The organism is Schaedlerella arabinosiphila (genome assembly GCF_003885045.1).
Classification (GTDB): domain Bacteria; phylum Bacillota; class Clostridia; order Lachnospirales; family Lachnospiraceae; genus Schaedlerella; species Schaedlerella arabinosiphila.
The window spans coordinates 4,613,601-4,671,271 of the sequence record NZ_RHJS01000002.1; the positions used below are offsets into that span (position 1 = coordinate 4,613,601).

The 57,671-nt window shown below is 45.9% G+C and carries 55 protein-coding genes (1 of these 55 only partly in view); 31 read left to right on the top strand and 24 right to left on the bottom strand.

Annotated features, from left to right (window positions below):
• The 3 genes from EBB54_RS21740 to EBB54_RS21750 all read right to left on the bottom strand — a co-directional run.
• On the bottom strand, nucleotides 1–1,623 hold the 5' portion of the coding sequence (locus EBB54_RS21740) for a hypothetical protein (protein ID WP_148099392.1). 678 nt of this gene lie to the left of the window's left edge; the window shows 1,623 of its 2,301 coding nt (coding positions 1–1,623); the start codon lies at nucleotides 1,621–1,623; its stop codon lies beyond the left edge, outside the window.
• A gap of 408 nt (nucleotides 1,624–2,031) precedes the next feature.
• Complete coding sequence (locus tag EBB54_RS21745) at nucleotides 2,032–3,387, bottom strand: Gfo/Idh/MocA family oxidoreductase (protein ID WP_125128964.1); 1,356 nt, start codon at nucleotides 3,385–3,387, stop codon at nucleotides 2,032–2,034.
• A 339-nt stretch (nucleotides 3,388–3,726) separates the two neighbouring features.
• Nucleotides 3,727–5,904, bottom strand: a complete 2,178-nt coding sequence (locus EBB54_RS21750) for a glycerophosphodiester phosphodiesterase family protein (protein WP_162307181.1) — start codon at nucleotides 5,902–5,904, stop codon at nucleotides 3,727–3,729.
• Between the two features lie 345 nt (nucleotides 5,905–6,249).
• Between EBB54_RS21750 and EBB54_RS21755 the strand changes: the two genes are divergently transcribed.
• Nucleotides 6,250–6,855, top strand: coding sequence for a PilZ domain-containing protein (locus EBB54_RS21755; protein ID WP_125128966.1), 606 nt, complete (start codon nucleotides 6,250–6,252; stop codon nucleotides 6,853–6,855).
• An 81-nt stretch (nucleotides 6,856–6,936) separates the two neighbouring features.
• A complete protein-coding gene (locus tag EBB54_RS21760; protein WP_125128967.1) occupies nucleotides 6,937–7,620 on the top strand; it encodes a PilZ domain-containing protein in 684 nt (227 codons plus the stop codon).
• A gap of 171 nt (nucleotides 7,621–7,791) precedes the next feature.
• Here EBB54_RS21760 and EBB54_RS21765 read toward each other — a convergent pair whose 3' ends face one another.
• Together EBB54_RS21765 and EBB54_RS21770 are read right to left on the bottom strand one after the other, a co-directional pair.
• Nucleotides 7,792–8,166 (bottom strand): EscU/YscU/HrcU family type III secretion system export apparatus switch protein, encoded by a 375-nt coding sequence (locus EBB54_RS21765; RefSeq protein ID WP_125128968.1) that lies wholly within the window; start codon nucleotides 8,164–8,166, stop codon nucleotides 7,792–7,794.
• Nucleotides 8,153–9,571 carry a hypothetical protein gene (locus EBB54_RS21770; protein ID WP_125128969.1) on the bottom strand — a complete coding sequence of 473 codons (1,419 nt, stop codon included), beginning with the start codon at nucleotides 9,569–9,571 and terminating at the stop codon, nucleotides 8,153–8,155. The genes EBB54_RS21765 and EBB54_RS21770 overlap by 14 nt, the downstream gene beginning before the upstream one ends.
• 121 nt (nucleotides 9,572–9,692) lie before the next feature.
• On the opposite strand from EBB54_RS21770, the gene EBB54_RS21775 reads away from it, so the two are divergent.
• The 11 genes from EBB54_RS21775 (at nucleotide 9,693) to EBB54_RS21825 (ending at nucleotide 19,787) form a co-directional block, all read left to right on the top strand.
• On the top strand, nucleotides 9,693–11,813 hold the full coding sequence (locus EBB54_RS21775) for a chemotaxis protein CheA (protein ID WP_125128970.1): 2,121 nt from the start codon (nucleotides 9,693–9,695) through the stop codon (nucleotides 11,811–11,813).
• Nucleotides 11,814–11,839: 26 nt separating this feature from the next.
• Entirely contained in the window at nucleotides 11,840–12,316 is a 477-nt protein-coding gene (locus tag EBB54_RS21780) for a chemotaxis protein CheW (RefSeq protein WP_125128971.1), read from the top strand.
• A 143-nt stretch (nucleotides 12,317–12,459) separates the two neighbouring features.
• Nucleotides 12,460–13,272: a CheR family methyltransferase gene (locus tag EBB54_RS21785; RefSeq protein WP_004071223.1), complete on the top strand. Its 813-nt coding sequence runs from the start codon at nucleotides 12,460–12,462 to the stop codon at nucleotides 13,270–13,272.
• Between the two features lie 150 nt (nucleotides 13,273–13,422).
• The gene (locus EBB54_RS21790) at nucleotides 13,423–14,484 is read left to right on the top strand and encodes a protein-glutamate methylesterase/protein-glutamine glutaminase (RefSeq protein WP_125128972.1); all 1,062 of its coding nucleotides are present in this window, start codon (nucleotides 13,423–13,425) and stop codon (nucleotides 14,482–14,484) included.
• A gap of 195 nt (nucleotides 14,485–14,679) precedes the next feature.
• Entirely contained in the window at nucleotides 14,680–14,979 is a 300-nt protein-coding gene (locus EBB54_RS21795) for a flagellar biosynthesis anti-sigma factor FlgM (protein ID WP_004071227.1), read from the top strand.
• A gap of 103 nt (nucleotides 14,980–15,082) precedes the next feature.
• The gene (gene flgN / locus EBB54_RS21800) at nucleotides 15,083–15,553 is read left to right on the top strand and encodes a flagellar export chaperone FlgN (protein ID WP_125128973.1); all 471 of its coding nucleotides are present in this window, start codon (nucleotides 15,083–15,085) and stop codon (nucleotides 15,551–15,553) included.
• A 46-nt stretch (nucleotides 15,554–15,599) separates the two neighbouring features.
• Nucleotides 15,600–17,348, top strand: coding sequence for a flagellar hook-associated protein FlgK (locus EBB54_RS21805; protein WP_125128974.1), 1,749 nt, complete (start codon nucleotides 15,600–15,602; stop codon nucleotides 17,346–17,348).
• A gap of 13 nt (nucleotides 17,349–17,361) precedes the next feature.
• Nucleotides 17,362–18,390 carry a hypothetical protein gene (locus EBB54_RS21810; protein WP_125128975.1) on the top strand — a complete coding sequence of 343 codons (1,029 nt, stop codon included), beginning with the start codon at nucleotides 17,362–17,364 and terminating at the stop codon, nucleotides 18,388–18,390.
• Nucleotides 18,391–18,422: 32 nt separating this feature from the next.
• Nucleotides 18,423–19,028: a DUF6470 family protein gene (locus tag EBB54_RS21815; RefSeq protein ID WP_125128976.1), complete on the top strand. Its 606-nt coding sequence runs from the start codon at nucleotides 18,423–18,425 to the stop codon at nucleotides 19,026–19,028.
• A gap of 92 nt (nucleotides 19,029–19,120) precedes the next feature.
• Nucleotides 19,121–19,564 (top strand): flagellar assembly protein FliW, encoded by a 444-nt coding sequence (fliW, locus tag EBB54_RS21820; RefSeq protein WP_004071239.1) that lies wholly within the window; start codon nucleotides 19,121–19,123, stop codon nucleotides 19,562–19,564.
• Between the two features lies 1 nt (nucleotide 19,565).
• Nucleotides 19,566–19,787 carry a carbon storage regulator gene (locus tag EBB54_RS21825; protein WP_004071241.1) on the top strand — a complete coding sequence of 74 codons (222 nt, stop codon included), beginning with the start codon at nucleotides 19,566–19,568 and terminating at the stop codon, nucleotides 19,785–19,787.
• A 39-nt stretch (nucleotides 19,788–19,826) separates the two neighbouring features.
• Here the strand turns inward: EBB54_RS21825 and cysK are convergent, their stop codons facing one another.
• The 6 genes from cysK to EBB54_RS21855 all read right to left on the bottom strand — a co-directional run bounded on the left by cysK (nucleotide 19,827) and on the right by EBB54_RS21855 (nucleotide 27,813).
• Entirely contained in the window at nucleotides 19,827–20,756 is a 930-nt protein-coding gene (gene cysK, locus EBB54_RS21830; RefSeq protein ID WP_125128977.1) for a cysteine synthase A, read from the bottom strand.
• Between the two features lie 108 nt (nucleotides 20,757–20,864).
• Nucleotides 20,865–22,184, bottom strand: coding sequence for an ABC transporter substrate-binding protein (locus EBB54_RS21835; protein ID WP_125128978.1), 1,320 nt, complete (start codon nucleotides 22,182–22,184; stop codon nucleotides 20,865–20,867).
• The gene (locus EBB54_RS21840; RefSeq protein WP_330554572.1) at nucleotides 22,171–24,789 is read right to left on the bottom strand and encodes a response regulator; all 2,619 of its coding nucleotides are present in this window, start codon (nucleotides 24,787–24,789) and stop codon (nucleotides 22,171–22,173) included. Before EBB54_RS21840 ends, EBB54_RS21835 begins: the two co-directional genes overlap by 14 nt.
• Before the next feature lie 353 nt (nucleotides 24,790–25,142).
• Nucleotides 25,143–25,703 carry a glycerol-3-phosphate responsive antiterminator gene (locus EBB54_RS21845; RefSeq protein WP_125128980.1) on the bottom strand — a complete coding sequence of 187 codons (561 nt, stop codon included), beginning with the start codon at nucleotides 25,701–25,703 and terminating at the stop codon, nucleotides 25,143–25,145.
• Nucleotides 25,704–25,740: 37 nt separating this feature from the next.
• Nucleotides 25,741–26,544 (bottom strand): HAD-IIA family hydrolase, encoded by an 804-nt coding sequence (locus EBB54_RS21850; protein WP_125128981.1) that lies wholly within the window; start codon nucleotides 26,542–26,544, stop codon nucleotides 25,741–25,743.
• Nucleotides 26,545–26,631: 87 nt separating this feature from the next.
• Nucleotides 26,632–27,813 (bottom strand): NAD(P)/FAD-dependent oxidoreductase, encoded by a 1,182-nt coding sequence (locus tag EBB54_RS21855; protein ID WP_125128982.1) that lies wholly within the window; start codon nucleotides 27,811–27,813, stop codon nucleotides 26,632–26,634.
• A gap of 613 nt (nucleotides 27,814–28,426) precedes the next feature.
• Here EBB54_RS21855 and EBB54_RS21860 point away from each other — a divergent pair.
• Nucleotides 28,427–29,302, top strand: coding sequence for a phosphodiesterase (locus EBB54_RS21860; RefSeq protein WP_004071258.1), 876 nt, complete (start codon nucleotides 28,427–28,429; stop codon nucleotides 29,300–29,302).
• Between the two features lie 53 nt (nucleotides 29,303–29,355).
• Nucleotides 29,356–30,657, top strand: a complete 1,302-nt coding sequence (locus tag EBB54_RS21865) for an MFS transporter (protein WP_125128983.1) — start codon at nucleotides 29,356–29,358, stop codon at nucleotides 30,655–30,657.
• A gap of 135 nt (nucleotides 30,658–30,792) precedes the next feature.
• Here the strand turns inward: EBB54_RS21865 and EBB54_RS21870 are convergent, their stop codons facing one another.
• Nucleotides 30,793–31,155, bottom strand: coding sequence for a MerR family transcriptional regulator (locus tag EBB54_RS21870; RefSeq protein WP_004071262.1), 363 nt, complete (start codon nucleotides 31,153–31,155; stop codon nucleotides 30,793–30,795).
• Between the two features lie 275 nt (nucleotides 31,156–31,430).
• On the opposite strand from EBB54_RS21870, the gene EBB54_RS21875 reads away from it, so the two are divergent.
• Together EBB54_RS21875 and EBB54_RS21880 are read left to right on the top strand one after the other, a co-directional pair.
• Nucleotides 31,431–32,396 carry an Abi family protein gene (locus EBB54_RS21875; protein WP_125128984.1) on the top strand — a complete coding sequence of 322 codons (966 nt, stop codon included), beginning with the start codon at nucleotides 31,431–31,433 and terminating at the stop codon, nucleotides 32,394–32,396.
• A 168-nt stretch (nucleotides 32,397–32,564) separates the two neighbouring features.
• On the top strand, nucleotides 32,565–32,933 hold the full coding sequence (locus tag EBB54_RS21880) for a carboxymuconolactone decarboxylase family protein (RefSeq protein WP_125128985.1): 369 nt from the start codon (nucleotides 32,565–32,567) through the stop codon (nucleotides 32,931–32,933).
• Between the two features lie 131 nt (nucleotides 32,934–33,064).
• Here EBB54_RS21880 and EBB54_RS21885 read toward each other — a convergent pair whose 3' ends face one another.
• Together EBB54_RS21885 and EBB54_RS21890 are read right to left on the bottom strand one after the other, a co-directional pair.
• Nucleotides 33,065–33,865 (bottom strand): ABC transporter permease subunit, encoded by an 801-nt coding sequence (locus EBB54_RS21885; protein WP_125128986.1) that lies wholly within the window; start codon nucleotides 33,863–33,865, stop codon nucleotides 33,065–33,067.
• Nucleotides 33,843–34,676 carry an ABC transporter ATP-binding protein gene (locus tag EBB54_RS21890; protein ID WP_125128987.1) on the bottom strand — a complete coding sequence of 278 codons (834 nt, stop codon included), beginning with the start codon at nucleotides 34,674–34,676 and terminating at the stop codon, nucleotides 33,843–33,845. Before EBB54_RS21890 ends, EBB54_RS21885 begins: the two co-directional genes overlap by 23 nt.
• 231 nt (nucleotides 34,677–34,907) lie before the next feature.
• On the opposite strand from EBB54_RS21890, the gene EBB54_RS21895 reads away from it, so the two are divergent.
• A complete protein-coding gene (locus EBB54_RS21895; RefSeq protein ID WP_125128988.1) occupies nucleotides 34,908–36,992 on the top strand; it encodes an oxidoreductase in 2,085 nt (694 codons plus the stop codon).
• A gap of 169 nt (nucleotides 36,993–37,161) precedes the next feature.
• Here EBB54_RS21895 and EBB54_RS21905 read toward each other — a convergent pair whose 3' ends face one another.
• Entirely contained in the window at nucleotides 37,162–37,881 is a 720-nt protein-coding gene (locus EBB54_RS21905; RefSeq protein WP_004071275.1) for a MerR family transcriptional regulator, read from the bottom strand.
• A gap of 234 nt (nucleotides 37,882–38,115) precedes the next feature.
• On the opposite strand from EBB54_RS21905, the gene EBB54_RS21910 reads away from it, so the two are divergent.
• Both EBB54_RS21910 and EBB54_RS21915 read left to right on the top strand, forming a co-directional pair.
• Nucleotides 38,116–38,562: a MarR family transcriptional regulator gene (locus EBB54_RS21910; RefSeq protein ID WP_125128989.1), complete on the top strand. Its 447-nt coding sequence runs from the start codon at nucleotides 38,116–38,118 to the stop codon at nucleotides 38,560–38,562.
• Nucleotides 38,563–38,582: 20 nt separating this feature from the next.
• Nucleotides 38,583–38,939 carry a molecular chaperone Hsp90 gene (locus tag EBB54_RS21915; protein ID WP_125128990.1) on the top strand — a complete coding sequence of 119 codons (357 nt, stop codon included), beginning with the start codon at nucleotides 38,583–38,585 and terminating at the stop codon, nucleotides 38,937–38,939.
• Between the two features lie 178 nt (nucleotides 38,940–39,117).
• Here the strand turns inward: EBB54_RS21915 and EBB54_RS21920 are convergent, their stop codons facing one another.
• From EBB54_RS21920 to EBB54_RS21935, 4 genes are all read right to left on the bottom strand, one after another.
• Nucleotides 39,118–39,540 carry a DUF3788 domain-containing protein gene (locus tag EBB54_RS21920; protein WP_125128991.1) on the bottom strand — a complete coding sequence of 141 codons (423 nt, stop codon included), beginning with the start codon at nucleotides 39,538–39,540 and terminating at the stop codon, nucleotides 39,118–39,120.
• A gap of 14 nt (nucleotides 39,541–39,554) precedes the next feature.
• On the bottom strand, nucleotides 39,555–40,010 hold the full coding sequence (locus tag EBB54_RS21925) for a DUF6664 family protein (protein WP_243127766.1): 456 nt from the start codon (nucleotides 40,008–40,010) through the stop codon (nucleotides 39,555–39,557).
• Between the two features lie 190 nt (nucleotides 40,011–40,200).
• On the bottom strand, nucleotides 40,201–41,733 hold the full coding sequence (locus EBB54_RS21930; RefSeq protein WP_125128993.1) for a sensor histidine kinase: 1,533 nt from the start codon (nucleotides 41,731–41,733) through the stop codon (nucleotides 40,201–40,203).
• Nucleotides 41,730–42,422 (bottom strand): response regulator transcription factor, encoded by a 693-nt coding sequence (locus EBB54_RS21935; RefSeq protein WP_125128994.1) that lies wholly within the window; start codon nucleotides 42,420–42,422, stop codon nucleotides 41,730–41,732. Before EBB54_RS21935 ends, EBB54_RS21930 begins: the two co-directional genes overlap by 4 nt.
• 357 nt (nucleotides 42,423–42,779) lie before the next feature.
• On the opposite strand from EBB54_RS21935, the gene EBB54_RS21940 reads away from it, so the two are divergent.
• On the top strand, nucleotides 42,780–43,328 hold the full coding sequence (locus EBB54_RS21940; protein ID WP_193554378.1) for a hypothetical protein: 549 nt from the start codon (nucleotides 42,780–42,782) through the stop codon (nucleotides 43,326–43,328).
• Between the two features lie 487 nt (nucleotides 43,329–43,815).
• Here EBB54_RS21940 and EBB54_RS21945 read toward each other — a convergent pair whose 3' ends face one another.
• Both EBB54_RS21945 and EBB54_RS21950 read right to left on the bottom strand, forming a co-directional pair.
• The gene (locus tag EBB54_RS21945; RefSeq protein WP_125127865.1) at nucleotides 43,816–45,141 is read right to left on the bottom strand and encodes an IS4 family transposase; all 1,326 of its coding nucleotides are present in this window, start codon (nucleotides 45,139–45,141) and stop codon (nucleotides 43,816–43,818) included.
• A gap of 667 nt (nucleotides 45,142–45,808) precedes the next feature.
• A complete protein-coding gene (locus EBB54_RS21950) occupies nucleotides 45,809–46,552 on the bottom strand; it encodes a LytR/AlgR family response regulator transcription factor (RefSeq protein ID WP_125128995.1) in 744 nt (247 codons plus the stop codon).
• 289 nt (nucleotides 46,553–46,841) lie between these two features.
• Between EBB54_RS21950 and EBB54_RS21955 the strand changes: the two genes are divergently transcribed.
• Nucleotides 46,842–47,102 carry an accessory gene regulator B family protein gene (locus EBB54_RS21955; RefSeq protein ID WP_125128996.1) on the top strand — a complete coding sequence of 87 codons (261 nt, stop codon included), beginning with the start codon at nucleotides 46,842–46,844 and terminating at the stop codon, nucleotides 47,100–47,102.
• A gap of 11 nt (nucleotides 47,103–47,113) precedes the next feature.
• Here the strand turns inward: EBB54_RS21955 and EBB54_RS31375 are convergent, their stop codons facing one another.
• Nucleotides 47,114–47,890: a sensor histidine kinase gene (locus tag EBB54_RS31375; protein WP_243127767.1), complete on the bottom strand. Its 777-nt coding sequence runs from the start codon at nucleotides 47,888–47,890 to the stop codon at nucleotides 47,114–47,116.
• Nucleotides 47,891–48,679: 789 nt separating this feature from the next.
• On the opposite strand from EBB54_RS31375, the gene EBB54_RS30240 reads away from it, so the two are divergent.
• From EBB54_RS30240 to EBB54_RS21995, 9 genes are all read left to right on the top strand, one after another.
• Complete coding sequence (locus tag EBB54_RS30240; RefSeq protein WP_154677805.1) at nucleotides 48,680–48,820, top strand: hypothetical protein; 141 nt, start codon at nucleotides 48,680–48,682, stop codon at nucleotides 48,818–48,820.
• Nucleotides 48,821–49,394: 574 nt separating this feature from the next.
• The gene (locus tag EBB54_RS30810) at nucleotides 49,395–49,535 is read left to right on the top strand and encodes a hypothetical protein (RefSeq protein WP_205128762.1); all 141 of its coding nucleotides are present in this window, start codon (nucleotides 49,395–49,397) and stop codon (nucleotides 49,533–49,535) included.
• 82 nt (nucleotides 49,536–49,617) lie between these two features.
• Nucleotides 49,618–49,893: a hypothetical protein gene (locus EBB54_RS21965; protein WP_125128998.1), complete on the top strand. Its 276-nt coding sequence runs from the start codon at nucleotides 49,618–49,620 to the stop codon at nucleotides 49,891–49,893.
• A 15-nt stretch (nucleotides 49,894–49,908) separates the two neighbouring features.
• Nucleotides 49,909–51,006 (top strand): radical SAM protein, encoded by a 1,098-nt coding sequence (locus tag EBB54_RS21970; RefSeq protein ID WP_125128999.1) that lies wholly within the window; start codon nucleotides 49,909–49,911, stop codon nucleotides 51,004–51,006.
• Nucleotides 51,007–51,483 carry a hypothetical protein gene (locus tag EBB54_RS21975; RefSeq protein ID WP_125129000.1) on the top strand — a complete coding sequence of 159 codons (477 nt, stop codon included), beginning with the start codon at nucleotides 51,007–51,009 and terminating at the stop codon, nucleotides 51,481–51,483.
• Complete coding sequence (locus EBB54_RS21980; RefSeq protein WP_243127768.1) at nucleotides 51,456–52,250, top strand: ABC transporter ATP-binding protein; 795 nt, start codon at nucleotides 51,456–51,458, stop codon at nucleotides 52,248–52,250. The genes EBB54_RS21975 and EBB54_RS21980 overlap by 28 nt, the downstream gene beginning before the upstream one ends.
• A gap of 1 nt (nucleotide 52,251) precedes the next feature.
• Nucleotides 52,252–54,612 carry an ABC transporter permease gene (locus EBB54_RS21985; protein WP_125129002.1) on the top strand — a complete coding sequence of 787 codons (2,361 nt, stop codon included), beginning with the start codon at nucleotides 52,252–52,254 and terminating at the stop codon, nucleotides 54,610–54,612.
• An 82-nt stretch (nucleotides 54,613–54,694) separates the two neighbouring features.
• Entirely contained in the window at nucleotides 54,695–54,958 is a 264-nt protein-coding gene (locus EBB54_RS31975; RefSeq protein WP_330554573.1) for an ATP-binding cassette domain-containing protein, read from the top strand.
• A gap of 380 nt (nucleotides 54,959–55,338) precedes the next feature.
• Nucleotides 55,339–56,181: a methyltransferase domain-containing protein gene (locus EBB54_RS21995; protein ID WP_125129004.1), complete on the top strand. Its 843-nt coding sequence runs from the start codon at nucleotides 55,339–55,341 to the stop codon at nucleotides 56,179–56,181.
• A gap of 15 nt (nucleotides 56,182–56,196) precedes the next feature.
• On the opposite strand, the gene EBB54_RS22000 is transcribed toward EBB54_RS21995, so the two are convergent.
• Together EBB54_RS22000 and EBB54_RS22005 are read right to left on the bottom strand one after the other, a co-directional pair.
• Nucleotides 56,197–56,511, bottom strand: a complete 315-nt coding sequence (locus EBB54_RS22000; protein ID WP_125129005.1) for a VOC family protein — start codon at nucleotides 56,509–56,511, stop codon at nucleotides 56,197–56,199.
• Nucleotides 56,512–56,577: 66 nt separating this feature from the next.
• Nucleotides 56,578–57,576 (bottom strand): LacI family DNA-binding transcriptional regulator, encoded by a 999-nt coding sequence (locus EBB54_RS22005; protein ID WP_125129006.1) that lies wholly within the window; start codon nucleotides 57,574–57,576, stop codon nucleotides 56,578–56,580.
• Nucleotides 57,577–57,671 lie beyond the last annotated feature (95 nt).

The following is a 57,671-nucleotide window of genomic DNA, read 5'->3' on the forward strand; positions in this document are numbered from 1 at the left end:
TTCAAAGCTTCCGTCTTCCATATTGAATATGATAATCTTGCTTACATTACAACTTGCCAGATACAAATATTTTTCTTTTTTATAATAAGCCCATATAAAAAGTATTTTACTCTTATCTTCTAAAAGGAAGGGTCTGATACATTCTCTGTATTCACAAATATTATAATTTTCTATATCAATACTTAATATTGCCGGATAACATTTAGGAATTAAAAATATTTTCCCCTTATATTCCTCCACCCCATCAAACAGCATTGACCTATCATTTGATTCTGGAGGAATAATCTTTATTGCATGTTTACTGATAAGATCATATATATATATATCCTCTCCATTATGTGGCGCAAGTATAATTTTATCCCCCACTTTCTTTATTCCACAATAATAAGCCCATGTATTATAAAAAGAGCCTGGAAGCGTCATCTGTTTATCGACTTCTCCGCTGTCCAAATCTATGCGATATAAATCATGTGCGTAACCCCAATTAGCTGGAACAAAAAATACTGCATTTCCTTCCTTAAAAAATGTATGAAAGTACAGAAAATCCCTTTTCGGCTCCAAAATATCCTCCATCACCGCCCAGTCAATATACATCACCGGCTTCCCCAGCACCCCAAAGTAATGCACCAGCGACGAAGAATTCTCCCCAAGGTAAGCATCCGCCACCACAGCAGCAATCCCCGCATCTCCGGTTTCATCAAGAATCCCTTCTCCCTTCCGTACAAACGAATCCTTAATCTCCATGTATTCCTCATACAACTCTGGACGCATGGATTTCAAAGTCGCTTCTACCAGCGGGTGCGGCCGCCACAGGAGGACCACATCATCCCGGTTTTCAAAGCATGACAGGACATACCGAATCTTTTTCATGGCATAACGCTTATTATTCAGTATCCCTGTAATACTGATGTTAAAGAGGATTACCTTTTTGCCGGCAATCTTCTCCCGCCACTCCTGCGGGATCTCATGCTCCAGGATTTCCTGCTTCTTCTTGTCCAGCTTCAGGAGACGGTCAACCTTCGGACAACCGATCGCTGCGATCTTTTCCTCGGGCACAAAATCCAACATGGACTCCTTCTTATCTTCGTCCTGAACAATGATCTTATCAATATACTGGTATGACGGAAGGCTCCTGTGTGAATCCGGCATCCCGCCCTCGCCCAATATATAATATGGTATATACACTAATTCATCTGTAAATTTTTTGAGGTTTTCGGTATAATAATCCGGGTGTACGCTTGTCACATAATTGTTCCCGTCATAAGGATTGTGGATGTAAATAATATCCGGACGTTCTTTGTCCAAGGAAAAGTCTTCGTAAGATGTGATCGGCACATCAGCAGGAAATATATCTCCCTCATAACAGAGCTTTTCCGCTCCGCCTTTATCATTTCTTTCATAATATGGTATCGGAACAACATATGCGTCACACTCTTCATCCGCGTCTGCCGCTTCCCATACACTCTCCATGCAGTCCCACATAGAAGCTTTGTAAGGCATAAATGCAATCTTGAGCTTATCAAGAGGGATCACTTCATCAATCTCATATTCTGTCTGTCTCAGGCAGCCGTCTAACTGGCGCTTGATACCGGAAAGCTTTTTCCTGTCGATCATCCTGCTCATCGTATAAAGGTGCTCGCAATAAGTCTCCAGATAAGAAACCGCCTTTGTATCCATACCTTCGCTTTTTTCGATAGACTCCCCGATATGAGCGGCACAATCCTGACACTGTGACAACAGGTCGTTCGCTTCTGCAATGCGCTTATTCTCTAATAAAAAGCGCACATGCTCATGAGCCTCTGACATTGTCTGAATCATACCTTTGATTTCTTTTTTGATCTTCCTTCTCATCCTGTATATGCTCCTTTGATTGCAGTCTTATCTGACGAAGTCCACCTGTCTCGCTGAAACTGTTCTTTTATTTAAAGATACTCTACAGATATTAACATTCAGTCTGCAAAACCCACATAATCTCTATATAGTATCGGCACATTTTTTTATTTCTTTAGCCTTCTATCCGCATTTCCGATGTCAGTATTTTCCTCTGCGCCCCTGCTTCCGCTCCTCCATAAACCGTTCCACAACCCCTGCCATGGCAACAGATTCTTCTCTTGTCAGGCAGTGCGACATCTTTTCATTCCCGTTGATCTTAGAAACAAAATCCGCAATCTCATATCGCAGCCCGTCCCCCAAAAATTTGGGGGAATATTTTTCAATCCTTGTAGGATCTTCAAACCGCACCTCAAAGGATTTTGTCAGCCACCAGGGCGATTCTGCCAGAATATACCCCTTCGTTCCCGCAATGACAAGCTGTCCCTCCGACTTTACCCCGATTCCAGTTTTAGACATAGCCAGGGCGTTTTTGAACTGAAAATGAATCTTAGAATACAGGTCCACTCCGTTTTCCGCGTAAATGCCGTCAAATTCTACATTTTCATAATTGCATCCCAGGAGCTTAAAGATCGGCAGCAGCGTGTAGCTGCCAAACTCCAGAAATGCCCCGCCGTACTCCTGGTCCACCATTTCTCGAAATCCCGGCGGAGTAATGCGTGAAAAACATGCTTCTATATCCCGCACCTCGCCGATCATACCGCTTCTGGCAATATTCATCATCTGCATAAACCCGGGACAATAGGCAGTCTTTATTCCTTCCATCAGGATCACGCCCTTTTCCTCTGCCAGTGCATAAAGATCTTCCGCTCTTTTTACAGTGAATGTCAACGGTTTCTCACAGAGTACATGCCGCCCCATTTCAATTGCCTGTTTTGCATAATTATAGTGAGTCTCATGGGGAGACGCTATATATATTGCATCTATATTTTCCAAAAAATCCTGAAAATCCCCAAAGTAAGACTCCAGTTCATGCCTCTTCCCGAACTCCCTGGAGCTTTCCGCTTTCGGGTTATACACCGCACGCGCATTGATGCCACTAACAAATTTTGCCTCTGACAGGAACCTGGGTGCAATCCGACCGGAACCTACCACGCCGAGCTGGACGATCGGATATCTGTTTTCCCTGAGCTTGGACGATGAGATATCCGGTGTCCGATCCAGATATATGACTTGGCAAAATTCTTTCAGATAATCAAAGGTCCCCACCCAGTCTGAGCCAATTGCAAAAATATCTACGCCCATCTTCTGAATATCTTCCGGTTTCTGCCCTTCATGGTCCTCAATTATAACCTCGTCTGCCAGCCCGGTTTTCCTGACATTCTCGACTCTCTTGAGAACAGGGTCCATGACATTGAGCTTTCCCCTCTGCAGGTCATAATATTCCGTAGTCACTCCCACGATCAGATAATCCCCTAATGCTTTCGCTCTTTTAAGCAGGTTATAATGTCCCTCGTGGAAGAGGTCATATGTCCCATACGTAATTACCTTCTTCATTTGGTTATTTCCTTCCTTCATACCGGCACTCTGATATCCTATTGAGATTTATATAATATGATATATATACTTTATTGTAATCTGTCAACAAAATAAAAGCAAATCTTTTTCGATGACTGCATTATATTCTTCTGCATCGTAGTTACAAGTCGCATCCAATATCATTGACTTAACGCTTCGCAGCACTGATACATCGCATATTTAAGCATGTTCCGGCCGTACTGAATCTATTTGGGCAGCTTAGGTCACTGACATTAGATCACACCCTGGCCGGACATGACATATATTGTATCCAACTCTTATGCTCACAGCTTTAACTACATACATAGATGCGGTTACTCATTCCCCTCTTTCCACATAATTTGTGATAGCCGCATCCGCTCCTTTTTCCCGCAGCCACTCAAAATCCGCTGACTCATTCACCGTCCAGACATGTACCCGTATCCCCTTTGCATGGCATTCCTTTACCACATCCACTCCAGGATACTTCATACACCCTACTGACGGATGCACTGCACAGGCACCGTATTTTTTCGCATATTCCGCAATGTCCATGATTCCATCGCAGTAAAGGAAAGCCACCCTGGCCGATGGCAGAAGCTGCTTGATCTTTCTCATGGAATAATGATTAAAGGAAGAATAAATAATCCTGTCCGCCATTTCTTTTTCTTCTGCCAGACGCAGCACCTTTTCTTCCATCTTTTCATAAAAAACCGTACTGTTTTTCAGTTCCAGGTTAATCATCAGATCTGTATTTTTAATCAGATCATACACCTCTGCCAGGGTCGGCACGGTAATCTTACCATAAGCCGGGAAGCTTTTATTCATATTAAACGCTTTCAATTCCCCCAGCATATAGTCCTTTACATATCCGGTTCCATCGCTTACCCTGTCAATCTTTTCATCGTGGATGACCACCGGCACGCCGTCCCTAGTCAACTGCACATCCAGTTCGATACCGTCTGCCCCCATCATATGAGCCAGTTCAAATGCAGGCAGTGTGTTCTCCGGCGCATGCCCGCTTGCACCGCGGTGTGCCCAAATTTTCATTGTCCGGCTCTTACGCTGCATAATTGACACATATTGATAAATGCTTTTCTTTTTGGCAAAAGATACTTCCCTGTCCTCTCCTGCACCGAACCGGATCAGCTTCAGTCTCTGCTGTTCAAAATCGATCAGTACACTGTCCCACAGATCCTGAGTCACCGTATCTGCTTCTCTCGGCCATGTCACAGCCCCCTGCGGCTTTTTGTCCGTAAAATATTCCAGCTTGGCACAGCCGATTGAGATTACCGGGAAGCTGCATTCCTCAAATATATAATCCGCATGCGTGTGTCCATAAAAAAATCCCACAATTTGGTAATCTTCTGACGCATTACATTTCTCCAGGATATCCAGCAGCGCTTCCCCATTCCGGACATGAAAACTCCAGTAATCCAGTTTCGCGAGGGGAGCATCATGAGAAAAAATGAGGAACCTGGTTCCAGGAACCGAAGATACCAGCACTTTTTCCAACCACCGAAGCTGCCCCTCAGTATATCCATAGCGTACAGGAGCTGCATCGTCAAAGGAAGAAAGAAAAATCATCCTGATAGAATATTCAGGCACATCAATATAATAATCAAGTCTGGTATTTGCTTCTGCCACGTCCGCCTCTCTGTTTTCTCCGGCCAACATGCCATTCGCAGAAGCAATCGGCAGCACTCCATTTGCGGAAAAATATTTTTCACTCCCATATAATCGATACAGCGACTTCATCTCTTCAAACGAAAATGCATTCCGGCGATTTCTGAAATAATTGCTGTCGTGATTTCCCGGCACGATGTAAAGCGGGACACCGCAGTCCTCAAGATCACGGACCATATCTTCCACATATTTCCTTGTCAGCCTTTTGGGGAGCATACCATCCGTAAGGTCTCCCATATGCACAATCGCATCATACTTTATACGTGCTGTCACACTTCGAATGTTGCGTACCGTATCTTCCCATGTTCCGTTGACCGTATGATGGGTGTCTGTCAGAAGGCACAGCTTCATTGCATGCGGAGCATCTTCCCGATTGACCGCGGACACCGTCTCTGCAATTTCCTGCTCAAACCATGGTTTATTCCGTGCAGCCGGTATCTTCTGTGACTCATAATACGCAATCAGTTCACTTGCCCGTCCATTGTCCTCAGAGTTCAGATCTTCCCCGTCTTTTCTTCTGACACAGACACGAAACCAACATTCCTGTTCAAAAATATACTCTTCCTGTCCATAACTCTGCGGAGTCAGGTTTTGCGTATAGGACGCCCAATTCTCCTCTGGCTGATATGCATAACTATATATAAATATCGGATTTCTCTCCAAAGAAAAAACAGCCACAGCAAACAAATATTCTTTTTCACAAATACGCAGCCTACTGCCCGGAAGTGCCCGGTGAAGTTCTTCTGTCGCCATATGCTTCGGGGAATCAGGCACTAACATTCCATCTGCAAGCGCCGTCCGATACCCCGGCGTTAATTGTAAATATTTCATTTTATATTTTGCACACTCCTTCAAATAGACCTCATGAAACGGCCGAATGGCCATAATGGGGTGCCCTTAGGTATAGCCACTGATATCTTAGCATAATTCCCTACCTATTGCAATGAACATTCCGTAATTCCGCTGTCTCTCCAATTCTCCTGTACTTTCCAAAAATTCAGGACTTCTCCGTTTACAACCCCACCTTAATATGTTAAGATTATTCTAGTTTATTATGAATATTTTTAGTGCGCCTGATATTCTCCGTGCCGCTTTGCGGAACTGCTTTCTATACCGCGTCTGATATGCACAGATATTCCCGGCGTACTTTAAAAAGGAAGGGAGGTCTTTCAGACCATGATTTTAAAGGACTGCAGTACATGTATGGTTTATGATACGTCCGGCGAGCTTCTGGTGAAGGCCAGGGTGATGAGCGTAGAGGACCGGATTACACTGCATTTTGAAGACGACAGCAAGCTTGGGCCCGATACGGAAAAGCTGGAGGTGGATTTTTTTGACAGCCAGATGGGCTGCATCAAGACGTACAGCAGCCTGGTAGTCCATAAAAATACGGATCCCTGGGTACTGGAGCCCTGGATGGCGCAGTGCGAGATCCTGGAGATCCGCGAGACGATCCAACGCCAGAAGGATCTGCGGGTGAAGCTGGGAAAAGATTTGGAATTTACGTCCGCCATACATGGACATTTCATCGGAACCATACATAATATCAGCGTAGGAGGCATCATGCTTTATACGGAAATGCCCCTGGATGTGGATGAAGAGATTGAGTTCCATTACTGTTTCCTGAAAAAAGAGTACGAGATCCGGGCTGTCATCCTGCGGGAGCAGCAGATGATCAAAAAACGGCATGTCTATGGCTGTCAGTTTATTGATCTGACAAAGAGCGCGGAGAGGGATATCCGTCAGTTTGTGTTCAAACAGCAGCTTAAGAGGATCTGGTAGGCCGGTCCCCGGACGTACAGATGTTTTTTTACGGTACCTTGAAAAAAATACGTTTCCGGTATGTATGAGGAGGAACTATACATGATATCACTTACTTCACTGCAAGATGCAGAAAATGGCTCGCTGTTTCATATGGACTGCAGTTTTTTGTCCTCCGTCCGGTACTGCTGTGAAAGCCCGGACACCGTCTGCCTTATTTTTCCTGAAAAGCCGGCAGACCTGCCGGAGCGGGTCTTTTTAATGCCCGACGGCAAGCAGTATGATTACAGGGCGTTTATCTACACGCTCTCGGAAGGCGCTGAGGTCTGCAGCCTTAGGGACGAAGCAGACGGCAGTCAATCCGGTACAGAAGCTGCCGCCGAAAAACCGGCAGCTATGAAGGAATATTATATTGTCCGCGGCGTCACCGACGACATCCAGGAGGTTCGGAAGAATTTCCGTGTCTATGTTTCTTTCCGTACGTCCGTTTATTTTGACAGCGATCCGAAAGAAACCATGGTCACCGTCAAAGATATCGGATGCGGAGGCTTTCTGTTTGTTTCCGACAAAAAATATCAGCCAGGGGATACGCTGTCCATTGTCCTCTTCGATTCCCGGAATCCTCTGCTGGTCAAGGCCCGGATTCGGAAACTGCGCCCTGTCCGTAAGGAAGGCCGCTGTGGATACGGATGCGAATATATTGACCTGAACTCACAGGCCGAGGCGAGGATACGCAACTACGTCTTCCAGACGGAAGTTCTGCAGGGTAAGACGCGGGATGCCTGATATAGAAACCCTGCCGCTGGCAGCTTTTCTTCATACGATAGTATTCAAGGCAGGGCGGGATTCATCTGCCGCCCGCATCGTGCCGGCGCCCTGACGGATGCAGGCATATATATGCATACGGAAAGCCGGCCGCTTTTGCCCATACGCCACAAAAAAAGAAGGAGATCTCCGTCAGGAGTCTCCCTCTTCTTTTTTTGCATCCTTCTTTTCGCTTTCTTCTCCGTCTTCCTTCTTCACCTCATTCACTTCCACGGATGCTTCTCCCGCCGCGGAATGCTTCGGTGTATATTTTAAAAAGTAAGTATAGATGTCCACAATCGCCTGGTACAATTCTTCGGGGATGGCCGTCCCCAGGTCAAGCTGCGTGAGCACTGTGGCCAGGGAATTGTCCTCGTAGACCGGCACGCCGTTCTCGTTGGCCACCTCCACGATCTTCTCCGCCATGTATCCCAGCCCGGAGGCCACGATGACCGGCGCAATGTCCCTGTTCTCATCGTACCGCAGTGCGACCGCTTTTTTATTCATAATATCATTATATTGTGACATTGACCGCGTTTCTCCTTTCAAATATCTTCGGGAATGCAGCAGATACCTTGATCGGAACCTGCCCCTGCTCCACGGCAAGATACTCGACCTCCAGATGATTTCTGTTCATGATCTTACGGATATTGTCACGAATGTCGCTTTCATGTCCTGCCAGCTCTTCCGGATAATGAATCAGCATATCCATCTTCCCCTTCTCATAATACATCATCATATCAAAAAAGCCAACATCTTTCAAATCAAATTTAATTAATAATTTTATACCGCGCTCATTGGAACCGGGATTGCCGGATTCCTCGTCCGGATCTACCCAGATCTCCGAATACATGGGAACCCCGTTCAGGATCACCGGGAGCATCACATGCATAACCGGCATATACACGCTCTCATTGATCAGCATGCTCCGCATCATATTCACAAAGTCTTCTTTATTCTCAAGGCCCGCCTCGCCTCTCACGCCGGCCTGCATGATGTTCAGGAGCTTATCCGTCCAGTCCATCTTGCCCGCGGCCTTCTCATAATCCACATTCAGCAGCATATCCTTGAACTGCGCCGCCGACATGCCCTGAAAATACTTCTGGAACGACGGGAAATCCATCAGCCTCTGGAACGACTGCGCCACCTTGTCCACGTTTCCATTTTCCAGTCTGGAGGTGTTGAGCGCCAGCAGGCTGATCAGGTCGCGGATCTTCCCCAGGTCCTTTGTCTGGGAAATGTAGCTGCCCAGGTAGGGAATGATCTGCTCCTTTAAAAGCTGCACGTTCGACGCGTTCCCCTCCATGCTGTAGGGCCGCAGCCGGGATGCAAGCTGCTGGAGCTCCTGCCGGTTATTGCGGAACATCCGGCCTTCGATCTGTTCGAGAAGGTCCTGGATGGTCTGCTGCAGGTGCTTGCCTGAGGACATGTCATTATATCTCCGAAGCATATCCAGGATACCCGCTTTGAGATCCATGGAATTGGTCTCGCTCATGATCTGGCGCAGCACGTCAAATAAAGGACCCTGCAGCCGGTTTGCCCCCGCCATGGCGTCCTTCAAAAATCCGTTCAGCTCATCCGGGTTCATCTGCAGCATCTGGAACAGCGCCTGAATGTCCGCCGCGGTTCCCTTGCCGATCCCGGACTCTACCATATTGGCCATACCCCCGAACAGCATCCGGGTCATAACCTCCTGGAGGTTGGGCAGCTCTCTTAAAGACTGGACAAAATTCCCAAAATTGGATTCGTAGGAGATCCCCTTTCCCTGCTGGCCGTCCGAGTCAGTCCTGCCGTCGGCCCTGACCACCCGTCCCGGATCCACCTGGTTTTTGATGCTTAAGTCCTGCGTCTGCTGGGTCGGAGTCTGCTTATTATTGACTGCGTTATTGTCATATCCCACAACAGGAGTCGTTACTTTTAAAATATTTGACATTTTTTCACCTGCTTTGCAATTTACTCTTATCGTTTCCCGCAAGTCTGACGATATATATTAATAAATGTAATTTTTGTAGTTTAAAACATCACATTATATTAGATAAGGCGGTACTAAGATTATGGATAACATGCTTGAAATGTATCTCTATGAGACAAACACTCTTATGGAACAACTGGACGAACTCTTGATAGAAGCAGAGAAGAATTCGGATTTCACGACGAATGACGTCAATGAGATTTTCCGTATCATGCACACAATTAAAGGCTCATCTGCCATGATGGAATTCTCCACGTTGATGGAGATCGCCCACCATATAGAAGATCTTTTCTTCTATATCCGAGAAAACGGAATGGATTCCCTGGATGAATCACACAAGAATGACTTGTTCAATCTGATGTTCCAGTCAACGGATGCTCTTCGCGGCGAAGTTGAAAAAATCGAAAACGATGAGCCCCTTAGCACTAATATCGACTCAATCATTAAAAGTATTAATAGTTTTTTGGAAAAAATCAGTTCTTCCGGCGAGAAGTCTTCTGCAGACGCTCCTGCCGAAGCTGCGTCAGCTCCTACCGCACCGCCTGCAGATAAAGAGGCCATCGCCGCGATCAACCAGGAACTGGCGGGATGCCCTGACAGCAAGCTTCCTTATTTTATTAAGATTCATTTCGAAGAGGGCTCCGGCATGGAGAATCTTCGTGCTTTTATGATCATTACCGCTCTGAAGGAGATCGACATTCCGTTCGAGTATTATCCTTCCGATGTGGAGACCAACAGCGACACCGCAGAGTCCATCATTGACAACGGGTTCTTTGTGGCCCTTTCCTCCCAGGAGGATGTGGACAGCGCGGTAGGCATCCTGAAGGAGCAGAACAGCATCCAGGCTTATGAGGTCATTGAAAATGTACACGCAAAGGCGGAAGCACCCAAGCAGGAAGCGCCCGCTCCGGCGGCTCAGAAAAGCGTTGACACGTCTCCCGCTCCTGTTCCGGCAGAAGCAGCCCAGAAGGGTTCTCCTGCTCCGGCAGCGGCATCCACACACAGCGCGCCTGTGAAGCAGAGCCTGATCAGCGTCAATCTGTCCAAGCTGGACAGTCTGGTGGCGGTTGTCGGCGAGATCGTGATCACGGAGTCCATGGTCACCTCCTCCCCGGATCTGCAGAACCTGAAGCTGGATAACTTCATGAAGTCTGCCCGCCAGCTCAGAAAGCTGACGGATGACCTGCAGGATATCGCGATGTCCCTTCGAATGGTTCCCGTATCCGGTACCTTCCAGAAGATGAACCGTGTTGTCCGTGATATGAAGAAGAAGCTGAACAAGGACGTAAGGCTCACCCTTGTAGGCGAGAATACCGAGGTTGACAAGACCATCGTGGACAGCATCAGCGACCCGATCATGCATATTGTCCGCAACTCCGTAGACCACGGAATCGAAGAGACCCGGGAAGAGCGTATTGCTGCCGGAAAAGACCCGCAGGGTGAAGTCATCCTGGCCGCAAGCCATACCGGAAGCGAGGTTATCATCACCATCACCGATGACGGACGCGGTATGGATACAGAAAAGATCCTGGAAAAAGCAGAGCGCAACGGCATTCTCACCAAGCCGGCAAGCGAGTATTCCAAGAAGGAGATCCTTTCCCTTCTGATGCTGCCCGGTTTCTCCACCAACGAGGAAGTGACCGAGTTCTCCGGCCGTGGCGTCGGCATGGACGTTGTAAAGAAAAACGTTGAATCCGTAGGTGGCACCATCTCCATCTCCAGTGAGTTCGGACAGGGAAGTGTCACCACATTGAAGATTCCTCTTACTATGGCGATTACGGACGGTATGGAGATTTCCGTCGGGAAGTCCCTGTTTACCATTCCGATCGCAAATATCCGCCAGTCTCTCAAGATCCAGAGAGATGAAGTCATACTTGACGCGGGCGGCAATGAGATTGTAAAATGTCTGGGTGAATTTTATCCGATCATCCGTGTACATGAGTTATATAATATTGAAACGGAAAAGACCAATATTGAAGACGGTATCCTGATCTGGGTAGAGTCCGCTGATAAGTCCTTCTGCCTGTTTGTGGATGAACTGCTCGGCGAGCAGCAGGTCGTTGTAAAGCCGCTTCCTTCCTATTTGAACAGTTTCAATATCAAGAACTCAGGAATCGGCGGCTGTACGCTTCTCGGCGATGGCAATATCAGTCTGATCCTGGATATTGGTAACTTATATGCAGCATATCATACTCAATATTAAACTATAGGAACCGGAGGAATAATTTTATGTCAGCAGATACACATAAGAACACGGAGGTCGGCATTTCTGAGAATGAGGCTCCTGTTTCCACAGAAAGATTTTTAACATTTACTTGTGACGGATTGAATATCGGTGTCAGTACAAATTACGTGATCGAGATCATCACGGATCATTCCATCACCATGCTTCCTCTTGTCCCGGATTATTTAAAGGGCATCATCAGCATGAGAGGTGAGATCATCCCGATCATCGATATCCGTCTCCGCATGGGAAAGCTTCCTATTGAATATACCAGCACAACCTGTATCATCATCCTGGATATCAATGATGTCAAGATCGGTATCCTGGTAGACGCAGTACAGCAGGTTATGGACGTAGACCAGAGCCTGATCTCCCCGGTTCCGGTAGAGAACCAGCAGGAACTGATCCGCGGAATGGTTTCCTCAGGCGGCAATTCCGTAATCCTTTTCCTGGACTGCGAAAAACTGATTGAGGCATATTAAATACAAAAGCTTGTCATCGGCAGGACTGCAGCGCGGGCGTCCTGCTCCGGTATGCGCGGTTCGTGCGCATGTATGGCCGGATCCGCAGAATCAATGTACGGAACAGATACAGCGCATTTTAACAACAAAAAGGAGCAAGAAACATGTTAACGATAAATGACAGGGAATTCCAGCGTCTTGTAAAATTTGTACATCAAAATTACGGCATTGATTTGTCAAAGAAACGGCAGCTTATCACAGGGCGCCTTTCCAATACGATTGTTTCCATGGGATTCAACTCGTTTGAAGATTATGTAGAATACCTGATCAATAAGGGGAAGCCGGAAGACCGGGAGCTGATGCTGAACAAGCTTACAACCAATTATACTTATTTTATGCGGGAGGAAGCGCATTTCAAACTTTTCTCAGAGACGATTCTTCCTTATCTGGAGCAGACGAAGAAGGACAAGGTACTCAGCATATGGAGCGCCGGCTGTTCCTCAGGCGAGGAGCCTTACACGATCTCCATCATCCTGAAGGAATATTTTGCAAATAAGCCCGGCTGGGATACCAGAGTCCTTGCCACGGATATTTCACAGAATGTACTGCGGAGCGCGGTAAATGCAGTCTATGACGAGGATTCTCTGAAAGAATTGTCCCCTGCCTGGAAAAAGAAATATTTCCGCCCCGGAGAGGCGCCCGGAACGTACCATGTAACCCAGGATCTCCGAAATAACGTCATCTTCCGTACCTTTAATCTGATGGACCCGATCAAGTTCCGTCTGAAATTTGACGTTATTTTCTGCAGAAATGTTATGATCTATTTTGACCAGGAGACAAAGGAAGCGCTTGTGAAACGATTTTTTGATGCGACCAATGACGGCGGATATCTTCTGATTGGACATTCGGAAGGGCTGAACAAAGCCACAACGCCTTATAAATATCTCAAACCCGCGACTTATCGTAAGGTAAAATAAATATAGCGATCGCAACGAGCTGCTTTTGAAATTGAAACTTCAGAAGCAGCTTTTTTAAAAAACTCTAACATTTTGCACTATTATGTGGTAGAATAAATTTATGATGTTTGGCCAGGCAGTATTCTGGCCGAAAGAAAGGACTGATTTTTTATGAATAATACGATCAAAGTGCTGGTCGTGGACGATTCGTCTTTATTCCGTCAGATGATCGTACAGCATCTTTCCACCCAGCCCGGCATTGAAGTCGTGGGCTATGCGATCAATGCTTTTGACGCAGGCCAGAAGATTCCCAGGCTGAAGCCGGATGTACTGACTCTGGATGTGGAGATGCCCGGACTGAACGGTATTGAATTTCTCAAACAGCTTCTTCCGAAGAACCCGATCCCTGTCATTCTGGTGTCCTCCCTGAATCTGAGCGTGTTTGACGCGCTGTCCGCGGGCGCCGTGGATTTTGTCCGCAAGCCCGATATGAGCGCCGCCAATTCAAAAGATACATTTTTTGCAGCCCTTACGCTGAAAGTCCGCGCGGCATCCAAGGCCAGAGTTCGTGTGGCCCGGCAGAGTACCGGAGGCGGCGGAATTGCCGCACAGAATGTTCCGGCAAAGCCCATGCCCTTTCCGCCTATTCCGCGGACCGTACTGGATTCCACCATCATCGGCCTGGGGGCCTCCACCGGCGGAACGGAAGCCACTCTGGCAGTGCTGCAGAAGCTTCCGGCCAATATCCCCGGTATCGTGATCACCCAGCATATGCCGGAGGGTTTTACGGATATGTATGCACAGCGTCTTAACCGGATCTGCAGCATGGAAGTCCGGGAAGCGAAGAACGGCGATGTGATCCGTCCCGGCCTGGCCCTGATTGCTCCCGGAGCAAAGCAGATGGAGGTAGTTCGCTCAGGCAGTAATTATATCGTACAGTGTCACCCCGGCCCAAAGGTCAGCGGCCATTGTCCCTCGGTGAATGTACTTTTCAATTCCATTGCCAAAAATGTTGCCATTAAAAAAGTCGGAATCATCATGACCGGCATGGGCAGCGACGGCGCGGAGGGTCTCCTGCAGATGCGCCAGAAGGGCGCCTTTACAATCGGCCAGGATAAGGAATCCTGTGTCGTATATGGTATGCCGATGGTGGCTTACAATATCGGTGCGGTATGCACGCAGGCCTCCTGCGACAATATACCTTCCGTCCTGCTGAATCATTTAAAAGGTTAATGAAATCCGAATCCTGAAAACAGATGCGCGGCCTGCACATCTGTTTTTTTATCCCATTTTTTACGGGATTGGCTGTAATTAAATCTATTTTTTTAGGTTATGATTTTTCAAGTTATGCCGATATTCAAGATATAAACTATAAACTAATATGAATACAGCAAACAAAGACTGCAATGTTTAGAAAAGGAGTCCAGTATGAAAATAACGACTAACAACGTAATGAAAAGCTATCCTGATTTAAGGATTCATACAAAGGAAAATCCTGCTCCTTCTGCAGCTTCAAGTGACGGACATAGCTTTGATGCTTTGATCATACAGTCTAATCCACGACAGATTGAGGAGCATACCTTCGCAGAGTCGGTTTCCCGGCAGTTATCTTCCGGGATGGCAGAGACTGCTTCTGCAGAAAAGGTCCAGGATTTAAAGAATAAGGTTGCAGAGCATACGTATCAGGTTGATGCCTATGCCATTGCATCCAGGATTCTTCTGGTATAACAGCAAGTCAGGCGCAGAGCATTTTTTTCATGCCTTTCGCTGCTATACCGCCGAACCACAGATGAGGGGGAATCAGATTAATATTCCAGGAGGATTTGCGTGTATGAATGATTTTTCAGCTTTTGCTGATTTGATGAAGCAATTCATAGAACTTTTTGACACATTGATTCCGATTGAACAAGATAAGCTTGATGCCACTGTGAAGAACCGCGTTGCGATTGTAGAAGATTTTATGCACAAGGAACAGGCCGCAGTCATGCGCCTGAGAGGATTGGAGCAGAAGCGTGAAGCGGAACAGAAGCGTCTCGGACTAGAGGGCTGCACCTTCCGGCAGATTTTGGAAAAGATCCCGGATACGGATGCAGCCATGCTAAAGCCCCTGTTCGACAGAATTGATGGTCAGATCCGCAGCCTGCAGTCCCTGAACGGGACCATAAGGGATGCGATCGAAGTCAATCTCCGGGTCATCGAGCTTAACCTGACCGGAGATCCGGCCGGAAAGGCTACCTATTCCGCAGCCGGGCAAAAGACTGAAAATGGCAACAACAAACATTTTTCAAGCCGTTCCATATAAGGAGCCGCTGTAATGATCTAATACAATCAGGAGGAGGATCCATTTTATGATGCGTTCAACATTTGCCGGTTTCACCACCGCACAGCTCGCTATGGCTGCCAGCCAGCGTTCCATTGATGTGACCGGACAGAATATTGCAAATATTAATACTGAAGGCTATACGAGACAGCGTCTTGATATTGCCAGTTTAAATTTGAGAAACGGCAGTTTCTACAACTCTTCTAACAGTACCAGGGTAGGTTATGGTGTCGATATGACCGGGATCTCCCAGCTTCGCGACCCATTCCTTGACGCCCAGTACCGTTCTCAGATTGCCAAGCTCGGAACAACGGATGCACAGGCTGCAGGCTTGGAAAAACTGCAGGTCGCATTTGACGAAAGTACGACTTCGGGTATCAGGGATGCATTTATCAACCTCAGCAATGCACTCCAGACCCTTTCCAAAGACGACGGATATACAAGAGAAAATGACACTGTAGTACGTTCCAGAATGCAGATCATCGTGAACCTGCTCCGTGAAAAAGCAGTTTCCCTTCAGGATATCCGGCATGATACGCAGGAAAACTTCAAGGCTACAGATATTAAAGATCTGAATGCGACCTTGAAGAATATTGCGGAGCTGAATACCAGTATCAAAAACAGCCAGGTTCTTGGAAATCCTGCGCTGGAATTGATGGATGAGCGGAACCGACTGTTGGATGAACTGGGAAGCTATCTTCCGATCAATGTGGAATATTCGCAGAAGAAGATCGGAGAAGGATATTCCGTACAGGTTCTGGATGTGACCTTTACAGATACAGAAGGCGTAAGCCACCGCCTGATTTCTGACGGACGATATGGACAGTTCAGTACGGATATCTCCGGTAAGCCGGTAACGCTGACTCTGACCGATGCAGACGGATATACGAATGAGGTAACTGACAAAATCAGCGATGGAACATTAAAGGGAAGCCTTGACTTTATGAATAAGTCCGGCGACTTTGATGATACCGACTTCAAGGGACTTGGATACTACGAGAAGGTGCTTGATTCGCTGGTTAAGACGTTTGCAGAAGCGTTTAATGATGCTAATAAAAGTGTCGTACAGGAAAAAGTAACTGTCGGAAATGATGAGTATTTAAAGTTTACGGATACTGCAAATAATGTTGTTGTATATAAGGGAGAAAACGGAAAATATTACCAAGATAATAATGGCGTTCCATCTACTACTGAATTTACAGGTAATGTATCTGACTTAAAACCCAGTTATAAAACAGACCCCGTTAGCGGCGAATATGTTTTGGAAGAACGCCCCCTGTTTGAAGAAATAAATAAGGGAGAAGGCTTTTCTGCCCTGAATATTAAGGTTGCTACCGACTGGATTAACGGCACCTATGGTATCACCAATTCCAACAATGTTGTAGATGGTGTAGTTGGTTCATCAGCCAATGAAAATATTGTGAACATGATTAACATGCTTTCCAAGGAATTTTCATTTACTTCCAAGGGTACCGCCGGTGCAAATCAGAATATGGACGTAAGATTCTACACCGGAACTTTCTACAGTTGTTTTGCTAATATTGAGTCAACCCTTGGTATAGATATCTCATCTGCAAGTACGATGCTGGATAACCAGATCACCGTATTGAATCAAACTGCTAATTCGAGAGACGGCATCTCCGGCGTACAGTTGGATGAAGAAGGTATGAACCTATTGCATTATAATAAGTCCTACAGCGCTGCTGCAAGACTTATGACCACGCTTGATGAGATGCTTGACAAATTGATCAACGGCACCGGTGTAGTCGGAAGATAAGAGGAGGTTTAAAATGAGGATTACAACAAATGCAATTTTAAGAAATTATAATAAAAACCTTTCCACTTCTATGAAGAATCTGGATAATATGCGAAGCAGAGTTATGACAGGCAGAAAGTATATGTCTACTGCTGAAGATCCTTCCAGCGCACTGCGTGCGACCTCGTTGGAAAGAAAATACGCTAAAAATAATGATTACCTGGATACGGTAGATGATATCCAATCCCATCAGAATGCTCAGGAAGATTCTGCAATGCAAATCAGCAACATTGCATTGGTCCTGGCAAAACAATATGGAATAGAGGGAATGAACGGCACAAATCATACGGCGGAGACAAGAAAGACTTATGCGGATGCGTGGCGCGGTGCACAGCAGAGTATACTCCTCTCTTTAAATGCAACATATGGAGATGAATATGTATTCGGCGGCAGTGATGCAAAAAATATTCCATTTACTTTGGAAGAAGATGCTAATGGTAATCAAATATTGAAATACCGCGGAGTGGATGTGACTAATGGTGATCCAGCTGCTTTGGAAGAGTTATCGAAAGACACCCATTTTATTGATCTGGGCTTTGGACTTGATGTGGAAAACGGTACTCCGCCGAATACGCAGCATGCAATTGACCCTGCTACTGCATTTAACACCTCCCTGCCAGGCATAAATATGGTTGGATATGGTAAAGATGCGGAAGGTTACAGCAAAAATATGGTTATTCTTGCCGGGCAAGTCGCAGATGTGTTAGAAGAAGAGCCTTTTAATTATGAAGAATATAAAAAACTTGTTACAAAGTTTGAGGATGGACGTAATGACCTCCTTTCCGAGGTTACCATTCTTGGTACGCAGACAGAGTTTTTGACTACCACCAAAGATAGATTGGAGAACAATAAGATCCAGATTGCGGAAGATTATGACCATGTGGTCAATGTGGATATGGCAGAAGCGATTATGGACTTCTCGTGGGCTCAGTACGTTTATAATGCATCATTAAAGGTTGGAAACAATATTTTGACACCTTCATTTATTGATTTCATGAATTAATAGAAAAATAAGAGAGAAGGGAGGAAGACTTTATGGATCAACTCATTCAGATCACGACAGTTCCCATTCAATATGAGTTGAAGGTCAATAATGCTCGGCTGGAGTATTCGCGTTCTAAAGCAGAACTGGAAATTCATAGGAATGATGGCGGACTGTCTATCAAGAGCCGTCCTGTAAAATTGAAGCTGGATTCATTTCAGGCAAGAAATTCTGTTGTGCCGACGACTGCTACGAGTGTGAAGCAGTCCGCGCAGAAAGGCCAGCAGGCGGCTTACAGCGCTACTGCGCAGTTAGCGCAGGAAGGTCAGCTCTTATTAAAAGCAGATATCGGGCAGGATGTGATCGGGCAGATCATGCAGCAGAGAACGGCACAGCCAACGGGGGAATTTGAGCTGGGATTTACTCCGTCCGCACCAGTAGATATCAGCTACGAAGCGCCTGATCTGACAATCAATTATGAGATGGATAAGCTGAATTTTGATTTGAAGGTGGCAAACGGCAATTTCGAATTTATCCCAGGTAATATTGAGATGTCGATCACGCAGCGTCCGCAGGTATTGATTGAATATGTCGGCGGTCCGCTCTATGTGCCGCCGAGTGCAAATCCAGACTATGAACCAGTAGATGTAAGGGCTTGAGAAAGCCCTTATATTTATATACTCACGGCAGATTGATCTGACGTTCAGTATCGCTATTCAAAACAGCAGCATTCACCAGGAGGTATGTTATATTGGAAATTAATGCAAAATATTTTGGACAAGTTTCATATGAGGAAAACGAAGCAATCCACATTCTAAATGGATTGATCGGATTTGAAGCATATACGGAATATCTTCCGATTCCTTTTCATGAAGAAAATGATTCCCTGATCTCTCTGCAGTGTCTGCAGGATGAAGCGCTCTCTTTTATCCTGATGAATCCCTTTGGGCTGCTTGCGGACTACTCTCCTTCCCTGTCGAGGGAAGATCTGAAAGCGCTGGGAACGGAATCTGCGGAGGATCTTTCCTATTATGTAATCTGTGTCATGCGTGATTCGGTGGCTGAATCTACGGTTAACCTCAAAGCGCCCCTTGTGGTCAATGCGCGCAGCCGTCAGGCCAGGCAGGTCATTCTGGACCAGGCGGAATATACGTTCCGTCATGTGCTTGGAGAGATGATAAAGGAGGAATCATAGCATGCTCATATTACAACGCCGGAAAGGGCAGTCCCTTTCAATAAATAACAATATTAAATTGACCATCGTTGATACCGGAGCAGACTGGGTGAAGCTTGCAATCGACGCACCCAAAGAAATACCGATCCTCCGTACGGAACTGGTGGAAGCTGCGGCTGAAAACCAGGAAGCATCCCGGACTGTTTCCAGAGAAGTGCTGGATAAAATTCTGAAGCAAAGGTAAAAATATACCCCCGCCTGTGACAAGCGGGGGTGCTTCTTTTCAGCCAAATAATGGTGTGGAGTAATAGCGGTCTGCCGTATCCGGGAGAAGCGCCACGATTGTTTTCCCTTTATTCTCCGGGCGTTTTGCAAGTTGGATTGCCGCGTGCAGCGCCGCGCCCGAGGAAATGCCGACCAGGACGCCTTCATTTTTTGCGAGAAGCTTTGCTGCTTCGTATGCTTCCTCGCTTTCTATGGTGATGATCTCGTCGTAAATGTCTGTGTTGAGTACTTCCGGTATAAAGCCTGCGCCGATCCCCTGGAGCTTGTGAGCGCCGCTTCTACCTTCGGACAGTACGGGGGAATCCGCCGGCTCCACTGCTATGACCTTGATGTCTGCGTTTTGCGCCTTTAAGTATTCACCGGTTCCGGTCAGCGTGCCGCCGGTACCGACGCCTGCCACAAAGTAATCTACCTTTCCGTCCGTATCCCTCCAGATCTCGGGGCCGGTCGTTTTTCTATGCATAGCGGAATTGGCGGGATTCACGAATTGTCCCGGGATAAAGCTGTCCGGAATTTCCTTTGCCAGCTCTTCCGCCCGGTCGATGGCGCCCTGCATTCCCGCTGCGCCTTCTGTCAGTACCAGCTCTGCCCCGTAAGCCTTTAAAATGTTCCGCCTCTCTATGCTCATGGTGTCCGGCATGGTCAGGATCATGCGGTATCCTTTGACTGCAGCAATGGATGCAAGCCCGATTCCTGTATTTCCCGAGGTTGGTTCAATGATCACCGAGCCCGGCTTTAAAATGCCCTTCTCCTCCGCATCCTCAATCATGGCCCTGGCCACCCTGTCTTTCACGCTGCCCGCCGGATTGAAGTATTCCAGCTTCACCAGAACCGATGCCTCCAGCCCCAGCTTTTTCTCAATGTTCACAACCTCAACAAGAGGTGTATTTCCAATTAAATCCAATGTTCCTTTGTAAATATTCGACATGCTGTCCCCTTTCCGGCTTTTATGAAAATCTTACTGTTTCAGGGATTCCTACTGGAGCCTATCAAAATCTTACTGCTTCAAAGATTCCTCCCGAAGCTTATCAATATCTTACTGCTTCAAAGATTCCTCCTGGAGCTTATCAAACTCTGCCATGCATTCGTCCACCGAAGCTCCTTCCAGAAGCTTGCGCACGATCAGGCAGGTATTTCCCCACTGCTCCACCTTCATCCCTGCATTGGAGCCCAGGACGTAGACGTTTTCCTTGATTTTGTTATTCAGCGGCTTTAATGCGTCAATGCACTCTACTTCCACATTTTTGGATGGGGAGATCACCTTATTGTTTTCCGCATAGAGCTGCAGCGCTTCATCGGAAAGTACGATCTCCAGGACGTCCAGCGCGTCCTCCATGTGCTCCGCATTGGCGCCCACCGCATAGCCGGTCACGGACACCACCGGCATGGGGCCACGGCTGCTGGGAAATCCGATGACCTGAAGCTCAAAATCTGTTTTTCCATATGCGGTATCTGAATTTGCCGCCCCCCAGTAGGCCATTACGATGGGGATTTTCTGTGCCAGAAAGTCCGGTCCTTCTCCCTCAATCGCCTCGGAAACCAAAGCTTTTTCTGCGTCAACATATCCCAGGTCTATCAGCTTCTGCAAAAATTCAAATCCGGGGCGCATATAGTCGCTGTACTTGCTCTCTCCCTTATTCAGGGCTTCGATCTCAGCCGCCGTATTTCCCCCGTTGTATAGATCCGCGTATGCCTGGGCAAAAACGAAGTTTTCCAGCCACCAGCGGTTAGCGCCGATGGGGGTCTGAATCCCGTTTTCCTTGAATACCCTGCAGCATTCCAGCAGGTCTTCAGGAGTTTCCGGCAGTTCCAGTTCGTATTGGTCAAACATATCCTTGTTGACAAACAGGCCGTTGGCTACGACCTCCTGGGGGATCGCTACCAGCTTCCCGTCTACCTCGTTTGCCGTCTTTACAACGTCCCGGAGATTTTTTACGCATTCCAGGCCGGACAGATCCAGAAGTTCCCCTTCTGATCCCAATATCTGGATGGTGTCCGGATTGAGCAGATACAGATCGTCCATATCGTTGCGTACCCGGTCGATCCCCACATCGTCATAGGTTTTGTCCTGATAGTCGTCCGCCGTATAAGTCCTGTACTCTACAATCAGTCCGAGCTGCTCCTCCGCCATGGCCACCGTCAGGTCAAATGCGCTTCTTGCGGCATTTTTTGCATTCGGTTTTGTTTTTTCCATAGGGCCGAACAGGTTGACTACCTTATTATCCTTTTCATCATTTTTGATCAGATTGCTGCTTGCCTTCTCTTTATCTCCGCATGCTGCCGTCAGCAGCACAGCCGCTCCTGCCAGGCACAGTACAGCCGATTTGCGGATACGCCCCCTCTTATTCCTTTTCATGGACTATTCCTTTCTTAATTATACACTGTTTTATAACTTCCTTTAACAAGTCGATATCAATCGGTTTTGCCAGGTGTACGTTCATTCCTGCGTCCAGGGCTTCTTTTTCATCCTCGGCAAATGCATTTGCCGTCATGGCTATGATGGGAATGTCTGCCGCATCTTCCCGGGCCAGAGAGCGGATCGCCCTTGTGGCGTCATAGCCGTTCATCACCGGCATCTGAACGTCCATCAGGATCGCGTCAAACTCGCCTGCCTCCGCATTGGTAAAACGCTCCACAGCCATACGTCCGTTTTCAGCCACTTCGCATTCTGCCCCTTCAATCGAAAGGATTTCCACCAGAATCTCGGCATTGATCTCGTTATCCTCCGCGGCAAGAAAACGCAGCCCCTCCAGCGTGGTCTCCTCCACGGTCTCTGCCGGCGCATCCTCCCGTCTTCCTGTCTGCATATCCAGAATCTTTTCTTTAAATGCAGATACGAAAAATGGTTTGGCCAGCATTTCTGTGTTTTTCATATGAAGGGCTTCTTCAATCCCTTCTGCGTCATAGGATGCAAGGAACAAAAGCGGCACCGTATCCGGCAGGACTTCCCGAAGCTTTTCGGCAGCCCGGATACCCTCCATTCCCGCCGCATTCCAATCCATCAAAATCAAATCATAGGTAAACTCTGCGCTTTCCTCCCGGATCAGACGGACGGCCTCCTCTGCGTCAAATACTGTATCTACGCGGATTCCTGTATCTTTCATGAGTACCTGAATACTTTCCGCAGTTTTTGCATCGCCGTCCACGACCAGCATACCGGCAATGCCGTTTTTCTCCCAGAACTGGTGATCCGCCCGGCCTTCCGGTATGCGAAATTCCAATTCTACCTTGAACAGGCTTCCTTTATCGACCTCACTGGAAACATCAATGGTCCCTCCCATAAGCTCTACGATATTTTTTGTGATGGCCATGCCCAGGCCCGTGCCCTGGACTTTATTGGTGGTGCTGTTCTCCGCCCTGGTAAATGCGTCAAAAATGGTTTTGAGATATTCCGGCGTCATTCCGTAGCCATTGTCCTCCACCTCGATCCGAATGTGCTCATACTGGCTGGAGCGCTGCTTCAGCCCGATGATGCGGAACCAGATGCTGCCGCCCTCGGGAGTATATTTTACGGAATTTGAAAGGAGGTTGATCAGGATCTGGTTGATCCGTGTCTCGTCTCCCATCAGATACTCGTGTTTGATGCCGCTCACTTCCACGTGGAAGCTCTGGCCCCTCGCCTGCGCCATGGGGCGGATGATGGCGTCCACGGAGGATACCAGATCACTCAGGGTAAATTCGTCAATCGTCAGGACGACTTTTCCGCTTTCGATCTTGGATACGTCCAGAACGTCGTTGATCAGGCTGAGCAGGTGCTGTCCGGAGGCAGTAATTTTTTTTGTATATTCTCTCACTTTCACCGGGTCATCCGCGTCTTTGGCAAGCAGTGTCGTAAAGCCCAGAACCGCGTTCATCGGTGTCCGGATATCATGGGACATGTTGGAAAGGAAGGTGGTCTTGGAATTGCTTGCGATCTGCGCAGCCTGCAGGGCTTCCGCAAGCCGCTGGTTATGAATCTCGCGCTCGGCTTCCCGTTCCTTCCGAATCTTGTTCTGCTGTCTCTGGTTGATGGAATACAGCAGACAGCACAGGAAAAACGCAACAAGCATCACAGTTATCACGATGATGATATTCTGATTGACGGTCCGCCCCTCCTGCTGGATCGCTTCAATCGGTACATAGCCGATCAGGTAGATCGACCCATCGTTGACCGCCCACATATAGTTGAGCGCGCTCTTTCCCTGCACATCGTGATAGAACAAAATGTTATCGCCTTTTTTTATGCACTCGGCAACCTCTGCCTGCAGCTCCTCCTCCTGGATGTTGTTGGCCCGGTAAAAATCCTCCAGATTCAGATGCCCTGCGTCGCGCTCGCCCATCCCCTTGGGCTTTAAGACCATCCTCTCGCTCTGGGTGTCCATGATATAGAGCATGGCATGCCCATTGTAAAAACCGTCCGGGAGCGACCGGTCCAGCGCGTCATACACGTATTCGATGTAAAGGGAAGCGATTTCCCGTCCGTCCTTTTCCACAGGACATTTTATCGTATAGGCCCAGGTGCCCATATAGTTTACATATGATTTGGAAATCGGAATCCCGTCTATCGTCCAATTTGCTGAAAAGTCCAGTTCTTCCTCGGTGAACGTCTCTCCGGTATTTGAGATGCCTTCCTCTTCCCCCGAAAGTATCAGCGACATCTTCACCATGGTCTTGTTTTTGTTATAGGTTCGGATAAATTGCTCCGGGTCTCCGATTTCGGCGATCTCATCCGCGATCAGCTTCTGAAATTCCGCTTCTTTCAACAGGATCGCATCGATCGTCCCTTTCATCAGCTCCAGGCTTTCGCTCAGATTTTGAATCGCGGACGAGGACATCTCCGCTGAAATTTTCTGTGCCACGGAAAATATCACTGCTCCAAAAATGCTGAAAACTAATATAATAGAAAGAAGCAGAGAAAAACTTTTGTCGTTCTTTCTTTGGTTCTGCTTCTTTTCCATTCTTTTTTCCTGTTTTTTTTCCATTTCTTTTTTCACTGAATGACCCTTTTTCCATTATATGGAATTATTTGTTTACCGCCACAGATTTCCAGCGGAACTCCACAGATAATTACAGGAATATTATACCTCTTTATATATTTTCGTGTCAACATGATTTGGTTGGGTATGATGGATAAAAAGAGGGGCACTGTTACTGTGAGCACCCGGCCAGGGTGTGAACAGTAACGGGGCACTTACTGTTCAAACGGCACCTTGCACTGCGCTGCAAGGTGTCCGACCAATGAAGTGATGACAGCGATATATCCAGCCCCTCGCCGAAGGCAATTATAATGGGCTGGATACTGTTACTGGAGCACCCGTAGGGTGCAGACGTAATATCAGGCATACCACAAAGCATGATTTGTTGTAGAAACTGCGTCCGCTCCTGCGGACAAAGCCGTGATCACATGTTTCTTTTCGGAGAGAAGGCCGCCGGAGATCACAGGGATATCGATCAGGCCCTTCACTTTTTTTATGATATCCGGCATAATCCCGGGCATGATCTCTACGGCGCTGGGCGAGGACAGTTCGATCTGTTTTTCCAGGGAACTGAGTGCGATCGAATCCACCAGGAAGGTCCTCTGTATCGCGATAAATCCCTGCTTATGCGCCTCTTTTACAAGGTTCGGCTTTGTGCTTACAATTCCGTCCGCATCGGCATTTTTCAGTATAAATTCTACCGAAATGTCTTTGATTGTCATGCCGGACACAAAATCCATATGCACAATGGCTATTTTGCCGTGAGCCTTTACCTTCTTTACAATTTCCGTAATATTGCAGATCGTACCATATAGAATAAATATAATCTTACAGTGTGTTTTGAAGCATTCCTGCAGATCTTCATCGCTCCTGACCGCAGCAATCATTGGAAAGTCTTCCAGTATCTCAGCTAAATTCATTCCTCTCTCGCTCCTTTTTTCGTATTATTACGATATCTTACTTGTAATCCCTCAGCATTTCTGCCATCTCATACAAGCCTCCGAATACTGCGTCGGGCTTTACATCCGATTTTTCAATATCCGCCAACTGCGTCTCTCCGGATAAAACCAGAATCCCGTTGGCACCGTTATTTACACCGGTCTTTACGTCCGTGTAGATCCGGTCTCCTACAAAGCTGATATATTCTTTGGGGACTTTTGTCCTTTCCAGGATCATGTCAACCGTTTCTTTAAAAGGCTTGCCCAGATAATGCGGACTGACGCCGGTGGATAATTCGATGGCCGCGCAGATCGCTCCGCAGTCCGGAATGAACCCGTTCTCTGTCGGGCAGTTAATGTCGAGGTGGGTTGATAGAAACAGCGCTCCGTTCCGAATCAAAGTACACGCTCTAGTCAGTTTATCATAATCAAGCGTTTTGTCAAATCCAACAACAACAATATCCGCTTCGTCTTTGACCAGCGGAATGCCGTATTCCTGAAAATTTTTCTCCAGGGCCGGCGTTCCGAGCAGATATACTTTCTCTCCGGGGTGATGCTTCAGAAGATAGGCCGCGGTCACATCGCCGGATGTCATAATCTGATCCCTGGTGATGGAGCAGCCCATTTTTGCAAGCTTCTGTATATAATTATCGGCAGAATCCGAGGAATTATTTGTAAAAAAGAGATATTGCTTTCCCAGCCTTTCTACCTGTTCCAAAAAATCCAGCGACCCGCTCAGTATCCGGCCTCCCAGATAAAAGGTGCCGTCCATATCCAATACAAACAACCGGGTCTTTTCAAGCAATTCTTGTTTATTCTTCATAACTCATACTCCTTTTACTTCTCTTGTCGAATGAATTTTTTTACAATGCGGTCTGTGTTTTTTACGAAATGGCAATCCTGCGGTGAATTATAAACCTCCTCCTTCCTTCTGCTCTTCCCTGCCGGCCGCCGCAAATCCGGCAAATCCTTTTCTGCCCGGCCGGAAATGCTCTTTTTTCGCGGCATCAGCCTTTTTTGCAACCATTTCCGCCATATAGGCCCCAATCGCGGGAGCGCTGCTCAGCCCCGTGGATTCCATACCGGCGGCGTCAAAAAATCCTTCCGCGTCCTCTGCCTCTTCAAGGATAAAATCATCCTTGTCCTCATACGCCTCCAGTCTGGAAAAGGAGGCTGCCGCCTTGTGAAACGGGATGCCGTCCACACTCCACAGGGATTTTCCGTACGCTTCCGCAAGTCCCGCGGCCCCGGCAGCCGTGTCTGCCTGTTCCTCCTGGTCAGCCGCCGGCCCGACCAGCAGATTGCCCTGCACGGTGGGGGACACCAGAATCCCCCTGCCGTAAGCCCCCGGCAGTTGGAAAATGGCTGAGGTGACATGGGTTCCTGCTTCCTGATCCAGAAGGCAATATTCCACGCGGCGCGGCGTAATATGGAGCGTCCGGGCGCTGACCATATTGTGTATTTTGTCCGCATAAATCCCGGCCGCATTTACAACGTATTTCGCCCGGATCTCTTCCCCGTCTGCAGAAATGCAATAGACGCCGTCCTCCTTTCGGATTTCCGAAACCTCTGTATTCCTCATAAATTCCACGCCGTTGACAGATGCAGATTCCGCCAGCGCCGCCGTCATTTCGAAGGGACAAACGATCCCTCCTGTGGGCGCGTACAGTCCATAGGGGGATTTTTTTGTGATGTTCGGCTCTCTGCGCCCGAGTTTTTTCCTGTCCAGAAGCTTCAGCCCCGGCACACCGTTCATTTTGCCCCGGTCATGCAGCTCCAGCAGCCTGATCACGTCCGAATCGTCAAAGCACAGCACGATAGCCCCGTTTCTTATAAAGTCAAAATCCAGTTCTTCCGCAAGCTGGTCCATCATCTTATTTCCCAGCACATTCAGGCGGGCTTTCAGCGTGCCGGGCACGGCGTCAAAGCCGGCATGGACAACCGCGCTGCCGGCCCTGGGCATACCGGAACCTATCTCTTTCTCTTTTTCAATCAGGCAGATCCGCAGGTCATATCTCGACAGTTCCCGGGCAACCGCGCAGCCGACAACACCGCCGCCGATGATTGCAGCATCATAGTTCTTTGTTCCCATTGTAATCTTCTCCTTTGTATTTTGCGCTGCCCCGCATGTTTTTTCTGCGTTTGTCCTGCTCGGCCGCAGATCCCCTTTTCCAGGCTGTCCGGCATTTTCGGCAGATCCGTTTTTCCTCGAACAAAGGTGCACTTCGCACACTTCCGCGTTGTTACATTTTTAGCAGCGCAGCTTTTGTTCCGCGCGCGTAGCTGCGCATCCCCCGGAGGGTTTTTGTTCTATAGGAAAATTCGGAGAAGTATCCTATAGAACAAAAAACAAACAGAGCAAAGGGGTAGAATCCCATTCACTCTGTTTTTGGACACGACCTGGATATGAAAAAAAGAGCAATCCAACAGTCTCATAGTAATGGGATTCGGACGACTCTTAATCTCTTGCCTTAATACATAATATACAACGCCTGATCCGCAATGTCAATATCTACAAAAAAAATATAAAAATCTGAGGTTCATTAGTCAGAATAAATAATAAATTCGAAATTTATAGTTGACAGATTCTGAAAAAGCTGATATATTGGTTACACCTAGAGAAAATATAGAGAAAGGTAACTCACTTACAATGAGTCTGCCTTTCTCTATATTTTTTTATATTTCATACAAAAGGAGGAAAAATCATGCGTATTTTTCAAATTTCAGATTTCCATCTGCGGGGCGACGGCAAACTGTCCTTTCAGAAAGCGGACACCATCACTGCGATGAACCAGACCGTTGAATATTTTTTAAAATTAAAGGAGTATGAGCTGCCGGAATTTTTTGTCGTAACAGGCGACCTGTCCGAAGGCGGTACAAGAGAAGGTTATGAGATCGTACGTGAAGGACTCCGCAAGCTGCCGCGTCCATGCTACATCGTTCCGGGCAACCATGATAAGCGCGACTTCTATCTGGAGATGTTTGATGCGGAAACACCGGTTCAGGATGATATTAAGCCTTACATATGCTACACCATCGACGACAAGCCGGTCCGCGTGATCGTGATTGACACAAGTCTGCCGGGCTGCCATTACGGCGGGCTGTCTGACGAGGTAGCAGAGTGGCTTGAGAAGAAAATTGCTGAGTATCCGGAAAAGCCAACCCTGGTATTTACACATCATCCGCCGTTTGTAACCGGACTTCCGGCTATGGACGAAGGATTCGGCCAGGCGGACAGACTTGCGGCAATCTTAAATACTCATAAAAACGTTAGGCTCTGCTGCGGACATATGCATACCGGTATGTTCACACAGTGGCACGGGATTCCGGCGGTTACATGTCCTCCGGTTGCTATGCAGATGGAAGTGGACTTCCGTTCCAAAACCGGCCCGGACGTTACACCTGAGGAAGCTGCGGACAACTTCAAGGGCGGCGGAGACCGTTTCTTCCTGGGCAATCCGGCTTATCTGATTCACGACCTGCAGGGCGACCAGATCAATACTCATTATATGATCATCCCGACTGGCGCAGATTACTCCGGACCGTGGCCGTTCAAATACTATGAGGGTGAAGAAGACTAAGACAAATCCATTTGCTGCGCAAAGTGGTAACAAATTATGAGGGAGAACACATTATGGATAAAAATTTTAAAAAGACTGCTGCAATCACACTCTTTGAAAGCGCCGTACAATGGTACTGCTTCCTGCTCTACGGAACGGCGGCAGGAACGGTATTCAGCAAGGTCTTCTTTTCGATCAGCGGCAATGAAGTCACCGCTCTGATCCTTTCGTACATGTCCTTTGCGATCGGTTATATTGCCGGACCTTTCGGTGCGGTATTTTTCGGACACATCGGAGATAAAAAGGGACGTAAGTTCACCATGTATACTTCTCTGCTGATGATGGGAATTTCTACTTCAGTCATCGGACTGCTCCCGCCGGCGGAATCAGCGGGAATCGCTGTTGTATTTATCCTGCAGGCTATGCGTCTGTTCCAGTGCTTCGGACGAGGCGGTACCTGGGGCGGCGGAATCCTGATGGCTTACGAAAATGTACCGGAATCAAGGAGGAATTTCATTTCCTGTATCCCGCAGATTGGACTGCCTATCGGATTCGGCCTTTCTTCTATCCTGATCGCGCTGCCGAATTATTTTCTGGATGAGAGCATCTTCTTTACATGGGGATGGAGGATTCCGTTCCTGTCTGCCATCGTTCTGACTGTTATCGCAGTTCGCCTGAAGGGTGAAATGATGGAGACCGCGGACTTTAAGGCGGCTCAGGCAAAATTGGAGCAGCAGGAAGCTGAGGGTAAAAAGGCAAAAGTTGGATTTGTCCACATGGTTAAAAATTACTGGCCGACATTGCTTCTCGGAAGCGGAACCAGGTGGGTTGACGGAACGTTCTACAACATTTTCATCGTATGGATTCTGTCTTACTGTACGGGATGGCTGGGAATGCCTCTGATCCAGACCTATATCATTACAATTATTGCCTGCATTTTCAAAATCCCGTTTACACTGTTCGGCGGCTGGTGTGCGCAGAAGCTTGGCAATACAAAGACTTTCGTAATCGGCGCTGCATCGTCTGCTGTCCTGAGTATCCCGACCTTGAAGGTCATCGAGATCAGCGGCGGCAATCTCTGGGTTACGATCATCGGAGTTGTTCTTGGATGGAGTATTGCATACAACCTGATCTGGGCCTGCATCGGCTCCCTCTGGTCTTCTTACTTTGAAACAGAGGTACGGTATTCCGGAATTTCCTTCGTGTACCATGTTCCCAGCTTTTTAGTAGCGGGTATGGTTCCGACGATCTGTACCTTACTGATCAATTATGGAAACGGCGATACAATCTATGTTGGAATCTATTCCACAATCGTTGCACTGATCAGTTTGGTCTGCGCTGTTGTTCTTAAGAAACGTTTTGAGAAGGAAAAATAATTCTTCTTTTCGAAAAGTCACAATTTCCATTCATGCTGAAAACCTGCCGTTAGCGGGTTTTCTGTATGCGCTGGTATGCAAAAGCCATCCGACGGTTGTACCAAAATCGGCGGATGGCTTTTTATGCGAATGGGGTCAGGTCTTTCTTTCTTCGATCTTTTTCTCGTAAATATGGATCTTTTCGTCCAGATTGCGCAGATATCCCTCCCATTTTTTCTGTTCCTCCAATACGGATTCTCTGTGCCGGACCAGCAGGGCCATACGCTCCTCCACGGTGCTGTCGCCCTGATACCGCAGGTCGGAATAATGCCGGATGTCCCGGAGCAGCATTCCGGTATCTTTGAGACGCTGCAGGAATTTGACCCATTCGATGTCGTCCTCGCTGTAGTCCCGCCTTCCGGCCGGGTCCCGGTTTACACGCAGCAGGCCCTTTTTTTCATAGTAGCGGAGCGCGGAGGCGCTGATGCCTGCGGCTTCGGAAAATTTACTGATAATCATGGGGAACCTCTTTTCTGAAATTTATATTCATAATAATCTCTTTATTTGAATATACTTTAATATGGCAGCATCATCATAAGTAAAAATGATGTATTGAACTTTTATACTTGACATTCAGTCTCAATATGTTATACTACTTGTATAAGAGATTGCCAGTTTGTCCTCCGGTGTCCTTCGGGCCCGGGGGCTTTTTATTCCCGCGAAGCAACGAGTCAAGCAGCCATGCTTGCATGGATATTTGGCGACTGCCGCGGGGTCTTTAACTTGGAGGTACTATGGCTGAAAAAAATTATAAGTCCTATAGGCAGCAATTGAATATTCTCCGCTCCCGCGGCATGATAATCGGCAAGGGTTCCCAGGGCTCCCGCGCAATGCGCATATTAGAACGTGAAAATTACTACAGTATAATCAATGGCTATAAGGAGTTGTTCCTTGCCGAAAAAGCAGCCCCGGGTTCTGAGGAAAAATATAAAAGCGGAACCACATTTGAGGAAGTGTATGCTCTATATAATTTCGACCGCAATATTCGGAATATATATCTAAAATATCTTCTAAAGCTCGAAAACACATTCAAAACCGTAATCGCCCACGAATTTTCAGCATTATATGGCTATGATAATTATTTGAAAATCGAGAATTTTAACAATTCTACTGAAAAAAGCATCTCCTCTTCTATAAAATTAATCGGAGACATACAGCAGGAAATCGCCCGTCAGATGACCAAACACCATCAAGTCGTAACCCACTATATGACCGAGCATGGGTATATTCCGCTGTGGGTTCTTGTCAACGTTCTGACCTTCGGAAAAATCGAATATTTTTTCAAAAATATGAAGCCATCCGACAGAACCGCTGCAGCAAAACAATTTGGACTGCTGCCGGACGAGCTTTCAAAATTCATGCATATGCTTGCACTTGCCCGGAACAAATGCGCCCATGATGAACGCTTTTATGATATGAGATTTAAAGAACGAATCCATACCAAAAGTATTAAAAATTTTTCTGCACTCGGCATCAAAAGGGCTGCTGACGGCTCTTATACATATGGAACCAATGATACCTATGCCATAGCCATCATGTTTGCACTTCTGCTGAACAAAACCGATTTAAAGGAATTTGTCTCAGCAATGAAATCAGCCTTTAAAAAACTGCAGAAACAAGTTCATACCGTCCCTGCGTCGGAGATTTTGTTTATCATGGGTTATGGCAGCAATTGGGATAACCTGCTGAATTTAAAATAACCCCTTCTAACCTCTTTCCTGATTTTCAAAAAAATGCTTGACTTCGACTATAGTCTAAGATTTATCCTTTCCTCGAAAGCGTATGAACCGCAGCCCGCAGGGCACGGCCCCGTCTGCTGTTCTCAATTCGCTGTCATTTTATTCTATCAGATACGGAGGAAAATTCGAATGGAAAAAACAAGATTTGAAACAGGCATGGAACTTTTAAAACAGATCGACGGGCAGGGGGGAGAAGCGGTGATTCGTTCTCTGGAACAGGTCTCGCCGGATCTGGGGCGGTACATTGTGGAATTTGCCTTTGGGGATATCTATGCAAGGGAAGGATTGACCCTGCAGGAGCGGGAAATGATCACCCTTGCCAGCCTGCTCACTGCTGGGAGCTGCCACCCTCAGTTGGAGGTCCATATTGCGGCTGCGCTGCATGTGGGAATCAGCCCTGAGAAAATCCTGGAAACTTTCCTGCAGTGCATTCCATACACCGGCTTCCCGAAAGTGTTAAACGCGGTTTACTCTGCGAAGAAGGTATTGAAGCTCTAAAACCTGTCCCATATTTTTACACAGGATGAGGGTGTAAAAGACAGCTTTGCAGCGGCAGGTTTAAGAGCGGTTTCCGGCTGTTCCGGGAATGCAGGACCGGATTCGCCGGAAACGCTCATGGCCGCCGTTTGCTATATGTGCAGGTCTTTTTTGTCAAATATCATAATTCCCAATGTATAAAATACGACTGCACCTGCCAGAAGGACCAGTATGCCGGCGGCAGCACCGCTCTCCTTTGCAATGATGCCGTCCGGATGGAACAATGTGAAGAATGTAAAATATTTTGCTTTTTCCGCATCGCCGCCCACATTGGCAAGCATCTGCAGCACGTACATAAATATCGGAATCCCCGCCCCGAACGCCACGCTGTATTTTGTATCTGAAAATATGCAGGAAGAGAGAAAGCATATGCTCCCAATGAACAGATGGAGGCACAGCAGCCCGCCGTTCAGTATGAGAAGCTCCGTCACATCCAGTTCCCCCGGAAAACCGCTCATTGCGCAGATTATTTCCAGAATCGTGATGTAGAAAACCAGCAGCAAGATTCCGCTTACAAGCACCTTCATCTGGGTAAACGCAATGGTCCGCCGTTTTACAGGCGCGGCAGCCAGCAGAGCCATAGACCCCTTGTCCACATATTTTGCAATCAGGGCGTTTCCCCGCAGTATGCAGAATAACATGGGAAAAATCAGCAGTATAAATCCATAGAGGTAGGAAACCATAAATCCCAGAAGCGAAGCGGCATTTGCCGTCATACCGACCGCCGCCATTAATTCCGGCATGGCTTCCGTAAAGCTGTCCAGCGTTTTCATCAGTTCCGGGTCGTACATGCTGATAATCACGGAAACATACAGGGTAATGACCGCGGCGAAAATGATCAGCAGTTTTATGCTTCCTTTCATTTCACGTTTATACAGCGCCATGTTCATCATGCTTCTCACCTCCGTAATAGTTCATAAAGATTTCTTCCAGGCTTTGCTTCGTCGTCACAGTCACTTTCAATCCATCGCGCACCCCGTTGAAATCTGCAGCAAATGCTTCGGCGGCAGATTCATTTTCCAGGGTTACGGTGTAGCTGCGGGTATGGCGTTCACGCAGCGCCGCGGCAGCGTCAACAGCCACCATCCTGCCTGTCCGTATGATTCCGATGCGGTCGCAGGTTCGTTCCACTTCCTCAAACATATGGCTTGACATCAGGATCGTCTTGCCCTGTTTTTTTTCTTCCGCTACCAGATCAATGAACCTGTTCTGCATCAGCGGGTCCAGGCCGCTGGTTGGCTCGTCCAGAATCAGGATGTCCGGGTCATGCATAAAAGCGGCAACGATTCCCAGTTTTTGTTTCATCCCTTTGCTCATCTTTTTGATCTTGCTTTTGGGGTCCAATTCAAAGCGTTCCAGCAGATCCTCCTTACGGGTCTGTGAACCGATTCCGCGGTATTGGGCGATAAATTTCAAAAACTCCGCGCCGGATATGCCTTCAAAAAAACTGATCTCACCGGGTATGTAGCCCAGCCTTGCCTGCACTTTGTCCCTTTCCCTCCAGCAGTCCAGACCGTTTATGGTGCAGCTCCCTGACTTCGGTTTCAGAAACCCCATTAAATGCCGTATGGTGGTTGTTTTTCCGGCCCCGTTGGGCCCAAGAAATCCGAATGCTTCCCCCTGGTCCACATGAAAGGATACGTCAAACACACCTTTTCCGCCTCCATAATCGCGGACAAGGTTTTCGATTTTCATGGCGTTCATAGATACTCCTCCTCATATAATTACTTCTTCCTTGAATTTGTGGTTTGATCTGTTCGGTTAATTTAGAGTATATCGGTTTGTCTCAAAATTACAAGACCCCTTGATATGAAAATATAAATAATGCAGAAAAAAATCTGCCAGGTCTTTCCCGGCAGAATCTTGTCCCCGAATACCGGATGTGCTATAGTGGACATATAATTGCAGGCGGCTGCAGAAAAAGGAGGTATTTTTATGAGCAATCGCTATGAAACCCTGTTTACGCCGTTTAAGATCGGCAATTGCGAGATCCGCAACCGGATCGTGATTCCCGCCATGGAGGGAACCAACATCATCGAGAATATGTTTGTCACGAAGTACAATGAAAAGGCGCACGATTACTACATTGAGCGTGCTAAAAACAATGTAGGTCTTTTCATTCCCGGAATGATCCCTGTGTATTCCATGATGATGGGAAAATGGCTGCATAAGAATAAGAAAGCCTTCTGGCAGGCAGACCCGCTGATCCGGGAGATCCATCACAACGGGGCGAAAATTTTCTTCCAGCTCGGAGCCGGTTTTGCGGGCAGGAACTACACGCTTCCGGCACAGATGCTGAAGGTTGCGGGCAGCCCGGTTCTGAAAAAGCTTACCAATCCGCTGCTTCACCTCAACGAAATGATGGTCGCTCCGGACGACGGCCTGCCCATGGTCTGGGCGCCCCAGTTTTCCACCCGCGCGCTGACTGTCGATGAGATCCATGCCTATGTGGAAGGCTACGCAAAATCCGCAAAGCTGTGTAAGGAGATCGGAGTAGACGGGGTGGAGGTTCATGCAGTCCACGAAGGCTATCTGATGGACCAGTTCACACTTCCTTATATGAACCACCGGACGGACGAGTACGGCGGCTCCTTCGAAAACCGCTATCGTTTTGCGGTTGAAGTGGTGAAAGCTATTAAAAAAGAATGCGGAAACGATTATCCTGTCATGCTTCGGTACAGCGTGACTTCGAAAGCCATTGACTTTAAGGTGGGAGCCGTTCCAGGTGAGGAGTTTACAGAAATCGGAAGGGATCTGGCAGAAAGCGAAAAAGCCGCGAAATACCTGCAGGATGCGGGATATGACGCCCTGAACTGTGACAACGGCACCTACGATTCCTGGTATTGGGCTCATCCCCCGGTGTACATGCCGCTCAACTGCAACCTGGAGGAAGCAGAGCATATCTCCCGGTTTGTGGATATCCCGATCATCGTCGCAGGCAGAATGCAGCCTGACGCTGCGGAAAAATCCATTCAGGAGGGGAAGATTGACGCCGTAGCCATCGGAAGGCAGTTGCTTTGCGACGGCAAATACATTACCAAGCTGAAAGAAGGCCGGGAAGATGATATCCGTCCATGTATTTCCTGCCACAACGCCTGTCTCCCGGTTGCCTATTTCAAAAATTCGGGCGCCATTATGGACACGGCCGACGCTGCAACTCAAGGGCACTGCGCTTTGAATCCGAGAGCCTTTGAAGAGAAAAAATACAAACTGGTGAAAGCAAAATTTCCGAAGAAGATTGCGGTCATCGGCGGCGGAATCGCCGGAATGCAGGCTGCGATCCTCCTGTCTGAGAGAGGCCATCAGGTTGACCTTTATGAAAAAACCGATGCCCTGGGCGGCGTCTTTATCGCTGCTGCCGCTCCATCCTTCAAGGAGAAGGACAAGGAACTGCTGGCATGGTACCGCAGGAAACTGGAAGCTTCGTCGGTTTCTGTTCATCTGAATACGGAAGTCCGCAGTCTGAAAGATCTTTCTGCAGATAAATATGTCATTGCGGTGGGCGCAAAACCGCGAAAGCTGCCTGTGCCCGGCTTTGAAAAGGGAATCGAAGCCATCGAATATCTGAATGGGATCAAAGAACCCGGACAGAAGGTAGCCGTCATCGGCGGCGGGCTGACCGGATGTGAGATTGCCTACGACCTGGCTCTGAAAGGCCGGGAACCCATGATCGTGGAGATGACGGACGATCTGGTGAAGGCAGTGGGAATCTGCGCCGCCAATTCCGAATGCCTGCGTGATCTGGTGCGTTTCCATAAGATTCCGGTTTATCTGGAAAGCACCCTCAAAGAGATCCGGGACGGAAGTATTTTGATCTCTACGGTAAACGGAGATCAGGAAATCGCATGTGATTCGGTGATTCTCTCCGTTGGCTATACGCCTGACCAGTCCTTATACCGGCCGGCAGCCGATGGAAAAAAGGACGGAAACAGCCGTATTCATGTCCTTGGGGATGCCCAGGCGGTCGGAAACCTCAAGAAAGCCATCTGGGGGGCTTATGACCTGGGTGTCAGCCTGTAGCTTCAGTGCGTCCCGGTTTAACATGTGAATCTTTCATTACAGGGAGGGAGATTGATCTGTCTCCCTGTTTGTTTTTGCAGCCCTTCTATGCTGCCGGCATACAGCATTGCAAATGTATTCCATGTGATGATTGAAGATCTGTTTGATTTCAGGGAACTATGACGGCGTGTCATTTCCATGCAATCGCCTGGCTGACAAATTCGGCCGTTCCTTCTCCGCCAGCCTGATCAATATTGCGTTTCATGCGCTCGTCGCTGACATACATTTCCCCTAGTCCGCGCAGGATTTCATCCGTGCAGGTGTAATAATTTTCCGTGATAAATGCCTGCAGCTCTCTGACCTTCTCCTGGGCCTCTCTGCTGCCGGGCGGCAGCTCTCTGATGGAGCCCATTTCCGCAAACAAAGACATCATCCTGTCTGCTGCCATTTCCATTTCCTCATCCGTCCTTCCTTTTCTTTTTTGCTCATACTCGGCGTATGCCTGGGTAGTTCCCCATTTTTCCCGGACCTCCTGGGCGTACCGGTCATACTCTGTTTTTTGAAATGCCTGAAAATTCATCTGATCTGTTCCTCCTTTTTGGGCCTCACGGGCCAAAGAAATCAACCTGTCGATACGGGTGCGCTGCAGCTCCAATAATCTGATCTGCTGGTCAAGCGCCTCTTTCGGGTCAAATTCCGGATTGTCCAGGATGGCTTTGATTTCCTTCAGCGGAAACTGCAGCTCCCGAAAGAATAAAATATTCTGCAGGCGTCTCAGCGCGGCGCCGTCATAAAGCCGATAGCCTGCTTCCGTTACCCTTGAGGGCTTTAGTAAACCGATTGCGTCATAGTGGTGGAGCGCGCGGACGCTGATTCCTGTAAGCCTGCTCACCTCGTGTACCGTCTGCATATTCCTTTCTCCCTTCTTTATGACCTGTTTAGAAGTATATACTATGACGCAGCGTCAGAGTCAACCTGAAATTTGATTTTTTAATTTTCTATTCACAGTAATAAAAACTGGCTGTCAAATTCGTCAAACCAAGCTTGCAAGAATCTGATGGACCGTTTTTATCTGACTGGAATCGTAATTTTTCTTTACAAATATACTACTATATAGTATAATCCTATCTAGGAGGAATGTGGTATGAATATCCAGGCAGGCAATTTTATTTCACAGATCAAGCGGCTCAGCGACAGAATTTTTGAGCGAATCCTGGCGGACAGGAAGATCGACGCATTTAACGGGGCCCAGGGGCGGATTCTCTATGCCCTGTGGCAGGGGGAAGCGATCTCGCTGCGGGAGCTTGCCGACAGAACCGGGCTCGCCGCCACCACCCTTACAAGTATGATCGACCGGATGGAATCGGCCGGTCTGGTCTGCCGTACCCCGGACAAGAACGACCGCCGGAAGACGCTGCTAACTCTGACGGAGAAGTCCCAAAGCCTGTATCAGGATTATCTGGACGTGTCTGACCGGATGTCGGAGATTTTTTACGCCGGATTTTCGGAAAAAGAAATCCTGCTCTGCGAGTCAATGCTCGCCCGGATTCAGGAAAATCTGAGACGCCATGAACGGATTCCCCGAATATGAAAATGAAAGGATGAAACATCATGAGTGAAAACAAAAAAGACGATGTAATCAAAAAAGTAAAGGAACTGATGGACGCGCCTTCCTGCTGCGCGGATGCAAGGGAAGCTGCAAAAAACTGGCTGGATGCCATCGGCACAGACCAGGAAAAAAGCCAGGCTGAAAATCTGATCGCAGAGCTGGAAATGGACATCATGCCGGTAGAGGGGCTGATCGCTTTTGCCGAATCCGAAGCCGGGGCCAAGGTATTCGGCCCGGAAAAGACCAAGCAGGTGGCTGCCCACGGCCGGGAGATCCAGGCTGCCGGAGCAAAGTACTGTGACTGCGCGGCCTGTGCTGCAGTGGAGGCAATTCTGGAACAGAAGGATGCCATTTTATAAAATGTGCATTTTGTTTCGTACTTACTGTCGTATATTGGAGCGGATTTGTTCCTGTTCATGGGCTTTCCGCCCGGATGCGAAAAAAAAGCAGCCGCACGCTCCAGCATGTGCGGCTCTTTTCACATAGTTTCCCTGCAGGTACACCGTCATGGCCGTTCGGCCCTTTCATGAAGAATGATTACTTTGCATTTCTTCGGATCTCGATCAGGCGGAGCACGTCCCGGAAAAGGTCTCCCTGGTCTTCCAGATCGATCATCAGCCATTTCTGGCCGTTTCCTTCCTCTGTCCGGGCATAAATCTCCTGCAGCTCCCCGGTACAGTCGGGCAGTATTGTTTCTACAAGCTCTTTTTCTTTTTTGCCCACCACAACCAGCACCGTAAAAAAAGATTCCCTGGGGTAGATGGTGCAGAGATTTTTGCCTGATTTTTTGAATTTCACATTCCATCCGCTTTCCCAACTGCAGGAGCTAAATTCAATCATCTCTTTCGCTCCATGCCGCTCCTTTATTTCCAAGCAGAATGTCTCGAATAGAGGGTTCCTGATGTAAGTTCCGATTTCGTCCAGTGTCGGACAAATACCGCGGTTTTGTAGATCAATCATAGATCGGTACCTCCTTATAAATGATTTGATGCGGCGCAGTCTGCAAACCGCACTCCATACCCTGCCTTCCTCAAATATCCCACTCCGTCGCAGCATCCCCGGAAATACACGGACTGCATTTCCAGTTCCGTGAGCCTGTTCTTGAGCAGCAGCACCTTCACCAGCGCCGCGCATTCCTGCTCGCTGAGGGCCGCCGCCTTTTCCGCGTCAAATATCCCCAGCACCCCGGGATAGCTTTCATACAAACTCTCGATCTCATTTTGAACGGCCCGGTAGTCCTCGTTCTCACCGGGCAGCTTCGCAACGACAGAACTCAGATATTCCTCAAAAATATTCTCATAAGCATCCACAAATGTTTCAAATTTCAATGTATCATGCATGTTTTGCACCTCCGACTTTTTGAGCCATTCCGAAAAAACACCTTCATCCGGCCTTGCAGCGGATGCGCTGAAAATCCTCTTATAATACATAGACAGGATAATTTTTCAGGAACGTTTTTTTACTATATACTTCCAAAAAGTCTGCAATATATACCTTGTGAAAGGCCGTATGGCCATAATGGGATGCCCTCGGGTATACCTTATAAAACGGCCGTATGGCCATGATGGGATGCCCTTGGGTATACCTTGTGAAACGGCCGTACGGCCATGATGGGGTGTCCTAAAGGATACCCTCCGAGCTCATCACATCAGGCATTTCCGGCGAAAATATAAAGGAAAAGGAAGTCCGATCCCTGGCGTTGCTCTCGCATTTTATTGCAATCTGATGCCGCTCGGCGATCTGCTTTGCAATCGGAAGGCCCAGCCCGCTGCCGCTTTTATTTTGCTCGGATCGCTCTTTGTGAAAACGGTCAAAGATATAGGGGAGCTCCTCAGGCAAAATGCCGCTGCCCCGGTCCGAGATGAAGATCACAAGCTTCTCTTTTTCAGAATCTTCCTTTTTGCCGCGGGATTCCTTTTCTTCCCGGAATCCTTTTTCCTCATAATACATTTTTACCGACACCGCGCTGTCCGCCGGGGCAAATTTTACCGCATTGTCCAGTATGATCATAAACATTTGCCGCAGACGGCCGTAATCTCCAAAAAAGCAGACGTTTCCGGCTTCATTTTCCAGCAGGATCGTCACCTGCTTCTGCTCCGCTATCCTCTGCATAGAGCGAACCGCTTCCTTCAATATGTCGGCCAGGTTCAGCTCCGATTTCTCAATTTTGAAATTCGTATTCTGGAGTCTGGAAAGCTCCAGCAGGTCGTTCACCAGCCGCTGGAGATGGGCCGTATCGGAGGACATCTGCCGGAAATACTCCTGCATTTCCCCGGGGTCGGTTATAAGCCCGTTCTCGAGAACCTCCAGGGAGCCTTTGATGACCGTCACAGGCGTTCGAAGCTCATGGGAAATATTGGACACGAAATCCTGCCGCATCTTATCCAGTTTTTTCCGCTCCTCCTCTACATTGGCGAGTTGGACAAACAGGCCGTCGATATTGCCGGCAAGCGCACCGATCTCGTCATTCTGCCGTACCTCCGTGCGGGCGGAATAATCCCCCTTCATCACTTTGTCTGCCGCCTGCCCGATTTTCCTCAGCGGGCGGATGAAATGGCGGGCCAGCAAAACTGAAAGAATGGACGCCAGAAACAAGGCCGTCAAAATGCAGAATACCAGTATGACGATCCCGTCCCGCTGGGCGCTGCTGATGCCGTTAATGGGGCTGTGCAGAAGCACCGCGGCGGTAATATTTCCGGCGGCGTCATGAACTGGGGCGCCTACGGTGATGGACGGAACATCCAGCAGCGGGCTGAACTCCGTATTTGCCACCACATTTCCCGCAAATACCTGGGCGATCAGTTCCTCCGCCCCCGCAGGCAGTTCGCTGTAGGACAGGGAGCTGCTGCTCTGGCAAACCTGAATGGTCTGTGCATGTTCATCCGCCAGCCATACCTCGCTCATGGCGATCTCATCCAGAAACCGCAGATATGCGCCGTAGCCTCCGGACTGTCCGCGGCCCTTGTGCCCCCTCTGTGAAAACTGGGAAAGGGTGTCCGCGATGGAAACAGCCCGCTTCTTCAATTCGGCTTCGTGTATTTCCGCCGTGCGCCATGCAAACAGCGCCCAGAACAAAAGTCCTGCAATCAGGGAAAACAGCAGGAGTACCGCGGAGAAATATCCGATCAGCCGGAATGTGATTTTATGCTTCATGACTCACCGCCCTCAAATTTGTACCCCATTCCCCAAATGGTCTTGATCTGCCAGTTCGGGTGAGGCACCTTGTCCAGCTTGGCGCGCAGCCGCTTGATGTGGCTGTCCACGGTGCGGTTGTCTCCAAAATAATCGTATCCCCACAGATCGCTCAGCAGATTATCCCTGGAAAAGATTCTTCCCCGGTTGTCCAGGAGCGTCCAGAGGATCTCCAGTTCCTTTTTTGTCAAAATGATCTTCTGGTCGTCAATCGTCACATCCGCATTGTCCAGGCAGACCCTCAGATTATCGTAAACCAGGTATTTGGGTGCCGCAGTCTGGGCAAAGCAGTCGATCCGGCGCAGAATGGCGCGAATCCTCGCCATAACCTCGCTGCCCGAAAACGGCTTGACAATATAATCATCCGCGCCGATATCCAGCCCCATGACCCGCTCAAAATCCTCGCCCCGGGCCGTAATCATGATCACAGGAACATTTGACACTTTGCGGATCTCCCTGCACACCTCGAATCCGTCTTTTTTGGGCATCATGACATCCAGCAGGATGACCGCAAACGTGTCTTTCTGAAACTGCTCGATCACTTCCTCCCCGTCAAAAGCGGTTACTGGCTCAAACCCTTCTTTTCTGGCAAATTCGCTCAGGATTTTTGTAATTTGGACATTGTCGTCCGCAATCAGAATTTTTTCCATGATGAAACTCCTCAATTTCATTATAAATGATTTGCAGCGGTTACGCACCCCCGCAGGCACGTTTATTCTAAATTTAGCATAAACCTTTGTCTTTTTTGTGTCGCCTGCATGTTTATTCCCGTGAAGCAGCGGGCCAAAGGTGATTGTTTCTTATTATCAAAACTCTTCATGAACTTCCGGGCTTCTGGACGGGTTTCTTCACTTGTCACAAAACAGGACGCATAAAGACATAATTCCGCCATAATTTTCCCGTATGATTTGGTTAAGACAAAATCCTGCAAAGCGATGGGAAATACAGGCCGCCCTCTGTTTGGCAGGTTCTAAAAAAACAAACTTAGATTCGAGGAGGTTTTTATCATGAAACATTTGAAAACAAAAGTCATTCTTTTTACAGCAGTCTCTGTGCTTACCCTTGGTTCCGCGGTTACCGTATCCGCTGCCGGCCGCCACAGGCCCGCGGATATCGTGGCTGCCATCACAGGAAGGGCTGTAGCAAATGTCATCCAAGAACGGTTTGAGACGGGAAAGACCTTTGGAACAATCGCAGCGGAAGCCGGCAAGCTTGACGAATTTAAGGATGAAATGCTGAACGCCAAGGAAGAAATACTCAATGAAAATGTAGAAAACGGGGTAATTTCCCAGGAACAGGCTGATGAAATTCTGGAAACCGTGCAGGAACGGCAGGCTGAATGCGACGGCACCGGCTACGGAGACGGGCTGGGCTGTGGATTTGGCTATGGGGACGGTACCGGCAATGGCTGTATCTATGGCGACGGAAATGGGTTTGGCAACGGGAACGGTTACGGCAATGGTAATGGTTACGGCAACGGCAATGGGTTTGGCCGCGGCGGCGGAAACGGTGCCGGATATGGCAGAGGACAAGGCGGCGGAAGGGGAAGATTATAATTCCCGGCGTCTGTCACATACCGTCACAAATGCATATGAACAGGATTTATGGATTTTAAAGGCTGTTTTTATTGGGTGCGTGTAAAATGATTCTGCGCAGCAGACTGTTGATTTGTCTGCTGCGCAGATTTTTAGTTTACGCACGGCTCCTTGTTTTCAATCTGGAAATCCACCCTCCGGTCTCCCTTATAAGCGTCTGAGCAGGTCAGAAAATATCCCTGCGCAGGGTATCCGCCGGCAACGAAAATATAATGGTTACTGTTCACACGGCAATGTCATTTAGTTAAACAAAGCCAGACCGGTGTTCTATAAATTATTAGATATAAAGTGGACTTGTTTTCACAGCACAAGCCAGAACATATGTTTTTGCTTGTGTCTGAGAGACTGTTCGGATCATAATGAAAGAGGTGAAAATTATTTTTGGGCATGACGACTAAGCAGATCCGCATCTGCTTAAAAAATATCTATATTTAAGGTAAAAATGCTTTCAGGCTGCCCGGTATATAAGATATCGCGGCCTCCGGAAATGGGCTGTCTTTAGCCTGTGATACTGCCGTTCATTTCGGATCGGGATCAACCTGCGCTGAAGCAGGGCGGTTACATTGATTGAGCCTTCTTTCACAGAAGGACGTAGGAACACCCTGCAAATATGGGCTGCTGTACCAAAATGTATTTTGTAATCATGCTTTGTCTTCTTTTGATGGACCACAGCAGTATGGTTGATGATACTTTCTGTCAAGTTGTAGACGATGAGTTTTGCCCATATTTCCTGTTTGACAAAGTCCGGCTTATAAGAATGGAAATTGATCAATCCGATGGTATATTTCAGTTTCCGAAATGAGGATTCCACGCCCCACCTGGAAAAATAAAGCTCTTTTAGACGCTTTGGCGGAAATTCCTCTTCCGGGAGATTGGTAACCAGGCACTCATAAGTGGACTCTGATATGGGAAACCTGACAATGCGGAACGTAAGCTGGTAGGTATCCCGTGTCCCGTACTCAATAAAATCAAAGGAGGTTGCCTTATCGACAAAACGGCGGTATCCCTCTACAGCAATCTTTTTTGACTGGCTGCGTACCAGGGTGACCCGAACCCGGATGTCAAAGGATTCCTTGTCAGGAAAATCAAAACCGGAAAGAAGGCCTTTGGAATGGATATCCTTTGCGCGGAAGAGGAAAAACTGCCCTTTTTTGAGCACATGGGCCATATTATTATAGGAGCAGTAACCACGGTCACCGATAAAAATAGTCTTTTTCCAGGGGGAAGTCTGATGGCGGTCCACCAGGGTGGCAAAGGCCCGGTATTCATCCTTATTGTGAATCGGCTGGATCAGTGCATCGGTATAGATGTGCTTGTCCAGATTGTACAGGGCATTTAAATGCAAACTGTAAAATCCTTTGGCAGAATGCCCTTCGGAAACAAAGTAGTCAGGGGAAGCAAACGTGGGCTTACTGAAAAAGGAAAAGGTAGAGCCATCCGCAGCAATGGATTCATAGCCGTCTGCGCCTTCCAAGGAAGAGAGTGAGGAATGGAAGTGATGAAAAACGGCTTCCATGGCTTCCGGTTTTAACTTTGCCCGTTGCTGATTGAGTGCGGAAACGGAAGGGGCATCTGCATCCAGATCAAAAAACTCCAAAAGTTCCTCGGAAGTGGAGGAAGAGCCCTGGGAAACCAAAAACGTAATGAGCTTATCCGGTGGAAGCTTTTTCTGGCGGGTAAAATCCTTGTCTGGGTGGACGGAGTATTTTGAGATTGTGGACGCAACGCTGTCCACAGCAGAAGAAAAAAGAGCCTTGATTTTTTCATGAAACATAACGAATGTACCTCCTTGGATTAGAATCATATATCGCTCTAAATCCAAGGGCCGCGCTCGCTACCTCTAAAAAGAGGATCAGCAGCGAGCGCGGCCGCACATTTTGTTTGATTTGTCAAGTACTAATATAAAATTCCGCAAAAAAATCAAAAAGAATGGTTAGACCCCCACTTAAAAAAGGCTCTACCCCATCCATCTGAGTTTTCTGCTGAAAAAAACAATAATTTCCATGAAAATGGATTTTCAGATGCAAGGTTTTCAGATAGAATAACCCCAGTAATATCGCGGGTTGAAGCCAACAAGACGGGTGAACACCGGTGAGTGGAACATCGGATTTCGTCCATATATTAACTAAATGACATTGGTTTACCGGCTGGCCAGTAAACTGTAAGTGCGGCTCAGAACATAAATACACGAAGTATCCGCTGTAAAAACAGTTGTTATTCTGAACTCTTAATAAAAAACTGTTTCAAACATTGAAGTAAAGGCGATACAGCCCTGAAAATAAAAAGACATTTTCATTGTAGATTGATAGAATGTTTGAAAAATGCACCTGCAGTGATCGTTCCTCTGTCTGCTTGACAGAGGAAATATCATTGCGAGATGCATTTACTTTAGCATATCCGGAAATAAAAAGCAATTCCTTTTTGGTAAAATAAAAAACTCCTTACTTCTGCTTCTCCATCATTTTTTTCAGCCCCTTCTTTAACCTGACGGAGACAGGGATGGTCTCCCCGTTATTCATGGATACGGTCATGGCAGTAAAATCCACTTCGGTAATATTATCCCGATTGACAATATACGACCGGTGGCATCTGTAAAAACGATAATCCAACTGCTTTTCCACCTCTTTCAACTGCCCGGAAAATTCAATGACCCGCTTTTTCGCATGGAGCAGGACCTTATGGATATTGCCAGATGTTTCGAAGCAGATGATGTCATTGTAGTCGATGGTAATGCACCGGTCATTCTGACGGATCACAAAGGCCCGGTTGATCTTATTGTTCAGCGAGGTATATTTGTGTTCCACATCCAAAAGGCATTCATGGATCTTGGACTTGATATGCTCCTGGGTATCCTTAATGATAAAATCCAAAGCCTCGACCTTATACTGGAAGGTCAAAAAACTCATTTCCGAATGCGAGGTGATAAAGATAATAAAACAACGGGGCTGGATCTGACGGATCCGCTGTGCCAGCGCCAGACCATCCATATCAGATTTTAAATCAATGTCCAGAAAGAAAAGTCCTGTATTTTCTGCTGTTAAAATCTTTTCGAGAAGCGCATGTGGATCTGATGTAGCCAGGGCAATCTTCATGTCCATTTCTTCAATTAAAATTGTATTCGAAATATATTTTTTAAAGAGATTTAGCTGCTTTTGGTTATCTTCACAGATGTAGATATCGATCATATTAAGTGCCCTCCTTAGAAACTGTAAAAAAATAATTGGATACTTGCCTGTACATCAGTGCAATACCTATTATACAATAATATTTATCGTAAGTGTAGGAAAAAAATAATCGTGATTCATCTGATCATAATCGTTTCCTGATTAACGGAAATTACAGAAAATACGACGCTTATTATAAAATCAAAAAACAGCATATCCGTATTGTTATAATTGAAGCACAAGCAGGCCATCAATTCCCTGGCGGAAATTGGCGGCGAATTACCATCAAATCAGGAGGGAGATACAGGAAATGGAAAAAATAGCAAATAGGATCGTCAGCTACTTAGACACAGATCAGGCAGCATGGAATGAGATAGAGCGGATGCAAATGATTTTAGGATTACAGGTTCTGATCCATAATATTGTTATGACCGGAACCATTCTCTTCCTGGCTTTGTTAACCGGAATGCTTTGGGAAGCAGCCATACTTCTTACAGCATACGGAGCACTCAAAATGACCGTTGGGGGTGTACATTTTAAAACAAGCTGCGCCTGCCGTGAGTATAATTGACATTCAGTATATCAGGTGATACGAAGCCGCTGTACAAAATGTTCACCCTGAATCTCCGTATCCAAAAAAACAGAATTATATTTTGCAATGATCTCATGGGCATTATATAGTCCCAGCCCGCGGTTTGCACCCTTTGTAGATACATTTGGCTGTGCCAGTGAAGCGTAAGGAACCCCCTTTTCAAGAAAAGAGTTGGAAATGATAAAGACATATTCCGTATCAGCATGAACCAGGGCAAAGCTGAGGAAAGGAGAATCCGTTTCAAGAGCAGCCTCGATCGCGTTATCCAGAAATATTCCGATCACACGGGTCAGATCCAAAGTATCCATTGGTATATCTGCGATTTCATTCGTGACTTCTATGCTTACATTGATATTCAATTCTATGGCATATAACAGCTTCGCTGATATAATGCTTTTTAATTCCGTTGTCCTGATATTCATTAATTGATTGATATGAGCCGAATTTTTAGAAATATTCTTACCTGTTGGAAGGATTTCCTTCTCAAAATATCTTTTCAAACCCTCCATATCATCCGTTTCCATATAACCGGACATGGAAAGCAGGATGTTGGAGTAGTCATGCTTGAAGGAGCGCAGGGAAGAATACATATTCTCAATCTGATTGGTATATTCCTGCAATCTGTGATACGAATCCTGACGCGCATCCATCTCTGCCTTTTCTTTGTTTGCTTTTAGGATGTTTACAATCAGAACCATACTGACTGTAAAGTAGCAGGTGAATAAAATGCAGTTAAAAAGTACAATCTTCCGTGTATATCCAATCATATCTCCCATTATGATGTTGAATAAAAACACAAACAGGCAGGCAAGCAGGTTAGTTGCTATAAGTAACAGGAGCTGCCTGGATAAAACTACCTGCAGCTTGTGTATAAGAGAATGAAGCAGTCTGCTCAATACAGGAAAAATGCAGGCAATGAGAGCAATATAAGAGATCATATAAATCCAATATATGAAGCTGGACTGCAAATCTTCTGCTGAGTAGATTGGGTAGATCAATGTATCCCATGCCATAGAATAGATATTATCCAATAGTACACAAATCAGGTAAGCTGCAATAACGGTACAGATATTCATAAGCCGATGAGAGTCTATGAAAGCGATGTATGTACAGACGCTTATTAGTAAAAGAACAACCCCTGCATTACTCAGAGCAAATCCCATCAGCAGGATATTGATGAACAGTATTGTAAAAAGAATCAATTTTTGTTTTATTCTCAGCTTGAACGGCAAAAAACAGCATATGGGAATCAAATAGATGAGAATATTTAAAAAATATGACAATATCTGCATTAAATCTAAGTCCTTTCCATAGTGTATTTTCAGGGAAAACATCAATATGTATATCTACAAAAGTATGAACAATTGTGATTATACTATATATTTTTGAAAGGGGCAACGTTTATTCAGTAATATTCGTTGTGTTTTTTTGAAAAAAATACGATTTTTCATTGTAAAACATATTTTATTCAAAAATATAAAAAATAGAGAAATATGGGTTATACTCTATTTACGAAATACAAAATACGAAATACAAATACGAAGGAGAAAGAAGAAATGAAGAAAAATATAAAAAAGACGATTGGTAACATAGCTATTAATCTTGGGAAATATGCTGTTGGAAAATCAATTGTTATGGGAATGTACGATCCTAAGATTCCGGATATTCTGAAAACAAATAATAAGGAAAGAAAATAGAACTTATGCTTTGGAGCCATTGGTTCGACAGTTTCTTAACAATAAAATAGTTAGATGCAGGTATAGGTAGATGAAATTACGAAAATAGTGAATTAGTGATTCGAATTTTCCGGGATTCAGAGAAGGGATTACTATGGGGATTAATGGAGTTTTACAACATGATGAGAAGGACTGCAATGCAGCTTGTCTTGCAACAATATGTAGATATTGGAAATAGATTAGGAAAGTTCTAAGTTCAATATAAGTTTGCTAGTACGCTAGTACATAAATGCAAATTACTAATAAATAATGTGGGTTATAGGAACAGAATAAATAGATGATTCATTTTACAATGAAAATATTTTATGGAAGTTTCAGTTGACTGGGCCGTGTACTAGTGTATTGGCAAGCTTATATTTGAAGAAATCTGCAGAATGATTTTGTCGGAAAGGACGGTGAATAAGACGAAACTGACTATTGATATTATGAAAAGGAACCTGCTAATAATAGTAGTTATTCTTTGTGAATTGATCGTAATCAAAGCAGTTTACTAGAAAATAAGACAAAGAGTTGGCATATAAGCTTGCTATTAAAAATGAAAAATTTTAGAAAGGAGAATATATTAATGAAAAAGGAGTTCAAAAAACCAATGTTCAAAAAAGGAAATATGAGAATTAAAATATCTTGCGCACCATGCGGGCCAGAAGGATGCGCAATGTTCCAGTGCAATTTTTAAGTTGTATAAAAAGAAAGGAAAGAAGAAAGTTGCAAAGACTGTAACTTTCTTTTCAGGTATTGAATTATATAGGTGATAGAATATGAAATGTAGAAAAATGCAATGGAAACCACATAATGAAATTAACAAAGTTGGAGATACATTATATTTAATAAAGAAAAATTGTGACGAAGTTTACACATTTACGGATAGTGCTATTGAAATAATTGAGACTCTTAGTGCTTTGAAACAATGTACTATTGAAGAACTGATAATAGAACTTGTTAAATTATATGAATTAAAAGAAGAGGAAAAAGGAGAAATTATATCTTTTTTAAAGGAATTGGAGAAAGAAAATATTATAGAAATATTTCAATAATGAAGGGATGCTTAAATGAAAAATATAGCCATTAGTAATGCAAATTTTTTGAATTATTTAAGAGAAAATGAAATTATCTATCCGCTGGTTATGAGTATTGATGTTATTGAAAATTGCAATTATAGATGTAAACATTGCTATATAAAATACTCTTTTAAAGAGTCAGAAGATAATTGTTTATCATTTGATGAATTAGATGAGTTATTTGTTCAGCTTGGAAAATATGGAGTTGCTTCTGTTAACCTAACAGGTGGAGAACCTCTTTTAAGAAAAGATATTGTAGAGATCATTAAAAGCGCAAAGAGAAATAATCTTTATTGTTGTTTAAAATCAAACGGATTTTTCTTATCAAAGGATTTAATACATACCTTTGAAAGTATAGGTTTAGATGAAATTGTTTTGAGCATTTACGGAATGGATAATAAGGAATATCAAGATGTTACTGGTTTTGCAGCAACGGAAAAAGTAGGTGTTTGTGAAAAACTTTTTGAAAATATACGATATTTGAATTCTAGTAAGATTAGAACAGAGCTAAGATATGTTTTGCTAAAGCAAAATTATAAGAGTTATGCTAGATTTGTCGAAATGTGTAAAAAAATTGGTTTAAAACAGGGGCAATATGACTTTATAATAGACATTAACCCAGATAATAGTTCTGACGAATGTACATCTAATAACGGCATGGATGCAAAACAACAAGAAGAATTTTTACGACAGTTTTATAAACTAGACAAAGAAACTTTTTACTTAAAATATAATAATGATTACAAGTATAAGAAATGTTTAGTAGGTAGGCAGCTTTTGCATATAAAATGTAATGGAGATATATATCCTTGTCCGAACTTTCCAATTAGTGTAGGAAATATAAAAGAACAAACATTTAAAGAAATCTGGGAGAATTCACCACTTTTAAATGAATTGAGAGATATTTCAGAAGAAAATTTCGACTGCGGTACATGTAAAGATAGAGATAAATGCTATCATATATGTATTGGGGCTATTTATGTATGGAACAAATGCGAAAACTATAAAAAATCTAATATTTCATATTGCCAGTATAAGAGAGAGTTTTATTCGATTGTAGATAAAATAAAGGCAGAGGTGGTTAATTAAATGCTATATTATAAGCCATTGACAAGCATGGATTTTATAGATGAGTGGTCTTCTAATCTTAGATTACAAGATCAAATTGAGATAGGAGCTTTAAATCAAAATAAGAAATATATAAAAAATGCTTTAGCAAAGGTGCTACAAAAGTCGGATAATAATTATGTGTTATATAAAGATGAAAGCGTTCTATCTATTTTAGGAGTAAGAGATATTGATAGTAAAGTAGGAATGCCTTGGCTTTTGTCAGCAGAAATTCCTAAATCAGTAAATTATCAATTTCTTAAAATTACAAAAAAAATTGTGGAGGAATTTCAAGAAAAATATAATATTTTATATAATTATACACTTTATAATAACACGGTATCATATAAATGGTTAAAATATTTGGGATTTCAGATTAAATATGATGATGTTATTGAAAAATGTGATGGAAGAAGGCTTGTTAGATTCGAATGGAGAAGAGAATGGGAAAAATATTAGAAGTAAATAATCTGACAAAGATATATTGTGAAGGTTCTATAGAAAGTAAGGTTGTTGACAATTTGAGTTTAGAGGTTGAAGAAGGAGAATTTGCGATAGTTATGGGAACCTCCGGTTCCGGAAAAACGAGTTTTCTACATCTGATAGCTGGAATTGATCAGCCTGATGGAGGAAAAATAAATTATTTACAAAAAGGGTTGGAAGATAAAATTGACTTTGGACATATTAGCGAAAAAGCAAAGACGATATTCAGGCGGACAAATATAGGAATTGTTTTTCAGCAGCAGTGTCTAATTCCAGATTTGACAGTGTATGAAAATATTATGTTGCCAATGATGCTTGACAGGAAAAGAAAAGAGAAAAATTCTATGAAAGGCACTGTTTTAGAATTGTGCAGACAATTTGGCTTAATAGAGCATACCAGAAAATATCCTTCACAATTGTCAGGCGGACAGCAACAACGAGCCGCAATCCTTCGGGCAATCGTAAATAAACCACCGGTGTTGCTCTGTGATGAGCCAACTGGAAGTTTGAATTCAGCACAATCAGATATAGTCATGGAAATATTAGAGAGCTTAAATCAGAAAGGACAATCAATCATCTTAGTAACACATGACATCAAAGTCGCTATTAGAGGAAGTCGTGTAATCTATATTGAAGATGGTCACTTGGAAGGCGAATTAAGATTCAACAGTGATACTGAGAAAGAGTTATATAAGCAAAGAGAAGTGGAACTTATGAGTTTTCTGCAAAAGAGGGGATGGTAATTTGAAAGAAAGTTTTAGATGTGGATTGGCAAAGCTGAGAAGGAAAAAGATCCCGAATTTGCTTTTGGGAATATGTATCATGATTACTGCTATATTGTCATTGAACGCGCTTATTTTTTTAAAAGAATTAAATGGGATATTTGACAGAGCCTACGAAGAAATGGAAGGCCCACAGATGTGCTGTTTGTGGAATAGAGAAATTGTTTCATCTGATAGCGTAAAGCAATATATGAAAAATTCCAAGAATGATCTGGAATATCAAATTACTGAAAATACGAAAACAGTAGAATACATTGAAAAAGACGGAATTAGGTTAAGTAATGGTATATTATTAGAGCTACCTGAACATATAAGTAGAGAAATGATCTCACCTAAAATTTCTGATAAATCAGAGCCAGAGATGCCAAAAAAGGGTGAAATCTGGATTACTACAAAAATGGCTAATATCCTAAATGCAAAAGTAGGAGATAATATCTCTTTGCAATTAGCAGATCAGTCTGAGAATGTGAAGGTTGTAAAAATTGTTGCAGATCCTGTCTTTGGGGGAAGTAATACTAACGTATATCGGATGTGGTGTGGATATGATCGGCTTTCAGAGTTTGCTTTGGCGGAGAATCATATGATGTGCTATTTGGAAATCAGATTCCAAGAATTTACCCAGCAGAGTATACAGAATTTTATACGCAACGCAGAGGAATATTTTCAGATGCCATTAGGTGATACACTATATACATATGATCAGATAAAAAGCGGATATACATCTGTTTATCAGATGATAGGTGCTGTATTATGTTTTGTCAGTATTATCCTGTCAGTCACCATAATCATATTAACTGTATTTCTGATAAAAAGTGATATGGATGAAGATGTAAGAACTATTGGTATATATAAAGCAATAGGAATGACGGGCATACAGATTACAAGTGTATATATTATCTGCTATGGATTAATTGGCTTGGTGTGTTCTGCGTTGGGAAGTGTTTTGGGGGGGAAGCTAAGTCAAAAAATTATAGAGAGTATTCTTGGTGACTTAGGAATCTATATGGTTTCGCTAAAAGGAATTTTAGGTTATCAATTTTTTGTATGGTTAGCTGTATCAGCGACAATTGTTTTCATATGTTTTTGTGCTGTTTCGAAAATACAGAGGCTAAATGCATCTTACGCAATAAGGAGGGGGAACTGGAAGACAAAGGAAATAAGCAGAAAGAAACAGAAAAATACATATTACAATGGCAAAGGATCTTTTGAATTGTATTATGCCATCAAGGGAATATGGAATAAGAAACTAAGATATATATATATAATAGGAGTATCTATGATATTCAGTTGTCTTACAGTCCTTTGTTTTGGATGCCTGAATGCAGTCGAGAATATTGACAAAGAGCCAGAGGCATGGGGATTTATAAGATCGGATATTTATGTTACATCACTGGAAGATACGCCTGTGAGCAATATTATAAAGGAACTAGAGGAAGATTCAAAAGTTGATTATACGTATGGAGTGAACAAAGTATATCCTAAGTATAAGCCGGATGATGCGGAGTGCTGGCAAAGTGTCGTAGCTGAGGTTTATGAGTTGCCATGGAATGAGAAAATAAAAGATAAATCTTTATATGGAAGACGACCCCAAAAAGAAAATGAGATTGGCGTAGGTATGACATTTGCGGAAGAATACGGGCTGAATATTGGAGAAAAAATTGAATTATTTATAAACGGAGAGAAGAAGAAATATGAGATTACAGGAATTTTTCAATCCCTTTCTAATTATGGTAAAATAATACGAATGGTTACTGATAATCTAGATCAATTTGTAAACGCAGATGGTACCTATGGAGATTATATGCTTCTACTTACAGAACCTTCTGAGAAATGGAACTATGCGAAGGAACTAACGAAAAAATACAACGAAGAATTTGCGTTTATTGCTTCAAAATCAAATGGAGAGAACATTACAGGTATTTTAGTGCCAGCTGTTGGATCCATATTAACTATATTACTGATTATAATTATGATTATTATGGTGAATCTTACATTTTTACTGATAAGAAAAGAACAGAACCTAATTGGATTACTAAAAGCTGTGGGGATGACTTCATGGCAAATCTTAAAAATTTATTTATGGCGGAATTGCGTGTCTGCATTTGTTGGTACCTGCTTGGGATCAGTAATCGGAACACTCATCGTACCTAGTTTACTGACGCCTTATGCTAAAATATTAGGGCTTACAGAATTCCCGTTTATGCTTAATCTAGCAGGATTATTGGGCAGTCTTATACTGTTACCAGTCTGCATATTATTAGCAACATGTGCAGTTGTCAGAACAATTCGCGCTATATCTGTTAAACAGTTAGTGAATGAATAGAAGGTACTCCCGAAAAGTCAACTTAAAAATCTGAACACAAAGACTTTTTGGGAGTATTTGAAATGTCAGAAGAATAACTAGTGTGACGACACATTATTCCACCAAACCTCCTTATCTATTCCACATCTGCCGCATTGGATTTTCTGGCCGTAGCCACCGCTACATCGTCGAAAATCCGCTATGTCTAAAAAATCAAGAAGATATTTTAAGAAATGTGGATTTTCGATATGGATATAGAGAAAAAATATTAAAGAACATTAATTTAAATCTTAAACCAGGAGAGAAAGTAGCAATAGTTGGGGAAAGTGGTTGTGGAAAGAATAAAAGAACAGTTACCCTATTTTAAATTTTCTTATCCATGGGGCTGCTTTTTCCTCCTTGCCGTTATCCTTTTTATAACGTGCGCGGCAATATCTGAATATATGTATCGAAAATCTGTCAGTGGAAGTATTTCTGAGAGATTAAAATTAGAATAACAGAGGGCTGGATGCGTTACAGTTCGCGGCCGGTTGGGCCGTGAACTGTAACTGGTATTGGGCGCGGATCACAACGATTTCTCAATACTTGAAAAGGAACCATTCTCCGTAGTATAATGAAATCACAACAAGAAAGACCAGGAGCCGCTGTCCAGCGCATAAGGAAACATAACGCTTTGGGGCTGCGGCTGGCGCGATACTCACGGCCAGTGAAATCTGCCGTGAGTATCACGGAAACGGAGGATACGGTATGTCAGATTTAAGAATAAAGGAATATCTCGCCCAGGTCGGGATCCGCAGAATCCATGAGCTGGACACCGCTCTTCTGGAAGCCTTCGGGCAGGAGGAGGGCCAAAAGCATATTAAAAAGCTGACGGAATTGTATGACCGCTCAGAGGAACGGCTAATCTACGGAAGTAAAGACACAGCCTGTCTCCGCCGTCAGGAGGAGCTTGTGGATTATCTGAACCAGAGCCTGCAGATGAGCCTTTTGGCAGCTTCTTTTTATGACCGTGTGTTTTTCCGGAGGGCGATGGAAGCACTGCTCCGATATGAGCAGTTTTTTGCGGGGGACATTCTGGATATCGGCTGCGGAAATGGGATCCTGACCTGCTTTTTGGCGCGCATCCATCCTGACGCTTCTGTGACCGGCCTGGACCTGTCGCAAATGGCTGTTTCCACGGCCCAGGAGCTTGCCGTGAGACTGCAGACGGACAAGGTACGTTTTGCCTGCCCTCGGGCGCTGAAGCAAAAGAAGTATGACACCGTGTTTTCCTGCCGGACGGTACATGAGAATGCCAGGTGGAGGCCGCTGATTGAAGAGAAGAAAGGGGCGCCGCTGTCAATAGAAGAGCAGGCAAAACGGTATGAAGGGTATGTGAAGGAACTTTCGGCTTTGGTAAAATCCCAGGGGTATCTTGTCAGCATAGAGCGCTGTGAGGAGGACGATGTATGCGCCGGCCTGATCCGCGCTCTGGCAGACGCTGGACTTTGCCAGGTAAAGGGCACCTGCATGCAGTTTTCCTATAAAAATGGAGACGAAATGGCTGCGTTTCAGGCAATGGTCTTTCAGAAGGCAGATGGCCGGCCATAAATCACTCGGCGGTTCCTATATCAGTTCAATCGTCACTCCATCCGGCATGCTGATCCAGTTCTCCTTGATCCGGCGGCAGCCGAATTTTTCCGCGCGGGCAATCACGGTTTCTTTGTCTTCAGCGGAAATTGCGAGATGGTCGTATAGTGTCCCGGCCGCCGGGGTATCCGGGGCTTCATTGAGCTGAACCCCTTCATGGAACCAGATCTTCCGCTCCGGAGCGTCTCCGGCCGTCTTTTGGACGGTCATTTCAAAAACCTTTGTAAAAAAATCCAGATACCAATCCAGTCTGTCTACAGACAGGGCGATGTGATGCAGCATATACTTCATAAAAATCTCTCCTTTTCTTTTTTGGCTTCTCACGGGGCTGTCAATCTTGACAACAGAATCCCTTTTCTAAGTACTCTCCCTCTCCACAAGCGAAGACTGATAAACCAGGTGCCGGGGGCCGGCCTTATGCTCTTCGGGGGAATCAATCTCTTCGATCGTCATAAGCGCGGCCTTCACTCCGATCTCGTGGGCGGGCATTTCCATGGAGGTCATGGCCGTTTCCAGCATTCCTCCTATGATGTGTCCGGTCAGGCTGATGACACGGATCTGCTCCGGGCGCCGTCCTTGTTCCTTGAGTGCGCGGAGCGCCCCGATCCCCTGCACATCGGCGGCGGCTATGATGGCGTCCAGCTTCGGATTGGTTCCCAGCAGCTCCAGGGTGCAGTCATAGCCGTATTCCAGACTGTGTACACTTGCGGGCTGAGGAGAGACAGCCGAGGTTTCAGAAAGGCCGAGCTCAGCCAGCGCTTTTCTGTATCCCTCGTAACGGTCCCGGTAAGGGGTGAGCTGCATGGAACCGTTGATCAGCCCGATCTCCCGGCAGCCTTTGGAAGCCAGGTATCTCACCGCTTCATAGCCGCATGCCTTGTAGTCCACGACTACGCTGCTGATCAGAGAGTCCTGCTTTCGGACGATCTGGGTACAGGCCAGGCCGCTGGAATGGATGTCGCGCACCAGGCGGGTATTGCGCCCCGTGCCGGCGATGATCAGCCCGTCGATAAAACCATTTCTCAGCCGGTTCAGGCATTCCTTTTCCACCTTTGGGCTGTCCTCCGTGTGGCAGATCAGCGTTGCGTAGCCATGCTTCCGGGCTTCCTCCTCAATCCCCTGGGTGATCTCCGCGAATACGGTCATGATCAGGCGCGGTATCACCACGCCGATGGTATTGCGCTTCCCCTGGCGCAGGCCCTTGGCGAGAAGATTGGGCTGATAGCTCAGCTCTTTCACGGCGGCAAAGATGCGGGCTTTGGTGTCAGGATGTACATAAGATGTGTTGTTCAAAGCCCTGGATACGGTGCTGACATCGACACAGGCCAGCTTTGCTACGTCCTTTAAAGTAGCCATTTGACACCTCCATAGTATGGCGAATGACGGTTACAGATCACCTGCATTCCTGTGGCCTGTAACATATTATTTGCAAATAATCGCGTCAATTATAA

Coding starts and splice junctions, on each gene's coding strand:
- EBB54_RS21950 (WP_125128995.1), bottom strand. CDS start 46,552: ATGATCGATATCTACATCTGTGAAGATAACCAAAAGCAGCTAAATCTC.
- EBB54_RS21925 (WP_243127766.1), bottom strand. CDS start 40,010: ATGTATTATAAGAGGATTTTCAGCGCATCCGCTGCAAGGCCGGATGAA.
- flgN (WP_125128973.1), top strand. CDS start 15,083: ATGAATGATTTTTCAGCTTTTGCTGATTTGATGAAGCAATTCATAGAA.
- EBB54_RS21840 (WP_330554572.1), bottom strand. CDS start 24,789: ATGGAAAAAAAACAGGAAAAAAGAATGGAAAAGAAGCAGAACCAAAGA.
- EBB54_RS21970 (WP_125128999.1), top strand. CDS start 49,909: ATGAAAAATATAGCCATTAGTAATGCAAATTTTTTGAATTATTTAAGA.
- EBB54_RS21745 (WP_125128964.1), bottom strand. CDS start 3,387: ATGAAGAAGGTAATTACGTATGGGACATATGACCTCTTCCACGAGGGA.
- EBB54_RS21810 (WP_125128975.1), top strand. CDS start 17,362: ATGAGGATTACAACAAATGCAATTTTAAGAAATTATAATAAAAACCTT.
- EBB54_RS30810 (WP_205128762.1), top strand. CDS start 49,395: ATGAAAAATTTTAGAAAGGAGAATATATTAATGAAAAAGGAGTTCAAA.
- EBB54_RS21860 (WP_004071258.1), top strand. CDS start 28,427: ATGCGTATTTTTCAAATTTCAGATTTCCATCTGCGGGGCGACGGCAAA.
- EBB54_RS21755 (WP_125128966.1), top strand. CDS start 6,250: ATGATTTTAAAGGACTGCAGTACATGTATGGTTTATGATACGTCCGGC.
- EBB54_RS21805 (WP_125128974.1), top strand. CDS start 15,600: ATGATGCGTTCAACATTTGCCGGTTTCACCACCGCACAGCTCGCTATG.
- EBB54_RS21865 (WP_125128983.1), top strand. CDS start 29,356: ATGGATAAAAATTTTAAAAAGACTGCTGCAATCACACTCTTTGAAAGC.
- EBB54_RS21915 (WP_125128990.1), top strand. CDS start 38,583: ATGAGTGAAAACAAAAAAGACGATGTAATCAAAAAAGTAAAGGAACTG.
- EBB54_RS21765 (WP_125128968.1), bottom strand. CDS start 8,166: ATGTCACAATATAATGATATTATGAATAAAAAAGCGGTCGCACTGCGG.
- EBB54_RS21940 (WP_193554378.1), top strand. CDS start 42,780: ATGAAACATTTGAAAACAAAAGTCATTCTTTTTACAGCAGTCTCTGTG.
- EBB54_RS21965 (WP_125128998.1), top strand. CDS start 49,618: ATGAAATGTAGAAAAATGCAATGGAAACCACATAATGAAATTAACAAA.
- EBB54_RS21845 (WP_125128980.1), bottom strand. CDS start 25,703: ATGAATTTAGCTGAGATACTGGAAGACTTTCCAATGATTGCTGCGGTC.
- EBB54_RS21975 (WP_125129000.1), top strand. CDS start 51,007: ATGCTATATTATAAGCCATTGACAAGCATGGATTTTATAGATGAGTGG.
- EBB54_RS21880 (WP_125128985.1), top strand. CDS start 32,565: ATGGAAAAAACAAGATTTGAAACAGGCATGGAACTTTTAAAACAGATC.
- EBB54_RS21980 (WP_243127768.1), top strand. CDS start 51,456: ATGGAGAAGAGAATGGGAAAAATATTAGAAGTAAATAATCTGACAAAG.
- EBB54_RS21760 (WP_125128967.1), top strand. CDS start 6,937: ATGATATCACTTACTTCACTGCAAGATGCAGAAAATGGCTCGCTGTTT.
- EBB54_RS21885 (WP_125128986.1), bottom strand. CDS start 33,865: ATGATGAACATGGCGCTGTATAAACGTGAAATGAAAGGAAGCATAAAA.
- EBB54_RS21785 (WP_004071223.1), top strand. CDS start 12,460: ATGTTAACGATAAATGACAGGGAATTCCAGCGTCTTGTAAAATTTGTA.
- EBB54_RS21895 (WP_125128988.1), top strand. CDS start 34,908: ATGAGCAATCGCTATGAAACCCTGTTTACGCCGTTTAAGATCGGCAAT.
- EBB54_RS22005 (WP_125129006.1), bottom strand. CDS start 57,576: ATGGCTACTTTAAAGGACGTAGCAAAGCTGGCCTGTGTCGATGTCAGC.
- EBB54_RS21945 (WP_125127865.1), bottom strand. CDS start 45,141: ATGTTTCATGAAAAAATCAAGGCTCTTTTTTCTTCTGCTGTGGACAGC.
- EBB54_RS21850 (WP_125128981.1), bottom strand. CDS start 26,544: ATGAAGAATAAACAAGAATTGCTTGAAAAGACCCGGTTGTTTGTATTG.
- EBB54_RS21780 (WP_125128971.1), top strand. CDS start 11,840: ATGTCAGCAGATACACATAAGAACACGGAGGTCGGCATTTCTGAGAAT.
- EBB54_RS21870 (WP_004071262.1), bottom strand. CDS start 31,155: ATGATTATCAGTAAATTTTCCGAAGCCGCAGGCATCAGCGCCTCCGCG.
- EBB54_RS21855 (WP_125128982.1), bottom strand. CDS start 27,813: ATGGGAACAAAGAACTATGATGCTGCAATCATCGGCGGCGGTGTTGTC.
- EBB54_RS21905 (WP_004071275.1), bottom strand. CDS start 37,881: ATGCAGACGGTACACGAGGTGAGCAGGCTTACAGGAATCAGCGTCCGC.
- EBB54_RS22000 (WP_125129005.1), bottom strand. CDS start 56,511: ATGAAGTATATGCTGCATCACATCGCCCTGTCTGTAGACAGACTGGAT.
- EBB54_RS21995 (WP_125129004.1), top strand. CDS start 55,339: ATGTCAGATTTAAGAATAAAGGAATATCTCGCCCAGGTCGGGATCCGC.
- cysK (WP_125128977.1), bottom strand. CDS start 20,756: ATGTCGAATATTTACAAAGGAACATTGGATTTAATTGGAAATACACCT.
- EBB54_RS21875 (WP_125128984.1), top strand. CDS start 31,431: ATGGCTGAAAAAAATTATAAGTCCTATAGGCAGCAATTGAATATTCTC.
- EBB54_RS21935 (WP_125128994.1), bottom strand. CDS start 42,422: ATGGAAAAAATTCTGATTGCGGACGACAATGTCCAAATTACAAAAATC.
- EBB54_RS21795 (WP_004071227.1), top strand. CDS start 14,680: ATGAAAATAACGACTAACAACGTAATGAAAAGCTATCCTGATTTAAGG.
- EBB54_RS31375 (WP_243127767.1), bottom strand. CDS start 47,890: ATGATTGGATATACACGGAAGATTGTACTTTTTAACTGCATTTTATTC.
- EBB54_RS21825 (WP_004071241.1), top strand. CDS start 19,566: ATGCTCATATTACAACGCCGGAAAGGGCAGTCCCTTTCAATAAATAAC.
- EBB54_RS21770 (WP_125128969.1), bottom strand. CDS start 9,571: ATGTCAAATATTTTAAAAGTAACGACTCCTGTTGTGGGATATGACAAT.
- EBB54_RS30240 (WP_154677805.1), top strand. CDS start 48,680: ATGAAGAAAAATATAAAAAAGACGATTGGTAACATAGCTATTAATCTT.
- EBB54_RS21835 (WP_125128978.1), bottom strand. CDS start 22,184: ATGAAAAGGAATAAGAGGGGGCGTATCCGCAAATCGGCTGTACTGTGC.
- EBB54_RS21790 (WP_125128972.1), top strand. CDS start 13,423: ATGAATAATACGATCAAAGTGCTGGTCGTGGACGATTCGTCTTTATTC.
- EBB54_RS21920 (WP_125128991.1), bottom strand. CDS start 39,540: ATGATTGATCTACAAAACCGCGGTATTTGTCCGACACTGGACGAAATC.
- EBB54_RS21930 (WP_125128993.1), bottom strand. CDS start 41,733: ATGAAGCATAAAATCACATTCCGGCTGATCGGATATTTCTCCGCGGTA.
- EBB54_RS21815 (WP_125128976.1), top strand. CDS start 18,423: ATGGATCAACTCATTCAGATCACGACAGTTCCCATTCAATATGAGTTG.
- EBB54_RS21955 (WP_125128996.1), top strand. CDS start 46,842: ATGGAAAAAATAGCAAATAGGATCGTCAGCTACTTAGACACAGATCAG.
- EBB54_RS21750 (WP_162307181.1), bottom strand. CDS start 5,904: ATGAAATATTTACAATTAACGCCGGGGTATCGGACGGCGCTTGCAGAT.
- EBB54_RS21910 (WP_125128989.1), top strand. CDS start 38,116: ATGAATATCCAGGCAGGCAATTTTATTTCACAGATCAAGCGGCTCAGC.
- EBB54_RS21890 (WP_125128987.1), bottom strand. CDS start 34,676: ATGAACGCCATGAAAATCGAAAACCTTGTCCGCGATTATGGAGGCGGA.
- EBB54_RS21775 (WP_125128970.1), top strand. CDS start 9,693: ATGGATAACATGCTTGAAATGTATCTCTATGAGACAAACACTCTTATG.